45 protein-coding genes and 1 pseudogene (2 of these 46 only partly in view) are annotated in these 57,671 nt (G+C 71.8%); 12 read left to right on the top strand and 34 right to left on the bottom strand.

Annotation, left to right across the window (positions count from 1 at the left end):
• Window positions 1–21, top strand: partial view of a pectate lyase gene (locus AQJ67_RS08435; RefSeq protein ID WP_062717410.1) — the 3' portion only. The gene continues 762 nt to the left of window position 1, outside the view; 21 of the gene's 783 nt are visible here — the last part of the coding sequence; its start codon lies off the left edge, out of view; it ends in the stop codon at window positions 19–21.
• Window positions 22–165: 144 nt separating this feature from the next.
• On the opposite strand, the gene AQJ67_RS08440 is transcribed toward AQJ67_RS08435, so the two are convergent.
• The gene (locus AQJ67_RS08440) at window positions 166–921 is read right to left on the bottom strand and encodes a PaaX family transcriptional regulator C-terminal domain-containing protein (RefSeq protein WP_062717532.1); all 756 of its coding nucleotides are present in this window, start codon (window positions 919–921) and stop codon (window positions 166–168) included.
• 74 nt (window positions 922–995) lie between these two features.
• Between AQJ67_RS08440 and AQJ67_RS08445 the strand changes: the two genes are divergently transcribed.
• On the top strand, window positions 996–2,678 hold the full coding sequence (locus tag AQJ67_RS08445; protein WP_062717411.1) for a DNA alkylation response protein: 1,683 nt from the start codon (window positions 996–998) through the stop codon (window positions 2,676–2,678).
• 39 nt (window positions 2,679–2,717) lie between these two features.
• Here AQJ67_RS08445 and AQJ67_RS08450 read toward each other — a convergent pair whose 3' ends face one another.
• A complete protein-coding gene (locus AQJ67_RS08450; RefSeq protein WP_062717412.1) occupies window positions 2,718–3,305 on the bottom strand; it encodes an Rv1733c family protein in 588 nt (195 codons plus the stop codon).
• A 274-nt stretch (window positions 3,306–3,579) separates the two neighbouring features.
• Here AQJ67_RS08450 and AQJ67_RS08455 point away from each other — a divergent pair, with 274 nt between their 5' ends.
• Window positions 3,580–4,665 carry a WD40/YVTN/BNR-like repeat-containing protein gene (locus AQJ67_RS08455; protein WP_062717413.1) on the top strand — a complete coding sequence of 362 codons (1,086 nt, stop codon included), beginning with the start codon at window positions 3,580–3,582 and terminating at the stop codon, window positions 4,663–4,665.
• A 183-nt stretch (window positions 4,666–4,848) separates the two neighbouring features.
• Window positions 4,849–5,796, top strand: a complete 948-nt coding sequence (locus tag AQJ67_RS08460; RefSeq protein ID WP_062717414.1) for an MIP/aquaporin family protein — start codon at window positions 4,849–4,851, stop codon at window positions 5,794–5,796.
• A gap of 29 nt (window positions 5,797–5,825) precedes the next feature.
• Here the strand turns inward: AQJ67_RS08460 and AQJ67_RS08465 are convergent, their stop codons facing one another.
• Entirely contained in the window at window positions 5,826–6,197 is a 372-nt protein-coding gene (locus AQJ67_RS08465; RefSeq protein ID WP_062717415.1) for a FluC/FEX family fluoride channel, read from the bottom strand.
• Window positions 6,198–6,387: 190 nt separating this feature from the next.
• On the bottom strand, window positions 6,388–7,617 hold the full coding sequence (locus AQJ67_RS08470) for an MFS transporter (RefSeq protein ID WP_062717533.1): 1,230 nt from the start codon (window positions 7,615–7,617) through the stop codon (window positions 6,388–6,390).
• 100 nt (window positions 7,618–7,717) lie between these two features.
• On the opposite strand from AQJ67_RS08470, the gene AQJ67_RS08475 reads away from it, so the two are divergent.
• Window positions 7,718–8,803, top strand: a complete 1,086-nt coding sequence (locus AQJ67_RS08475) for a helix-turn-helix domain-containing protein (protein WP_062717416.1) — start codon at window positions 7,718–7,720, stop codon at window positions 8,801–8,803.
• Between the two features lie 9 nt (window positions 8,804–8,812).
• Here AQJ67_RS08475 and AQJ67_RS08480 read toward each other — a convergent pair whose 3' ends face one another.
• Window positions 8,813–9,490, bottom strand: coding sequence for a uracil-DNA glycosylase (locus tag AQJ67_RS08480; RefSeq protein ID WP_062717417.1), 678 nt, complete (start codon window positions 9,488–9,490; stop codon window positions 8,813–8,815).
• 182 nt (window positions 9,491–9,672) lie between these two features.
• Between AQJ67_RS08480 and AQJ67_RS08485 the strand changes: the two genes are divergently transcribed.
• Complete coding sequence (locus AQJ67_RS08485; RefSeq protein ID WP_062717418.1) at window positions 9,673–10,650, top strand: N-acetylglucosamine kinase; 978 nt, start codon at window positions 9,673–9,675, stop codon at window positions 10,648–10,650.
• 120 nt (window positions 10,651–10,770) lie between these two features.
• Window positions 10,771–11,694, top strand: coding sequence for a sirohydrochlorin chelatase (locus AQJ67_RS08490; protein ID WP_107122812.1), 924 nt, complete (start codon window positions 10,771–10,773; stop codon window positions 11,692–11,694).
• Between the two features lie 105 nt (window positions 11,695–11,799).
• Here AQJ67_RS08490 and AQJ67_RS08495 read toward each other — a convergent pair whose 3' ends face one another.
• Together AQJ67_RS08495 and AQJ67_RS08500 are read right to left on the bottom strand one after the other, a co-directional pair.
• Window positions 11,800–12,861, bottom strand: coding sequence for a lactonase family protein (locus tag AQJ67_RS08495; RefSeq protein ID WP_062717420.1), 1,062 nt, complete (start codon window positions 12,859–12,861; stop codon window positions 11,800–11,802).
• Window positions 12,862–13,517: 656 nt separating this feature from the next.
• Window positions 13,518–14,999 (bottom strand): FUSC family protein, encoded by a 1,482-nt coding sequence (locus AQJ67_RS08500; protein WP_062717421.1) that lies wholly within the window; start codon window positions 14,997–14,999, stop codon window positions 13,518–13,520.
• A gap of 207 nt (window positions 15,000–15,206) precedes the next feature.
• On the opposite strand from AQJ67_RS08500, the gene AQJ67_RS08505 reads away from it, so the two are divergent.
• Window positions 15,207–15,686: an Lrp/AsnC family transcriptional regulator gene (locus tag AQJ67_RS08505; RefSeq protein WP_062717534.1), complete on the top strand. Its 480-nt coding sequence runs from the start codon at window positions 15,207–15,209 to the stop codon at window positions 15,684–15,686.
• Window positions 15,687–15,705: 19 nt separating this feature from the next.
• Entirely contained in the window at window positions 15,706–16,401 is a 696-nt protein-coding gene (locus AQJ67_RS08510; RefSeq protein ID WP_062717422.1) for an HAD family hydrolase, read from the top strand.
• A gap of 92 nt (window positions 16,402–16,493) precedes the next feature.
• On the opposite strand, the gene AQJ67_RS08515 is transcribed toward AQJ67_RS08510, so the two are convergent.
• Both AQJ67_RS08515 and AQJ67_RS08520 read right to left on the bottom strand, forming a co-directional pair.
• Window positions 16,494–16,940, bottom strand: a complete 447-nt coding sequence (locus AQJ67_RS08515) for a hypothetical protein (RefSeq protein ID WP_062717423.1) — start codon at window positions 16,938–16,940, stop codon at window positions 16,494–16,496.
• A gap of 39 nt (window positions 16,941–16,979) precedes the next feature.
• The gene (locus AQJ67_RS08520) at window positions 16,980–19,655 is read right to left on the bottom strand and encodes a tetratricopeptide repeat protein (RefSeq protein ID WP_062717424.1); all 2,676 of its coding nucleotides are present in this window, start codon (window positions 19,653–19,655) and stop codon (window positions 16,980–16,982) included.
• Window positions 19,656–19,786: 131 nt separating this feature from the next.
• Here AQJ67_RS08520 and AQJ67_RS08525 point away from each other — a divergent pair.
• Window positions 19,787–22,327 (top strand): annotated as a pseudogene (locus tag AQJ67_RS08525) (beta-L-arabinofuranosidase domain-containing protein).
• Between the two features lie 12 nt (window positions 22,328–22,339).
• On the opposite strand, the gene AQJ67_RS08530 reads toward AQJ67_RS08525, so the two are convergent.
• Window positions 22,340–23,128 (bottom strand): LysR family substrate-binding domain-containing protein, encoded by a 789-nt coding sequence (locus tag AQJ67_RS08530; RefSeq protein WP_062717425.1) that lies wholly within the window; start codon window positions 23,126–23,128, stop codon window positions 22,340–22,342.
• Window positions 23,129–23,186: 58 nt separating this feature from the next.
• Here AQJ67_RS08530 and AQJ67_RS08535 point away from each other — a divergent pair, with 58 nt between their 5' ends.
• Both AQJ67_RS08535 and AQJ67_RS08540 read left to right on the top strand, forming a co-directional pair.
• The gene (locus AQJ67_RS08535) at window positions 23,187–23,579 is read left to right on the top strand and encodes a DUF5997 family protein (RefSeq protein WP_062717426.1); all 393 of its coding nucleotides are present in this window, start codon (window positions 23,187–23,189) and stop codon (window positions 23,577–23,579) included.
• Window positions 23,580–23,697: 118 nt separating this feature from the next.
• Entirely contained in the window at window positions 23,698–25,863 is a 2,166-nt protein-coding gene (locus AQJ67_RS08540; protein WP_062717535.1) for a TerD family protein, read from the top strand.
• A 116-nt stretch (window positions 25,864–25,979) separates the two neighbouring features.
• Here the strand turns inward: AQJ67_RS08540 and paaE are convergent, their stop codons facing one another.
• The 24 genes from paaE to AQJ67_RS08660 all read right to left on the bottom strand — a co-directional run.
• Window positions 25,980–27,095, bottom strand: coding sequence for a 1,2-phenylacetyl-CoA epoxidase subunit PaaE (gene paaE / locus AQJ67_RS08545; RefSeq protein ID WP_062717427.1), 1,116 nt, complete (start codon window positions 27,093–27,095; stop codon window positions 25,980–25,982).
• Window positions 27,096–27,608, bottom strand: coding sequence for a 1,2-phenylacetyl-CoA epoxidase subunit PaaD (paaD, locus tag AQJ67_RS08550; RefSeq protein WP_062717428.1), 513 nt, complete (start codon window positions 27,606–27,608; stop codon window positions 27,096–27,098).
• Window positions 27,602–28,429, bottom strand: a complete 828-nt coding sequence (paaC, locus tag AQJ67_RS08555) for a 1,2-phenylacetyl-CoA epoxidase subunit PaaC (RefSeq protein ID WP_062717429.1) — start codon at window positions 28,427–28,429, stop codon at window positions 27,602–27,604. Before paaC ends, paaD begins: the two co-directional genes overlap by 7 nt.
• A gap of 10 nt (window positions 28,430–28,439) precedes the next feature.
• Window positions 28,440–28,769, bottom strand: a complete 330-nt coding sequence (gene paaB / locus AQJ67_RS08560) for a 1,2-phenylacetyl-CoA epoxidase subunit PaaB (RefSeq protein ID WP_062717430.1) — start codon at window positions 28,767–28,769, stop codon at window positions 28,440–28,442.
• Window positions 28,766–29,743 carry a 1,2-phenylacetyl-CoA epoxidase subunit PaaA gene (gene paaA / locus AQJ67_RS08565; RefSeq protein ID WP_062717431.1) on the bottom strand — a complete coding sequence of 326 codons (978 nt, stop codon included), beginning with the start codon at window positions 29,741–29,743 and terminating at the stop codon, window positions 28,766–28,768. The genes paaB and paaA overlap by 4 nt, the downstream gene beginning before the upstream one ends.
• Window positions 29,744–29,889: 146 nt before the next feature.
• Window positions 29,890–30,780, bottom strand: coding sequence for a peptidoglycan-binding protein (locus AQJ67_RS08570; RefSeq protein ID WP_062717432.1), 891 nt, complete (start codon window positions 30,778–30,780; stop codon window positions 29,890–29,892).
• A complete protein-coding gene (locus tag AQJ67_RS08575; protein WP_062717433.1) occupies window positions 30,780–32,333 on the bottom strand; it encodes a DUF6519 domain-containing protein in 1,554 nt (517 codons plus the stop codon). The genes AQJ67_RS08570 and AQJ67_RS08575 overlap by 1 nt, the downstream gene beginning before the upstream one ends.
• 78 nt (window positions 32,334–32,411) lie before the next feature.
• The gene (locus AQJ67_RS08580; protein WP_062717434.1) at window positions 32,412–34,643 is read right to left on the bottom strand and encodes a hypothetical protein; all 2,232 of its coding nucleotides are present in this window, start codon (window positions 34,641–34,643) and stop codon (window positions 32,412–32,414) included.
• A complete protein-coding gene (locus tag AQJ67_RS08585) occupies window positions 34,643–38,503 on the bottom strand; it encodes a putative baseplate assembly protein (protein ID WP_062717435.1) in 3,861 nt (1,286 codons plus the stop codon). The genes AQJ67_RS08580 and AQJ67_RS08585 overlap by 1 nt, the downstream gene beginning before the upstream one ends.
• Window positions 38,500–41,616: a putative baseplate assembly protein gene (locus AQJ67_RS08590; RefSeq protein ID WP_062717436.1), complete on the bottom strand. Its 3,117-nt coding sequence runs from the start codon at window positions 41,614–41,616 to the stop codon at window positions 38,500–38,502. Before AQJ67_RS08590 ends, AQJ67_RS08585 begins: the two co-directional genes overlap by 4 nt.
• Complete coding sequence (locus AQJ67_RS08595) at window positions 41,613–42,008, bottom strand: GPW/gp25 family protein (protein WP_048580771.1); 396 nt, start codon at window positions 42,006–42,008, stop codon at window positions 41,613–41,615. Before AQJ67_RS08595 ends, AQJ67_RS08590 begins: the two co-directional genes overlap by 4 nt.
• Window positions 42,005–42,349, bottom strand: coding sequence for a hypothetical protein (locus tag AQJ67_RS08600; protein ID WP_062717437.1), 345 nt, complete (start codon window positions 42,347–42,349; stop codon window positions 42,005–42,007). Before AQJ67_RS08600 ends, AQJ67_RS08595 begins: the two co-directional genes overlap by 4 nt.
• Before the next feature lie 19 nt (window positions 42,350–42,368).
• A complete protein-coding gene (locus AQJ67_RS08605) occupies window positions 42,369–42,905 on the bottom strand; it encodes a phage baseplate assembly protein V (protein WP_062717438.1) in 537 nt (178 codons plus the stop codon).
• Between the two features lie 57 nt (window positions 42,906–42,962).
• Window positions 42,963–44,102, bottom strand: a complete 1,140-nt coding sequence (locus AQJ67_RS08610) for a hypothetical protein (RefSeq protein ID WP_062717439.1) — start codon at window positions 44,100–44,102, stop codon at window positions 42,963–42,965.
• A complete protein-coding gene (locus tag AQJ67_RS08615; RefSeq protein ID WP_062717440.1) occupies window positions 44,095–44,475 on the bottom strand; it encodes a LysM peptidoglycan-binding domain-containing protein in 381 nt (126 codons plus the stop codon). The genes AQJ67_RS08610 and AQJ67_RS08615 overlap by 8 nt, the downstream gene beginning before the upstream one ends.
• A 12-nt stretch (window positions 44,476–44,487) precedes the next feature.
• Window positions 44,488–45,174, bottom strand: coding sequence for a hypothetical protein (locus AQJ67_RS08620; RefSeq protein WP_062717441.1), 687 nt, complete (start codon window positions 45,172–45,174; stop codon window positions 44,488–44,490).
• Complete coding sequence (locus AQJ67_RS08625) at window positions 45,174–45,713, bottom strand: SUKH-4 family immunity protein (protein WP_062717442.1); 540 nt, start codon at window positions 45,711–45,713, stop codon at window positions 45,174–45,176. Before AQJ67_RS08625 ends, AQJ67_RS08620 begins: the two co-directional genes overlap by 1 nt.
• Window positions 45,710–52,516: an eCIS core domain-containing protein gene (locus AQJ67_RS08630; protein WP_062717443.1), complete on the bottom strand. Its 6,807-nt coding sequence runs from the start codon at window positions 52,514–52,516 to the stop codon at window positions 45,710–45,712. Before AQJ67_RS08630 ends, AQJ67_RS08625 begins: the two co-directional genes overlap by 4 nt.
• Window positions 52,513–52,809 (bottom strand): hypothetical protein, encoded by a 297-nt coding sequence (locus AQJ67_RS08635; RefSeq protein WP_062717444.1) that lies wholly within the window; start codon window positions 52,807–52,809, stop codon window positions 52,513–52,515. The genes AQJ67_RS08630 and AQJ67_RS08635 overlap by 4 nt, the downstream gene beginning before the upstream one ends.
• Entirely contained in the window at window positions 52,800–54,821 is a 2,022-nt protein-coding gene (locus AQJ67_RS08640) for an ATP-binding protein (protein WP_062717445.1), read from the bottom strand. Before AQJ67_RS08640 ends, AQJ67_RS08635 begins: the two co-directional genes overlap by 10 nt.
• Window positions 54,822–54,866: 45 nt before the next feature.
• On the bottom strand, window positions 54,867–55,751 hold the full coding sequence (locus tag AQJ67_RS08645; RefSeq protein ID WP_062717446.1) for a Pvc16 family protein: 885 nt from the start codon (window positions 55,749–55,751) through the stop codon (window positions 54,867–54,869).
• 33 nt (window positions 55,752–55,784) lie between these two features.
• On the bottom strand, window positions 55,785–56,516 hold the full coding sequence (locus AQJ67_RS08650; RefSeq protein WP_062717447.1) for a hypothetical protein: 732 nt from the start codon (window positions 56,514–56,516) through the stop codon (window positions 55,785–55,787).
• Window positions 56,509–57,246 carry a T4 family baseplate hub assembly chaperone gene (locus AQJ67_RS08655; protein ID WP_062717448.1) on the bottom strand — a complete coding sequence of 246 codons (738 nt, stop codon included), beginning with the start codon at window positions 57,244–57,246 and terminating at the stop codon, window positions 56,509–56,511. Before AQJ67_RS08655 ends, AQJ67_RS08650 begins: the two co-directional genes overlap by 8 nt.
• A 27-nt stretch (window positions 57,247–57,273) precedes the next feature.
• Window positions 57,274–57,671 carry the 3' portion of a phage tail protein gene (locus AQJ67_RS08660; protein WP_004003113.1) on the bottom strand. Its footprint extends 127 nt past the window's final position, so 398 of the gene's 525 nt are visible here — the last part of the coding sequence; the start codon falls outside the window, past its right edge; it ends in the stop codon at window positions 57,274–57,276.

Below are 57,671 nucleotides of genomic sequence, written 5' to 3' on the forward strand. Positions count from 1 at the left end.
TCGGACATCACCTACCGGTAGTCCCCGCCCGCAGGTAGTCCCCCCACGGTGAAGGCGGCCGTCCGGAGCGTCCCCGCACGACGCTCCGGACGGCCGCCGTGCCATGCCCGGGCCGGGGCAGGGCAGGGCTGCCTGTCGGGCACGCGCGCGTGCGTCGCCGTTCGGTCAACGGCCCTCACGCGCGCGTACGTCCCGCGACAGCTCCCGCCGGTAGTCCGCGTACGCGGCACGCAGTCGCTCGCCCGGCCAGTGGGCGGGAAGGAGTTCGGGGGGCAGCACCGCGTCGGCGAGCAGGTGTCGCACGACGGCCGCGAAGCCGGTGAAACGATCGGACGGTGTGCGCGCGGCGGCGACATGGGCCAGCAGGGCGTGCCCCGTGCCGGCCCACGCGTCCAACGGCCACAGGCTCGCGGCCAGTTCACGCGCCGGGCGGTCGGGGCGGGCCGTGTACCGCTGCGCCACGTCATCGAGGTGGTCCGGCAGGACGCGGCGCAGGTTGGCGGGCCGCAGCCAGACGCCCTCGCGGAGTTCGGCGAGCCGCAGCCGGGTCAACTCGGTGCGCAGTTCGGCGCGTTCGGCCGGGCCGCGCCCCGTGGCCGTGACGACGACCATCTCCCAGTCGCCGTCCCAGGGGAGGGTCTCGGGATGGACGGCGTGGTCCTGGCGGCGCTGCCGCTCCAGCAACCGCTCGCTGAGCCCGTAGACGGTGTCCGCGCGCCGCAGGTCCCCGGCCGCCACCATCCGGCTGAGCGCCGCCCGCAGCGTGGATCCCGCGATACCGAACGGCTCCACGGCGCCGACCAGCTCCTTGACCGGCAACTCGGGCGGATGCAGCCCCAGCAGCAGGCTCAGGACGACCGAGCGCGCGGGCAGCGGGCGCAGTTCCACGTCGTCTGCCTGCGGTGACGCGTTGTTCGGCATGGTCACGACTGTACGGGGCATCGTGACGTATTACAGGATTGATGCAATCGCAGCCATGATGCAACACTGGCGGCATGGTCTCGATACTCGCGCAGGAGCAGTCCGGGCAGTACGCCACCCACGACGTCACCAACCAGCCCCCTCCGCTGGCCCCGTACGACGCGTCCGAGGACACGGCCCTGTTCGAAGGGCTGCGTCGCGAGGGGGCGGGGTGGGCCGAGGAGGGCATCCGGCGGCTCGGGCTGCGGGCCGGGAGCGTCGAGGCGCAGGAATGGGGTGACCTGGCCAACCGGCACGAGCCCGAGCTGCGGACGCACGACCGGTACGGCCATCGCGTCGACGAGGTCGAGTTCCACCCGAGCTGGCATCACCTGATGAGGGTCGCGGTCGCCGAGGGGCTCGCGGGGGCACCGTGGGCGGACGAGCGGCCCGGGGCACATGTCGCCCGGACCGCGGGCGGGCTGGTGTGGGGGCACGCCGAGGCCGGGCACGGCTGTCCGACGTCGATGACGTACGCCGCCGTTCCCGTGCTGCGTCGGCAGCCCGAGCTCGCGAAGGTGTACGAGCCGCTGCTGACCAGCCGGGAGTACGACCCGGAGCTGCGCGTGCCGACCGAGAAGCGGGGTCTGCTCGCGGGCATGGGGATGACCGAGAAGCAGGGCGGCTCCGACGTCCGTACCAACACCACCATGGCGACGCCGACCGCCGAGCCCGGCGTGTACACGCTGCGCGGACACAAGTGGTTCACCTCGGCGCCGATGTGCGACGTCTTCCTGGTGCTGGCCCAGGCTCCCGGCGGTCTGTCCTGCTTCCTCGTGCCGCGCGTCCTGCCCGACGGCAGCCGCAACACGTTCCGCATCCAGCGTCTGAAGGACAAGCTGGGCAACCGTTCCAACGCGTCCTCCGAGCCCGAGTTCGACGGGACCGTCGCGTGGCTGGTGGGACCCGAGGGGCGGGGCGTCAAGACGATCATCGAGATGGTCAACTGCACCCGGCTGGACTGTGTGATGTCGTCGGCGACCCTGATGCGCAAGACGCTCGTCGAGGCGGGACACCATGTACGTCACCGCAGCGCGTTCGGTGCCCGGCTGATCGACCAGCCCCTGATGCGCAACGTCCTGGCCGACCTGGCGCTGGAGTCCGAGGCGGCGACGACGCTCACGCTGCGGCTGGCCGGGGCGGCGGACCGTGCGGTGCGCGGCGCCGACGCGGACGGAACCGAGACGGCGTTCCGCCGCATCGCCACCGCCGTCGGCAAGTACTGGGTCACCAAGCGGGGGCCCGCCTTCACCGCGGAGGCCCTGGAGTGCCTCGGCGGCAACGGCTACGTCGAGGAGTCGGGCATGCCCCGCCACTACCGCGAGGCTCCCCTGCTGTCCATCTGGGAGGGCTCGGGGAACGTCAACGCCCTCGACGTACTACGGGCGTTGAGCCGGGAACCGGGCACCGCGGAGGCGCTCTTCGCCGAACTCGCGCTGGCGCAGGGTGCGGACGCCCGGCTGGACACGGCCGTCACCCGCCTGAAGGGCCTGCTCGCGACCGGTTCCGAGGCCGGCGCCCGCCGTCTGGTCGAACTGATGGCCCTGACCCTCCAGGGCTCCCTCCTGGTCCGGCACGCCCCCGCGGCGATTGCCGACGCCTTCTGCGCCAGCCGGCTGAGCGGCGACTGGGGGCACGCGTTCGGGACACTGCCGGACGCGGCAGACCTGGACGGGATTCTGGGGCGGGCGTTGCCGGGCGCCATGGCAGCCCACTGACGCCCTGGGTCCCCTCCACCCGCCCCGGTGTTCCCGCCGTCACCCCGTCGTCCGCCCGCCCCACAACGGCCCGAACCGTGCCCACTCGTAGCCCCATCGGTCGATACGTCGGGTCTCCAGGCGGCTGCGGAGGGCTCGGCCCGCGACGAAGGGGACGCACGCGGCGCAGACGCCCGCGAGGCCGCCGACCAGGGTGGCGCGGGTGTGCGCCTCGGAGGGCGTGGCGGGCTGGGTCACCATGCGGCCCCGCGGGTCCGTCCAGACGGTGACCGGGGTGCCGACGCCGCTGCCGGGGCGGACCCGGGCCTGACCGGTGTGCGGGGAGCCGTCGCGGGCGCTCCAGCGGACCTTCGCCCACACCTGCTCGCCGCTCGACACGCGGGCGCGCGAGTCGGCCGTGCCGGGAGCCTGCTCCGTGAGCAGGGCCACCACGGGCCGCCACTCGACGCGCTCGCGGGCCATGCCCTGCTCCACGGTGCGGGCGGTCGTCAGACCGGCGAGCACTCCGGCGAGGACGGTGACCGCCCAGGCGGCGAGCAGCACCCAGGCCTCCACCGAGTCGGCCCGGCGCTTGAGCGGATTGCGCCGCCACCGCCACAGCCACACCTTCGGACCACGGAACGCCATCGCAGGCTTCCTCCTCATGCGCGCACGAACAAGCCGGACCCACCGCCCTCCCATACGGGAGACGGCGGGCGGATGCTCACGGCATCCGCCGGGAACGGCCGTGGCACGGGTCACTCACCCCCGCCGGCGTCCACGCGCAGGCGGCCCGCAGCGGGCGGCCGGGAGCTGTCCTCGCCGCTCTGACCTGCGGCGCAGGCGTTTCCAGGGGTGACTGTCAGTGGCGAGGTGCAGACTGGCCGGTACCTGAGACAAAGACGTCGCGGAGGTGGTCGGCATGACCGAGGTACTGCTCGCTGTGGGGACCCGCAAGGGCCTGTTCATCGGGCGGAGGCGAGGTGGCACCTGGGAGTTCGACGAGAGCCCCTACTTCAACGCCCAGGCCGTGTACTCGGTCGCCATCGACACCCGGGGCGAGCGTCCCCGGCTGCTGGCCGGCGGCGACAGCGCGCACTGGGGCCCGTCGGTGTTCCACTCCGACGACCTGGGCCGCACCTGGACCGAACCGGCCCGGCCGGCCGTGAAGTTCCCGAAGGACACGGACGCTTCCCTGGAGCGGGTGTGGCAGTTGCACCCGGCGGCCGCGGAGCCGGACGTGGTGTACGCGGGCACGGAACCGGCCGCGCTGTACCGCTCCGAGGACCGTGGTGAGACGTTCGACCTGGTCCGCCCGCTGTGGGAGCACCCGACCCGGTCGAAGTGGGTGCCGGGTGGCGGCGGTGAGGGCCTGCACACCGTGCTCACCGACAAGCGCGACCCGCGGGCCGTGACGGTCGCCGTCTCGACCGCCGGGGTGTTCCGGACGGCCGACGGCGGTGCGAACTGGGCGCCGTCCAACTCCGGTGTCTCCGCGGTGTTCCTGCCGGATCCGAACCCCGAGTTCGGCCAGTGCGTGCACAAGATCGCCCAGGACGCGACGACGGCGGACCGCCTCTATCTCCAGAACCACTGGGGCGTGTACCGCAGCGACGACGCGGGCGCGCACTGGACGGACATCGGCGAGGGACTGCCCTCCACGTTCGGCTTCGCCGCGGTGGCGCATCCCCACCGCGGCGAGACGGCGTACGTCTTCCCGATCAACGCCGACTCGGACCGCGTACCGGCCGACCACCGCTGCCGCGTCTTCCGTACGGCGGACGCGGGCAGGAGCTGGGAGCCGCTGTCGGCGGGGCTGCCGCAGGAGAACCACTACGGCACGGTGCTGCGCGACGCGATGTGCGCGGACGACGCCGACCCGGCGGGCGTGTACTTCGGCAACCGCAACGGCGAGGTGTTCGCTTCGGCCGACGACGGCGACAGCTGGCGGCAACTGACCTCGCACCTGCCGGACGTGCTGTGCGTCAGAGCGGCCGTGGTCGGGTGAGGCGTCGGGCTCTGTGGGACGTGTCGCCGAGCGTGTAGCCGGTCGGCGACGCGTCCGCGCGGGTCTCCAGGGCGCGCTGGAAGGGGTCGGGATCGGAGGTTCTGCGGTTGCCGCGGCTCACGCGCCGAGTTACGACGTGACTACTGCGCTCGGACGTGATCGCAGCAAGCCCTGGGAGGTCACATGGCAGTGGAGATCAAACCTCTGGTGAAGCCCTCACGGTTCCGCAGTCGCGCGGGGCTGCCCGGCGAGTGCATGTCGGAGTTCCTGGGGACGTTCGTCCTCATCGCGTTCGGCACCGGTGTGGTGGCGATGGCGGTGGCGGCGCTGCCCGGCTCCGGGCGCACCGAGGGACCCACCACGTTCTTCCTCGGCGCCGGTGACTGGCTGCTGATCACCTGGGGCTGGGCCATGGCCGTGGTCTTCGGCATCTACGTGGCCGGCGGGGTCAGCGGAGCGCACCTGAACCCGGCGGTGACGCTGGCCTTCGCCGTGCGCCGCAAGTTCCCCTGGGCCAAGGTCGCCCCGTACTGGCTGTCGCAGGTGCTGGGCGCCCTGGCCGGGGCAGCGCTGGTCTACGGGGTGTACCACGACGCCATCAACACCTTCGACGACGCCGTCGAGGGGCCCAAGACAGGTGGACACACCCTGGCCACCTTCTCGATCTTCGCCACCTTCCCGGCGCCGTACTTCCACGGCGGGATCTGGGGGCCGCTGCTCGACCAGGTCGTCGGCACCGCGTTCCTGGTCATGCTGGTCGTGGCGATCATCGACCTGCGTAACACGGCCGTGAAGGCGAACCTGGGTCCGCTGGTGATCGGCTTCGTGGTGGCGGCCATCGGCATGTCCTTCGGGGCGAACGCGGGGTACGCCATCAATCCGGCCCGCGATTTCGGTCCGCGTCTGTTCACCTGGATGGCGGGATGGAAGGACCTGGCGTTTCCGGGCAGCCTGTCGGGGGCGTTCAGCGGCTACTGGTGGATTCCGATCGTCGGGCCGCTCGTGGGCGGTGTGATCGGGGTGCTGGTGTACGACCTGTTCATCGGTGACGTGCTGCACGCCCGCGCGGAGCAGGGCGAGCTGGAGCCGGAGCCCGGCCGGACGCGCCCCACCACGTCGGACGAGGAGTAGCCGGCCGGGGTGCGGCCCGCGGAGGGGCGTCACAGCACGCGCTGCGCCATCTGCATCCCCGTCAGCGCACCGGCGGTGGCCGCCCCGGCGCCGACCAGCCAGCCGGTGCAGGCCCGCAGCCCGGCGACGCCGTACAGCCCGCTCTGCGTCAGCCGGAGAAGCTCGTGGCCGAAGACGCTGAAGCTGGTGATGGCCCCGCCGAGCAGCACATGGACCGATGCCGGCTTGTCGTCGGCGATCAGGTCGCCCAGGAGGAGCCCGAACGCGAAGCAGCCGCAGAAGTTCACCGCGAACGCGGCCCCTCGGAACGGCTCATGGGGCCATGCCTTGAACAGCGCCTTCTCGAGGCCGAAACGCAGTACGGCGCCGCCGACTCCTCCCAGGAACAGCATCAACGGCATCACGGGAGTGGTCCTCTCAGCGACGTCCCGACTCGTGTCGGAACGGGCGGCCTACCGGCTTGGAGTGTGGTCGAGTCGTGGACTCAGGGCCGGCAGCGAGGGCCGCGAGCGCGCCGGACATTCACCCGAACCGCGCAACGCGGCGCGGGCGAGTCACTCGGTGATGGTCGGGAGGCGGCCGCCGTCGACCTCAGGCGCCGACGGCGGTGGCGGCGAGGAGCGTCGCGGCGGCCAGGCTGCCCCAGAGGGCGGTCGGGCCGAGGGGGGCGAGGGCGGTGATGACCGTCGGGGAGACGGCGAGGCCGAAGCCCGTGGAGAGTTCGAAGCGGGCGAGGGCGCGGCCGAGGACAGGGGACGGGGCGAGGTGGGTGACGAGCGCCGTGGCGCTGCCGGCGTAGATGATCTCGCCGATCGTGCAGAGAACGGACACCGCGGCGACGGCCGGGGCTCCCCAGCCGTGGCCCGGTGAGGTGGCCGCGAGGAAGCCGAGGTAGGACGCCGCGAGCACCACTCCGGCGAGGCGCAGCACGCTCCGCCGGGAGAAGCGGGACATCAGGACGGTGACCGGGACCTGGAGGGTGACCACCAGCACCGTGTTGGCGACGAAGATCGCCGCCGACCACACCGGGGAGGCGTGCAACTGCGTCACCAGGATCAACGGGAGCGCGATCTCGGGGACGTTGAGGCAGAAGACGTAGATCACGTTGGCGGCCAGCAGTGCGCGCATCCGGGGTGCGGGACCCGCGTCCCCGTCGTCCCCGTCGTCTCCGTCGTCTCCGTCGTCCCCGTCGTCTCCGTCCCCGGCCGGGATGGCGGCCGGGCGCGCGTGCAGATGGACCGACCACGCGAGGGCCGCCGCCGCGAGACAGGCGAGCCCGGTGACGGCGGCCAGTACCTGCAACGCGGTGGTGCCGCCCGCGAGGCACACGGTGGCGATGAGCGCGCCCACACCCAGACCGGCGTTACGCAGGGCGCGGCCCGCGGCGAGGGCGGCGTCGCGTTCCCGGCCGTGGGCGACCGTGGCCACGACGGCCGCGTGGGCGGCGGGCCAGGCCTGGCTGCCGATACCGAGGACGAGCGTCGCCGTCGCGAACAGCCGGACGTCACCGGTCGGGGTGGCCAGCAGCAGCGCCACGCCCAGCGCCCTCACCAGCATCGACGCCGCCACGACCGTGCTGCGTGCGCCCCGGTCCAGCCAGCGGCCCACCGCGGGCATGCACACCAGGCCCGCGACGACGGCGACCGTCATGGCGATGCCGGTGACCGGCGCGGACAGCTTCAGCACGGTCACCCCGTACAGCAGCAGAAAGGGGCGCAACAGGCCGGTGCCGAGGGCGTCCACGGCGAGGGCGACGGCATAGCGGGGGCCGCCGGAGGCCCGCACGAGGGCGCGTGGCTGGAGCTTGGTGGTGGTGGGCATGGCGCCAACGGTGCGTTCGGCCGCCGGGCCGGCCACGTCGGTTGACGGATCTCGTCAAGCGACGTACGGCCTCGGAGATGCTGTCCGTGATGATGAACGGATGACGTTGAGGATCGACATCAGCGGGCTGCCGTCCGAGCGGCTGCGGTTCGCCGCGTCGCCGTTGGCGGAGCTGACCGCGATGCTGCATGTGCTGGCCGAACCCGGGCATCATCCGCGGCTGGCCGACTGGGCGGGGGACGTATGGGCCGGGCTGCGGCCGGAGTTGGCCGAGCGGCTCAGGGAGGCGGAGTTCCTCTGGCGTTCCTCACAGGCCGACTTCCTGATCCCGGCCCGGCCCCGGCCGACCCTGGCCGAGGAGTTGGACGACGTGGACCGGATCGACGACGAGACCTATGTGACCGCCGCGCTCGTCACCACGTGCGGCAGCAACCGGGGCGCCTGCGCCGCGCCGTCGCCGCTCACCGACGCGGCCGCCCGCGAGCGGGCCCTGGACCTCGCCCAGGCCCGCGGTGCGCGGCAGGAGGCCTTCGCGGAACAGCTGCTCGCGGACCCGGCCGGGGTGCGGGCGCGAGTGCGCCGCACCCTCGAACAGTGCGCCGAGGCGTTCTTCGACGCCGCCTGGGCGGGCATCGCCGTACAGCTCGCCACCGACCTGCGGCTGAAGAACGACCTGCTGAAGCACCAGGGCCTCGGGGCGGCGCTCGCCTCGGTCTCCGGGGCGGTCGCCCTGGCGCCGGACGGCGACTGCATCGTCGTCGACAAGCTCCAGGACAAGGCGACCGCCGCCCGCGGCCTCGGGGTCACTTTCATCCCCAGCGTCTTCGGCCGCCCGCACCTGGTCGCGGTCCACGCGCCCGGGTGGCAGCCGGTGGTGCAGTATCCGGTGGCCGAGCCGAGCCCGGCGGAGCCGGTGCCGCTGGAGACGGTCACCCTGCGTCTGGAGGCCCTGGCCCATCCGGTACGGCTGCGGCTACTGCGCACCCTGGCCCGGGGCCCGCACACCACCGGTGAACTGGCCCACGCCTGGGAACTCTCGCCCCCGGAGGTCTCCCGCCACCTCGCGGTCCTGCGCCGCGCGGGCCTGCTGACGACCCGGCGGCACGGCCGCTACGTCCGCAACACCCTGAACGTGCCCGACCTGACCGCGCTGGGCACCGACCTGCTGACGGCCGTACTCCGCTGAGCGGCGGCCCTACGGCAGGCGCCACTCGACGGGCTGTCCGCCCTGCCTGATCAGCAGGTCGTTGGCCCGGCTGAACGGGCGTGAGCCGAAGAAGCCGCGGTCCGCCGACATCGGGGACGGGTGCGCGGACTCGATCGCCGGAAGGTCTCCCAGCAAAGGCCGCAGATTGCGGGCATCACGCCCCCACAGGACGGACACCAGCGGCTTGCCGCGGCCGGCGAGCGCGCGAATGGCCTGCTCGGTGACCTCTTCCCAGCCCTTGCCGCGGTGCGCCGCGGGCTTGCGCGGGGCCGTCGTCAGCGCCCTGTTGAGCAGTAGCACGCCCTGCTGGGTCCACGGTGTCAGATCGCCGTTCGACGGCCTGGGCAGGCCGAGGTCGGTGTGCATCTCCCGGAAGATGTTCTCCAGGCTTCCCGGCAGCGAACGCACCTCGGGCGAGACGGCGAAGCTCAGCCCGATGGCCATGCCCGGTGTGGGATAGGGGTCCTGACCCACGATCAGGACACGGACGTCGTCGAAGGGCTGCTGGAAGGCCCGCAGGACGTTCGCCCCGGACGGCAGATAGGTCCGGCCCGCCGCTATCTCCGCGCGGAGGAAGTCCCCCATGGCCGCGATGCGTCCGGCCACGGGTTCAAGGGCCTTCGCCCAGCCGGCTTCAACAAGTTCATGCAAGGGTCGTGGTGCCACGGCGCGTCACTCTACTGGTACGCGCCGCGCCCCCGCACAAGCCCGGAAGCACCCACCCACGCCGGTACTCCCGGCGCTACTCTTCCTCGTCGTCGATATCTTCGTCGATATCTTCGACGAAGATCTTCGAGCCGGTCGAGCGGATCACGCGGCAGCCGGTCACCGGGAAGAAGGGGAACCCCATGCCCGACGACCGCGGCTTCCTCGCCGTCGACTCCGGAGGATCCGGGATGCGGGTCGTCGTCGGCACCGTCGACCGCGGCGGGCTGGCCCGACGGGAGTCCCGTGAGCCCGTGCGCACCGGGGACCGTGGCATCGACCCCGACCACATGATGGAACAACTGGTGCCCATGGTGAGGGCGTTGACGGCCGAGACGGGGATCGCCCGACTGAGAGCGGCCGCGGTCGGCGCCGCCGGGCTGGCCAGCCTGGGAGACGGCCTGCGTGCCGAACTGCCGGGCGCGCTGGAGCGGGAGTTCGGCATCGGGCACGTCGCCCTCGCTGCCGATGCGGTCACCGCCTATGTCGGCGCCCTCGGCGCGCGTACCGGTGCCGTGGTCGCCGCCGGCACGGGGCTGATCGCGACCGGCACCGACCTGACGTGCTGGCGCCGCGCGGACGGCTGGGGGCATCTGCTCGGCGACTGCGGCGGCGGTGCCTGGATCGGGCGGGCCGGGCTGGAGGCGGCGCTGCGCGCGTACGACGGGCGCCCGGGCGGGTCGGCCGGGCTGCTGACCCGCGCCGAAGAGCTGTTCGGCCCGGTCAAGGGGCTGCCCGGCAAGCTGTATCCGCGCCCGGACCGGCCCGCCGTCCTCGCCTCGTTCGCCCCGCACGTGGCCGCCTGCGCCGACGGCGACCCGGTGGCCACGGACATCCTGCGGGCCGCCGCGCGGCACATGGCCGATTCCGCGGCCGCCGTGTGCCCCGCGGCCGGGGAGCCGCAAGTCGCCGTCACAGGTGGCCTGTTGAACATGGGCGATCCTCTTGTCGTACCTTTGGCAGAGGAGTTGTCGCAGCGGTTGCCGCACGCTCGGCAGGTTCCGGCCGACGGGGATCCGTTGCGGGGGTCGGTGCGGATCGCGGCCGATCTGGCGGCGGGCGGGCTCACGCTGCCGAGTGACGGGGCGATGCTCTGCGTGGTGAGGGGAAACGGGGACTGATCCACCTACGCCGTCCGGTACCGCACTGCACGTAACTCAATCAGACAAAAGCGGACGGATACCGCTCACCTGCACCCTCCCCGAACAGGGGAGCCCAGGAAGCCAGTAACATGCGTCGCCATGAGCTCCCCCACTGGGCCCGCGTCCGGCCTGCCAGTACGAATGCCGCGACCTCGTCAGCCCGGGCGGCACCGCCGACCCGAGCCCCTGGCGGCTCCCGAGGGCGCGCCCGCGCTCGTTCTCGCGGTGCCGGGCACACCGAGCGCCGCCACCCGTGGCCTCGCCGAGGAGGTCGTGAGCATCGCCCGCTCCGAGCTCCCCGGCCTCGACGCCCGGATCGGGTACGTCGACGGGGACAACGTGGAGTTCCCCACGCTCCAGTCGGTGCTGGTGCACGCCGCCGACGAGCGCACCGCCCGCTATGAGCAGGCGGTCGCCGCGGGTGTGGAGGCCAAGGAGCCCGAGGGCCCCGTCGCCGTCGTCGTGCCGCTGCTCGCCGGCCCGGACAACGCGCTGCTGCGTGTCATCCGCCAGGCCGTGATGGACAGCCGTGTCGCGGCCGATCTGACCGATGTACTCGGCCCCCACCCGCTGCTCGCCGAGGCGCTGCACGTGCGTCTGTCGGAGGCCGGTCTGGCCCGTGCCGACCGCGCCCGGCTGTTCACCGTGGCCACGGCCGCCGACGGCATCATCCTCGCCTCCGTGGGCGGCGAGGAGGCCGTGCAGGCGGCGGGGATCACCGGCATGCTGCTCGCCGCGCGCCTGGCCGTGCCGGTGATGGCGGCGGCCCTGGACCAGGACGGCTCGATCTTGGCGGTGGCCGACCAGCTGCGTTCCTCGGGCTCGCAGCAGCTGGCGCTGGCGCCCTACCTGATAGGGCCGGAGATCGACCCGAGCCTGGTCGCGCAGGCCGCCCAGGAGGCGGGCTGCTCCGCCGCCGAGGCGCTCGGCCCGTACCCGGCGATCGGCAAGCTCGCCCTGTCGAAGTACACGACGGCACTGGGCATCGCCCCGCAGCAGCCGCAGGGCACGCCGGTCCGCTGACCCCGCCCTCGCGGCCGCGACCCGCGCCGCACAGCCGTAACGCCGAAGGGCCCCTCCTCAGCCTCGTGCCGGGAGCGGGCCCTTCGGCGTCGCGGTCAGGTCCGGTCACGCCCAGCCGGGCGTGTCGGCCTCGGGGCCGATGACCACGCAGGAGGCGGCGGGCACGTCGATCGAGCCCTCGTAGCGCGGGAGTCCCGTGCCGGGGTCCAGGGCGAACCAGGACACATCGCCGGAGCGCTCGTTCGCGACGTACAGGAAGCCGCCCGCCTCCGTGAGCGCGCGCGGCCAGTGCCCGGCGCAGGTCACCGTGCCGATCAGCCGCAGTTCCTCGCCCTCGACGGCGAACGTCGACAGCACGTCCTCGCCGCGCGTCGCGGTCCACACGAAGCGGCCGTCGGGCGAGGCGACGATCCCCGACGGATAGGCGTCGCCGGCCGGCGCGCCCGCCAGGACCGACACCTCCGCCAGCGGCTTCAGGGTGCCGTCGTCGGCGTCCCAGTGGCAGACGGTGACGGTGGGGGTGAGTTCGTTGACGACGTACGCGTAGCGGCGGTGGGGGTGGAAGGCCAGGTGACGGGGCCCCGATCCGGGCCGCAGGGCGATCTCCCGGTGAACGTCGAGGCTGCCGTCGGTCAGCGTGCACACCCGCACCGAGTCGGTGCCGAGGTCGACGCTGAGGATCCAGCGGCCACTCGGGTCGGGCTGCACCTGGTGGGCGTGCGGGCCCTGCTGGCGTGGTGTGTGGGGGCCCGAGCCGGTGTGCCGGAGGACGGATGACGGGGCGCCGGCCAGGGTGCCGTCCCGGCGGACGGGTACGGCGGTGACGCTTCCGGAGCCGTAGTTGGCGGCCAGCACATGGCCGGAGAACAGACTGAGGTGCGTGGGTCCGCTGCCGCCGACCGGTACCGGCGATCCGACGAGTTCCGGCTTGTCCCCGCTCACGCGGTACGCGGCCACCGCGCCCTCGGCCGTCTCGCTGACCGCGTAGAGCGTGTCGCCGCCGGGCGACAGGGCCAGATACGCGGGATCGGGCACGTCCCCCGCCCCTCCCAGCACGCTCAGCGCCCCGCTGCCCACGGCCACGGAGGCCGCCACGATCCCGGGTCCACCGGCCGCCGTGAACGACCCGATGTAGGCCCGCCCGGCCCGCCTGCCACCGTCTGCCACCGCTGTCCCCTTTCGGTCGGGTGCCGTTCGGGGTGACGGTAGCAGCGGATCATGATCGGTCTAGACCAAGCGGGGTGCGGGACGGGCGTGGCGCGCTGCCGGAGATCGGCGGCACGGCAGAGCGCACCACCGCCCCTGCCGTCTCACCCGCGGGCCGCTCCCGCACGGCTCGCGAGTGGGCGTGGCGGGCCGGTGGCTCCGGGAGTACCCGGCGGATGGCCTGATCCACCCTGTGGGTGGCCGACAAAGCGAACGGGCGCCCGCGCTCCCGCCGTGGAGCGAGCCGGCGCGGAGGCAGACCCCGTCGGACGCACGGCTGGGCGCGGGCATCCATGTCCGGGGGGAGCGTCCCGACCCGCGGCCCGGACTCCTCGGCGCGGGCGCCCATGCCCGCAGGGAGCGTCCCGACCCGCGGCCCGGACTCCTCGACGCAGACACCCATGCCCGCGAGGAACGGTCCCGACCCACGGCCCGGACTCCTCGACGCAGACACCCATGCCCGCGAGGAACGGTCCCGACCCACGGCCCGGACTCCTCGACGCAGACACCCACGCCCGCGAGGAACGGTCCCGACCCACGGCCCGGACTCCTCGACGCAGACACCCACGCCCGCAGGGAACATCCCGACCCGCAGCCGACCTCCTGGCCAGCGGGCCTCAGGCCCCGACAAGCGGCGACCCCGACGGCGCGCGCAACGGCTGGGCCAGTTCCGACAGGGCGCGTTCCAGGCCGTGGAGGTGGGCCAGGGCGGGGTCGGACTCCGTGGGGCGGGCGGTGGGGGCGGTGATGGCCGTGCCGTCGGTGAGGGCCTCGACCGCGGCCTCGACGCGCCAGCACGCGGCGGCCAGGCGGGCGTCGTGGGAGGCCACGGGGTCGGCGGCGACGGCGACGAGGCCGCGGATCTCGCGGGCGCAGTCGTCGAGGAGGGCGAGGACGTGGCGGGCGCGGCGTTTGCGGGCCGGCACCGGGTGCAGGGGGTGCACGAGCGGGGCGACGGCGAGCCGTACGCGGCCGAGGAGCTGTTCCAGTTCGGCCACCCGGGAGGCCGGGTCGGCGCTCTCGTCGCCGGCGAGGCGGGCGGCGGCCTCTGCGGTGGCCGCGTGGACGCAGCGCAGGGCGCGCTGGATCCAGGCGTCGGTGACGGTGTGGGTGGTGACGGGCAGGACGGCGAGCACGGCGCCGAGCGCGCCGACGCCGGTCTCGGCGAGTCGCAGCGCCAGCAGGGCGGGGTCGAGGACGCCCAGGAGGCCGTAGAGGAGCTCTGCCAGGACCGTGACGCAGAGCATCATCCAGGTATAGGACACGGCGGCCGTGTAGAAGATGCCGAAGACGCAGAGTGCGAGCAGCAGGGCCGTCGGCAGGCCCGCGCCCTCCAGGGGTACGGCGATGAGCAGGCCGAGGCCGATGCCGATGACCGTGCCGAGGACCCGGCGGAAGCCGCGGACCAGGGTCTCGCCGCGCGAGGTGGTGTTGACGAAGATCCACCAGGTGGCGCCGACCGCCCAGTACCAGCGCTGCCCGGACACCAGCTGGCCCACGACGAGGGCGAAGCCGGCGCCGGCGGTGGCCTGGACGGCCTGGCGGGTGGTCACGCGGGCCAGGCCGGTGCCGCCCGGCGGTGCGGGGACGGCCGCCGGGGGCAGGCGGCGCTCGTAGCACCAGAGGCCGAAGCGGACCGCGGCCGCCGTGGCCAGGGACAGCAGTACGGCGGCGTAGAGCTCGGGCAGCTGCCCCGGGGTCGCGTGCAGGAACTGCGCCACGAAGAAGGTCATGAACGCGAAGACGCCGAGGCTGTGGCCGCGCGGCCCCCAGCGGCGGGCGTACACGCCGGCGCCGACGACGGCGAGGAAGGTGAGGTCGCGGGCGACCGGGTGGTCGTGCAGCCCGGCCGCCGCCGCGAGTACGGGGAGGCCGACGAGCGGCAGCAGCGCGGTGGTGAGCGCCTGTCCGCGGACCGTGGCGTCGGTGACGGTGAACAGGGCGAGCAGCGCGGCGAGCCCGCCGGTGACGGCGCCGACGAGGGAGTGTCCGGCCAGCCCGCAGACGACCACCGCGAGCCCGATGCCGAGGACGGCCCGCACGGCGAAGCGCAACCGCGCCCGCCCCGGGTCCGGCGCCAGGAACACCCTCTTCAGCACTGCTTTTCCGCCCCTCCACGTCGGCATGAAAAAGGCGCCGCGGGATCCGCAGCGCCATCGACGGGTTCATTGCAGCATCCGGGGACAGGGTGGCTCAAGTGTCTCCTAGAATGCTGAGCCATTGGCACAGACATAACGGATCCCGTACGTCCATCGACGAGCCAACGGACCATGACGGGCGGGACCGGCGACAGGGAGGCCGCACGCATGGCCGTGGACGAGCTCGACACCCGCATCCTGCGGCTGCTGCTGGAGCAGCCGCGCACCAGCGTGCGGGAGTACGCCCGCATCCTCGGCGTCGCGCGGGGCACGCTGCAGGCGCGGCTGGACCGGCTGGAGCGGGACGGTGTGATCACCGGGACGGGGCCGGCGCTCTCGGCCGCCGCCCTCGGCCATCCGGTGCTGGCGTTCGTGCACATCGAGGTCACCCAGGGCCACCTCGACGACGTGGGCGACGAGCTGGCCGCCGTCCCGGAGATCGTCGAGGCCTTCTCGATCACGGGCGGCGGGGATCTGCTGACCCGGGTGGTGGCCCGTGACAACGCCCACCTGGAGGACGTGATCCAGAAACTGATCAGCCTGCCCGGCGTGGTCCGCACCCGCACCGAGGTGGCCCTGCGCGAGCGTGTGCCGCACCGGCTGCTGCCGCTGGTGGAGTCGATCGGGCGGGCGGCGGCCCGGAAATGACCTTTGACATCCTGGGCCCATGAGCGGACTCGGCGACACTTCGGTCATCTTCGATCTCGACGGAACACTCGTGGACAGCGAGCCTAACTACTACGAAGCGGGCCGCGGCCTCCTCGCCGAGCACGGGGTTCCCGACTTCACCTGGGCGGATCACGAGCGGTACGTCGGCATCAGCACCCTGGAGACGGTCACGCTCTGGAAGCGGGAGTACGGCCTTCGGGCCTCCGTCGACGAACTGCTCGCCGACAAGAACCGCCGCTATCTGGACCTCGCCCGCACCGCCACGCGCGTGTACCCCGAGATGCGCAAGTTCGTGGAGCTGCTGGCGGCAGAGGGCGTTCCGATGGCCGTGGCCTCCGGTTCGTCCCGGGAGGCCATCACGGCGATCCTGTCCGGCACGGGCCTGGACGCCGCTCTGCGTACCGTGGTCTCGGCCGACGAGGTCGAGCGCGGCAAGCCCGCTCCGGACGTCTTCCTGGAGGCGGCCCGCCGCCTGGGCGTGGCACCCGGCGACTGCGTGGTCCTGGAGGACGCGGCCCCCGGCGCCGCCGCGGCGCACGCGGCCGGCATGCGCTGCATCGCGATCCCGTACGTGACCGGCCAGGCGGACGCGCCGGAGTTCGCGACGGCGGGGCTGCTGGTGCGGGGCGGGCAGGGGGAGTTCACGGCGCGGGGGGTATACGGCTGGCTGGCGCGGTCAGGTCGGCCAGCGTGACCTCTCCGAGTATGTCTGGCCGTTCGACAGGTGGCGATCAGCTCGCCGACATCGCCGGTGCAGCGCGGCGGCGTACCGCACCAGGACAACAGTCACCGCTCGTGCACCGTCATGCCTCCCTGCCCGACCTGATAGATCCTGGCATTGCCGGCCGCCTCAGCGCTCACTGTCACATCGCCGCTCCACGATGAGCCGGTCCTGAGTGACGGCGCGCCGTATTGGGCAAGCACAGATCGCAGAGCGGTGGCCACGGCCTCCTGCTCCCGGTCGTCGAGACTCTCCAGCAAAAGTTCGAACCTGGTCTGCCACGCCGCCTCGTGCCGTACTCGCGCTGCTTGCCTTTCGCTCGCATCGGCGGATTGCAAGGCCACCACAGTCCGGTCAAGGCGCTCCAACTCGACGCTCTCCCGCTGCTCGTCTCCTCGGCCGAGCAGGCGTGCGATGCGCTGTCGGAACGCGGCCCACGCGTCTGTAGTGGCCGCCTGGACCACACCCGCACCGCCGGCCGCTGCCAGCGCCGTCAACGCCTCACTCAACATGCGCACCTCCGCCGTGAACCGAGCCGCGAAGCAGGGTTCTCACACTCGCCACCAGGGTTTTCCCGAGTACTTGTTCAGCTCCGCCAACGCCTTGCGTGCCTCCTCCGTTTCGTGATGATCGTCGCCGAACGTGCGACGGCGGGCCGCCAGCACCCGTCGCATCTCGCCACGGGCGACGGCCAACTGCCCTACGTGTGCCCAGCCGACCGCACAGTTGAAGTGCGTCCTCAGCGTTGAAGGGTGGTCCGGGCTGAGGTGCTCCCGTTCCTCGTCAAGGATCCGTCGCCATTCCCGTAGGGCCGTGGCCCGCTTACCTCGTTGAGACAGGATGTGCACCAGCTCGTGCTTTGTGGCCAGAACGTCCTCGTGCCGCGTGTCCAGTCCATTGTCCTCCCGGGCAGCCATGATCCCCTTGAGAACCTCTTCCGCCTCATCCAACCGGCGGCCCATCTGCACAAGGATCTGCGCCATGTTGTGCCGGGATTGCAGAGTGGCGTAGTGGTTCTCACCCAACGAGTCAGCCTCGATGAGTGAGATTTCCTTGAACTCGAGGAATGCCTTGACCAGGTTTCCTTTCACCTTGTTGATCGAGGCGACGTCGAATCTGGTGATCAGGATCGACGGATGCGAGGGCGGTAGGAGGCTGTGCTGAAGCCGCATCACACCGTCGAACACCTGCATCGCCTCATCAAGTCGCCCCCGGTGCCAGACGATGACGCCCAGCTCATGTCGGATGACCGCTTCGGTGAAGCGCGGGAAGTCGGGAATCCGCTCGCACAGGGACACCGCGAGGCGCCCTTCCTCCTCGGCTTCCTCCAACATTCCCCTGACCCGCAGAATCGTGGCAAGGTGATGATGGGACTGAATGGACAGGGCGTGATCGATCGGCCACTGCTCGTTCAGGCGGGCAATGATGTCGCGGACCAGTTTCTCACCCGTCGTCACGTCTCCCCGCTCGACAACGACCGCTGCCAGGAGGCCGTCCGCGGCGAGCACACGGAACGAATCGGGCTTGTCCAGCAGAGCGGCCAATCGACAGGCTTCACTGGCCGTCTGCTCGGCTTCCTCCAGGCGAGAGATGCGCCAGGACCAGTCAGCGTGGGTGTAACACGCGAGAAAGCGCTCCGGTGCATTTTCCGCGAGTCGCCGCGAGCGCCGGTACGCGGCTTCGGTGATGCCGTAGGCGACTCCGTACTGCCCCGACACGCGCAGAAACTCGCAGAACCAGGCGTTGATGTGCGCCACATGCCGCAGGAGATCGTCACAGCTCTCCGGAAGCCGTTCCGAAAAGTACAGAACGTGCGGTACCAGTAACTGCCACAGATTTGCCTGACTCGGGCCTTCAGGCCACACGTCACGGAACCGACCCAGACACCTGACGGCCGCCGCCCAGACGGCCGCGTGTGCCTCCGAGCGGCAGAGTTGGGCGGCGTTCACCTCAGCCACCAGCGGATGTACGGCCGCACAGAGAACCCCGTCAGCGAACGTATCCGGCTCGGGTTGTCGCAGGTGGTCGTCAAGTCGCTCCCAGCCAACATCGACCAAGCCGATTTCGCTGAGTGCGTTGAGGGACCGCTCGATCACGACGTCGTCCCACGGCCCGTACGCTCCACACGCGCGAGTGAGGACCTTCGGCGAGAAGAGCATCACAGGTACGGGTCTGCTCGCGTAACACGACAGAAGCCGCATCAGTGCGCGCGCTTGTGGAAGCCCTTGCTTCTCCAGGAAGTCCAAGGAGAGCTCCCAGGTCTGCATGATGAGCCGACGAAGGTCGCTCTCCGGGCCTCTCACTCCGGAGGTGGCGGATGCCTTGTCGATCGTTTCGGGGAAGTCCCTGTCCAGAGCGGCACGGTAGTCGTCGAACCGCCGTTTCGATGAAGCGGGCATGGCCATGTAACGGCCCGCCAGCCACAACGCGAGGGGGACGCCGCCGAGCCTGTCCGCGAGCCGCGTCGCCTGCTCCGCGTCCTCTCGCGAGACCTTCCTCAGCTCGGCCGTGCCGATCAGCATGTCCGCGCCGTCCACCGCCGAAAGCAGCGCCGGCCGGATCATGCGCGCGACACCGGGCCAGGCTTCGTTGCTGCCGACACGGGTAGTGACCAGCACCGCCCCACCGCACGAGGCCCTGATCCATTCCGTACCCAGCCCCTCTTCGAGTGCATGGGGGTCGTCGGCTCCGTCCAGCACCAGCAGCCAGGCTTCGGGAACCTCGTCCAGGACACTCCACAGCAGATCAGCGACATCGATGGCGCCGGCGGCCGCCTCTTGCACCTGGGAGTCCGCGGCGCCGAGGCTGCTCGCCACTTGCAGCATGGCCTCACGCACCGAGTGCAGGTCCGCAGCGGCGATCCAGAAGACCCGGCGCCGCCCAATCCGGACCTCATCGGCGATCGACAGCGCCAGCGCCGTTTTGCCGAGCCCTCCCATGCCGTGCAGAACCGTCACGGTACCGGTGGCGCCGTCGACGATCTCGGCCAGCTCTTCCCGCTCGCCTGTGCGACCGTATAAGCGCTTCGGCAGCAGCCTGAACGGCGGAGTCAACGAAACAGCGGCCGAGCGTGCCGGGCGATCCGTCGTCACGTGGTGGTGGACATGAACATCACCCTCGATGTTCGTCTGATTGCCAGTGCCGACCTGATAGACCCTTGCATTGTCGGCCGCGATCGCCTGCTGCCGGATGCGCAGGACGTCCGCATACCTGTACCGTCGGCGCACTCTCACCCCCACCCGCCTCGCTGCTCTACGCCCTCACCGTACCGACCACCACCGCTCTGAAGGGCGAAATCACGGCCAACAGGCGACACGCCGCCGGGCGGGGACGGTGACGGCCGTAGAGCGCGGGCGCCGTGACCGCCCTCCCCGCCGGCTGGAGCGCCCAGCCCTTCGCCCTTGACGACGTGGCCCTCAGGCCCGGACTCTTCGCGGACAAGCGGCAGTTGATGCTCGACCACGCCTGTGGCTACGACGTCAACCGGCTGCTCCAGGTCTTCCGGGCCAACGCCGGTCTCTCCACCGGTGGCGCGGTGGCGCCCGGTGGCTGGGAGGGTCTGGACGGGGAGACGAACGGGAATCTGCGCGGGCACACACCAGGCACTTCCTGACCATGCTGTCCCAGGCCTACGCCGGCACCGGCGAGCAGGTGTTCGCCGACAGGATCCGCACGATGGTCGGGGCGCTGACCGAGGTGCGGGCGGCGCTGCGGAAGGACCCGGCCGTGCTGAGCGTCGGCGGGAGGTTCGGCACCGCCGCCGAGAACGTCCGTGGCTCGTACCAGTACGTCGACCTGCCCGCCGCCGTCCTCGGTGGCGCCTCCGCGATCACCCTCGCCGCCTGTGTGAAGCCCACCCACGCCGGCGACTGGGCGCGGGTCTTCGACTTCGGGAACGACAACTCCCGGTACATGTACCTGGCCGCCCGCAACGCCGCCGGCGTCCCGCGCTTCGCCCTCACGACCAGCGGGCCTGGCGGCGAGCAGGGTATCGACGGCACCGCCGCCCTGCCCCTGGACCGGTGGAGCCACCTCGCGGTGACGATCGCGGGCGCCACCGGCACGCTGTACGTCAACGGCGCCGTCGTGGGCCGCAACACGGCGATGACCCTCACCCCGGCCGCCCTCGGCACCCTCGCCCACAACTGGCTCGGCCGCTCCAACTTCGACACCGACCCCGTCTTCGCGGGCGCCTACGACGAGTTCGACGTCTGGTCGCGCGCCCTGACCGCCGCCGAGATCACCGACCTCCAAGGCCGCAGGTCCGCCGACGCCTCCGCCGGACGCGGCGACCTTGCGTCGTACGCCTTCGACGAGACCTCGGGCGGCACCTTCGCCGACGCCTCCGGCCGCGGCCTCACCGCGACGCTGCGCCGCACCTGGGGCGGGCCCAGTCACCCCGGGTTCCTGGCGGCGTACCCGGAGACGCAGTTCATCGACCTGGAGTCGAGGACCACCAGCGACTACACCAAGGTCTGGGCGCCGTACTACACCACGCACGAGATCCTCCGCGGGGTGCTGGACGCCTACCTCACCACGGAGGACGCCCGGGCCCTCGACCTCGCGTCCGGCATGTGCGACTGGATGTACGCGCGGCTGTCGAAACTGCCCGAGGCGACCCTCCAGCGGATGTGGGGGCTGTTCTCCAGCGGCGAGTTCGGCGGCATCGTCGAGGCGATCTGCGATCTGCACGCGATCACCGGCAAGGCCGAACACCTCGCGCTGGCCCAGCTGTTCGACCACGACCGGCTCATCGACAACTCCGCCGCGAACACCGACATCCTCGACGGGCTGCACGCCAACCAGCACATACCGATCTTCACCGGGTACCTGCGGCTGTACGACGCACCAGCACCGCCGAGTTCTGGAAGGCGCGGGACGTGGTCGCGGGCACGATCAGCGACACGACCGCCGAGACGTGCTGCGCGTACAACATGCTGAAGCTGAGCCGGACCCTGTTCTTCCACGAGCAGCAGCCCAAGTACATGGACTACTACGAGCGGGCCCTGTACAACCAGGTCCTCGGCTCCAAGCAGGACAAGGCGGACGCCGAGAAGCCGCTGGTCACGTACTTCATCGGGCTGGCTCCGGGCCATGTGCGCGACTACACGCCCAAGCAGGGCACGACCTGCTGCGAGGGCACCGGCATGGAGAGCGCCACCAAGTACCAGGAAAGGGCGTGACGGTCACTCAGACGACCGCCTTCCCGCACGAGCAGGGCACGACGCTCACCGTCGGCGGCGGCAGCGCTGCCTTCGCGCTGCGGCTGCGGGTGCCGGCGTGGGCGACCGCCGGGTTCCGGGTCACGGTCAACGGCAGTGCGGCGAGCGGGACTCCGACGCCGGGGAGCTTCTTCACCGTGTCGCGGACGTGGCGGAGCGGGGACACCGGGCGGATCTCCATGCCGTTCCGGCTGCGCGTGGAGAAGGCGCTCGACGGTCCTTCGCTGCAGACCCTGTTCTACGGCCCGGTCAACCTCGTCGGCCGCAACGCCGCCACGAGCCACCTCCAGCTGGGCCTGTACCGCAACGCCGGTCTCTCCGGCGACCTGCTGCCCTCGCTGACCCCGGTGAGCGGCAAGCCGCTGCACCACACGCTCGCGGGCACGGAGTTCGCCCCCTTCTTCGAGGGCACCGAGGACCCGACCCACGCCTACTTCAAGCGCTCCGAACCCCGGGTGGTCTTCGGCAACTCCGACTCCGGCGTCGCCAACCCCGCGAAGTCCGACGGCACCACCCTGCTGGACGAGATCTGGGCCGGGGCGCCCTTCAACAGCAAGGGTGCGCTGGTCACGCGCGTGCGGTCCACCGTGAACGCGTGGGTCGGCGCGGGGCGGCTGAGCCAGGCCGACGGCCAGACGGTCGTGCGTACGGCGGAGGGGGCGACGTACGCCCCCTGAGGCCGCCGCGGCCTACGAACGGCGGCGAGGCTTCCCTCGCCTGGCGCCCTTGGTGCCCTTGCCGCCGCCGGAACCACCGGAGCCGCCGCGCTGAGTGCGGGCCGCTCCCGACTGGCGCCGGGGGCTGCCGCCTCCGGCGTCCGGGCGCTTGCGTTTGGGCTGGTCCTTCGCGGCCGGGGTCTCGGACGTGGTGCGGCCGCGGGTGCTGTTGACCGTGCGGCCCCGGACGATGCCGATGAAGTCCTCCACCCGGTCGGTGGTCGCGTCCTCCGGCCAGGACAGGGCGACGCTCGACTGCGGGGCGTCCACGAGCGGCCGGTAGGTGAGGTCCTTGCGGTGGTGGAGACGGGCCAGCGACTGGGGCACGACGAGCAGGCCGACGTTCGCCGCGACGAGCTCGACGGCGTCCGCGGTGGTGGCGGGGCGCTCGAAGGCGGGCTGTCCCGGTGGCCGCTCCCAGTCGAGGACGTCGTCCAGGGGGTGGAAGACGACCTCGTCGGCCAGGTCCTCGGCGCTCACCTCGTCGACCGCCGCGATGACGTGGTCCTTGGGGACGACGACGACCGTGGCCTCGGTGTAGAGGGGGATGGCGCTGAAGACCGTACGGTCGACCGGCAGCCGTACGATCCCGGCGTCCGCGGCACCCTCACGGAGCGTGTCCGGCGCCTCGGCGGCGGTCACCTGGTGGAGGGTGAGGGGGACGTCCGGGAAACGCTCGTTCCAGATCCGCACCCACTTCGAGGGGGTCACTCCCGGGACGTACGCGAGCCTGAACGAGGGGGGTGCTTCCGAGCCTGTCACCTGGCCAGGTTACCGGCCGTGGTCGGCGGCGGTTCACTCAGTCGATACCCTGGGGACCATGACGTCGCACCAAAGCACCCAGACCATGAAGCCCGCGACCGCGGCGAAGAAGCTGGGTGTGTACCTCGAAGCCACCCCCGCCGAGTTCCGGGAGGGCGTGGTCACGCGCGCGGAACTGAACGCGCTCCAGGCCGACCCGCCGGAGTGGCTGCGTGACCTGCGACGCGACGGCCCGCATCCCCGCCCGGTCGTCGCCCAGAAGCTGGGCGTCTCCATCGCCGGGCTGGCCCGCGGCGGTGTCACCGAGGCTCTCACCACCGAGCAGATCGAGGCCCTGAAGCAGGAGCAGCCCGAGTGGCTGACGAAGGAGCGCGCGACCCAGGCCGAGGTCCGCAAGGAGGCGGCCCGCCTCAGGCAGCGCGACGCGGACCGGGCGGCAGAGGGCTCCTGACCTGCCTTTCGCCATCGCCGGGGAGGGCGGGCCGACACCCTGCGGGTGACCTGCGCGGCCCGCGCCGGACGCGAAAATCCGCATGCGCCCGATCGCCCCGCTCTGGGACCATCCCTGCATGGTCCACCCTCTCGAACCCCTGGTCATCCGGCATGCCCACCGCCTCCCCTCCCCCACGGGACCCGCCGGGGAAGGCGACGTCGCGGCGCGGCAGTTCGACGCCGCGCTCATGTCGGTGGGCTTCAAGCTGTCGGCCGAGCTGCTGGCCCGGCTGTCGGGGCTGTCCGAGGGCACGGTGGTGGACACCGCCGTACGGACGCTGGACACCGTGCGCGCGATGGTCGGCGACCATGTGCGGCACAACGTGTACTTCATCGACTTCCCGGCCCATGTGCCGGACACGTACGACTTCTGGATGGACTGCATCGCCGGGGCGCTCGCCGACGACGCGACCCGGGCGAGCACGCTGGAGCAGCTGAGCGAGGGTGTGGTGAACCTGCTCACCCTGCCGTCGTACGGCCGCTACCAGCACACGTACACGGAGATGCTCGGCCACCACGACGAGCTGATCGCCGCGGCCGGTGACCGGATGACCGTGCTGCACCTCGGCACTGACGCGCAGACCGAAGTCACCGCCCTGTACCTGGCGTTGGCGGGCAGCGGCACGCCGCTGGGCGAGGACGGTCTTCGGGACCTCGAGGTACTCGCCGAGGTGTGCGTGGACGGACCGCAGCCCGAGCGGATCCCGGTGCGGGAGAGCCGTGCCGTGATCAACCGGGCCCGGCTGCGGGCCGGTTCCCAGCCGCTGCTGGACACGGTGACCGATGTGCTGCGGCTGGCCTGCGCGCTGTCGGGCGGTGACGTGACGCTGGTGGAGGCGACGCGGTTCCGGGGGCTGTCCCGGCCGGTGCGCCGGGCTCTGCTGGCAGGGCTCGACACGGTGGTCGCGGCGGCCCCGGCCAAGCTCGCGGACGTCCACGCGCACCGTGAGGACTTCAAGCGGCTGGGCGAGCGGCTGCACCCGCACGAGTACCCGCAGTGGCCGCACGCCGCCGACGTGTTCGCGGTCGCGCGCGGTGAGAAGCGGGCCCGTTCCTTCGACAGCCAGGTGGAGGAGCTGCTCGCCACGGACGACGTCATCGGCGCGGTGACCCTGCTCAAGTCGGCGCCGGGCAAGCTGTTCCGCGCGCTGGACCGGCTGCTGCGGACGGCGTCCCTGCAGGAGGAGCGGGACGCGGTCGTGGCCGCCGCCGTGGATGTCGCTCCTCGGGTCGCCGGGCGGGTCGTGCTGTCGGTGCGTGAGCATCTGCACAACCGGGCGGAGACGTCCCGTGCGCGCCGGGTGTTCATCAACCGGCTCGGCCGGGCCTGGGTCACCGGGGACGCCCGGCCGCCCGTGCCGCACAGCTCGCGGGAACGCCTGATAGGCGCGCTCGACGCGGAGCTGCGGCGCCGGCTGCCGGCCCCCGGGCATCTGCTGATCGACCCGGACGTCCTCGACGTCGCGCTGCCGCTCAGTGGCAGGGCGACCGCGGCCGGGCTCGGGGTGCTGCCGCGCGGCTCGGTGTCGCCGGTCGACGGCGAGCTGCTGCGCTTCTTCGTGTACTGGAAGCAGAAGCAGTGGACCACCGACTACGACCTGTCGGCGCTGGTGCTGGACGCCGAGTACCGGCCCGCCTTCTGGCTGTCGTACACCAACCTCAGCGAGCTGGAGGGACAGCACTCGGGCGACGTCACGGAAGCGCCGGACGGGGCCTCGGAGTTCATCGACCTGCGGCTGGACGCGGTCCGCAGCACCTTCATCGTGCCGCAGGTCAACCTCTACTCCGGGGAGGGCTTCGAGGAGGTCGAGGAGTCGTTCTTCGGGTTCATGCTGCGCGACGGCGAGCAGCGGGGGCGTCCGTTCGAGCCGCGTACGGTGCGGATGAAGTCGGAGCTGCGCGGTCCCGGCCGGGTGGCGCTGCCGCTGGCGTTCCAGCGCGGGCGGGACGGGCGTTGGCGTGCCAAGTGGCTGCACCTGTACCTCAAGGGCAATCCGTCGTTCAACCGGGTCGAGGGCAACCGGGTGTCGGTGGCGATGCTGCTGCGCGGCATCGTGGAGCGGGAGCAGCTGACGGTGCGCTATCTGACGGGCCTGATGGACGCTGCGGCGACCACCCTCTGGGACGGCGAGAAGGTCCCGGACGGCCCGGTCACGTACATCGGTCTCCGGCGGCCCGAGGGACTGCACCCGGACTCGCGGATCGTGACCCCCGAAAATATGCGCGACCTGATCCCGGAGTGACTGGTAGCGTGAGCCGTGGCGAGGCCATGAAGGGGGCTTCCTTCTCACCGCCGCGAGAGCGGCTTTCCTGAAATTAGTCCCCTCGCTCTCCTCGCCACCCCACTCTTCTCGACGGCTCAGCTGTCGTAGTCGACCGTGAGTGTCTCCGACACCGGGTACGACTGGCAGGTCAGCACATAGCCCGCCTCGACCTCGGCCGGTTCCAGGGCGAAGTTGCGGCGCATGTCCGCCTTGCCGTCGGTGACCAGGGCACGGCAGGTGCCGCAGACGCCGCCCTTGCAGGCGAACGGCAGGTCGGGGCGGGTCTGTTGGGCGCCGTCCAGGATCGTGCGCTCCCTCGGCAGGGCGGCCGCGGTGGAGCGGCCGTCGAGGGTGATGGTGACCTGGCTGACGGGTCCCTGCGGACCGGCCTCCTCGTGGTGCACCTCCCGGACGGGCTCGTCGTCGGCGAAGAACAGCTCCTGGTGCACCCGCTCCGCCGGAACCCCGAGCCCCTCCAACACGCCCTGCGCGTCGCGGACCATGCCGTGCGGCCCGCACAGCCACCAGTGGTCGGCGGCTCTCACGTCGACCAGCGCGTCGATGAGCGTCGCGAGCCGGTCGGCGTCGATACGGCCGGAGAGCACCTCGGCCTCGCGGGGTTCCCGGGACAGCACGTGCGCGAGCTGGAACCGGGTCGGGTAGAGGTCCTTCAGGTCCGCGAGCTCGTCGGCGAACATCACGGTGCCGGTACGGCGGTTGCCGTAGAAGAGAGTGACGGTCGAGCGGGCGTCGGCGGCCAGGACGGACTCGGCGATGGACATCATCGGCGTGATGCCGGAGCCGGCCGCGATCAGCACATGGTGGGCCTCGGCGCCGAGGTCGGGTGTGAAGGCACCGGTCGGGGCCATCACCTCGACGGTGTCCCCGGGGCGTACGTCATGGACGAGCCACGACGAGAACAGACCCCCCGGCACGACCCGCACACCGATCCGCGGACTCGACCCGACCGGCGAACAGATCGAGTACGACCGCCGCTCGTCCCGCCCGTCGATCTCGCGCCGCAACGTCAACGACTGACCGGGCTCGAACGCGAACTCCGCGGCCAACTCCGCCGGGATGTCGAAGGCGACGGCGACCGCGTCCGCGCACAGGGGCGTCACGGCGGCGACGCGCAGGAGGTGGAAGGCCGGACGGCGGCGGGCGCGCGGGCGTACCGACGCTGCCGTCTGTGCTTCCTTCAGGCCTTCCATTCAGATCTCCTTGACGTACTCGAACGGCTCGCGGCAGGCGCGGCAGCGCCACAGGGACTTGCAGGCCGTGGCGGCGAAGCGGGAGGTCTCCTCGGTGTCCGCCGAGCCGCAGCGCGGGCAGGCGACCGCGTGCCGGGTGGCGGACAGCAGGAGCGGGACGGGGCCGTCGTGCGGTGCGGCGGGGCCGGGCGGGGCGATGCCGTGCTCGGTGAGCTTGCGGCGGCCGGCCGGGGTGATCCAGTCGCTGGTCCACGGCGGGTCGAGGACCGTGCGGATCTCCACGCGCGCGTACCCCGCGGCACGCAGCCGTGCCGCCACGTCCGCCCGCATCTCCGCCATCGCCGGGCAGCCCGAGTAGGTCGGTGTCAGGCTCGCGACCACCGTGCCGTCCCCGGTCAGTTCGACGTCGCGCAGGACACCCAGGTCGGCCAGGGTGAGCATGGGCAGCTCGGGGTCCGGCACCTGCTCGGCGATGTGCCGCGCGCGCCGGGCGTCGGGGAGGGTCGTCACCATGTCGCCTCCGGGTGGGCCCGGGCCACGCCCTGCAACTCGGCCAGCAGCGGGGCGAGATGCTCGGTGTGCTCGCCGTCGCGGCCGGAGCCGGGCAGCGGGCGGTAGACGGGCATGGGCAGTCCGGCGGCCCGGGTGACCTGGCGCAGGACCGCGACGACCTCGTCCCGTACGTCGAAGGCGGTGAACAACTCCCCCACGTAGGGCGCCACTTGTTCCAGGGCCCTGCGGGTCCGGCGGTGGGACTCCTCCGTGCCGTCGCCGAGACGCACCGTCCACTCCGCCGCGTACTGCCGGTGGTAGGCCAGCTCCTTGACGCCCTTCGCGGCGATGGCGGCGAGCACGGGGTCCGGGTGGGACGCCAGCCGCTCGAAGTGGGCGAGGCGCCAGCTGGAGAGCAGCAGGAGCCGCACGATCGAGAACGCGAAGTCGCCGCCCGGCACTTCGGCCAGGCGTACGTTGCGGAAGTCGCCGGCGTCGCGGAAGTAGGCGTAGGCGTCCTCGTCGCGACCGGTGCCGTCGGCCTGGCCGGCGCGGGAGTAGAGCAGACGGGCCTGGCCGAGGAGGTCGAGACCGATGTTGGCCAGCGCCACCTCCTCCTCCAGCTCGGGCGCGCGGGTGATCCACTCGGCGAGGCGCTGGGCCGAGACGAGGGCGTCGTCGGCCAACGCGACGCAGACGGAGGCCAGTTCACCGGCGTCGACGCCGTCGGGCACGGTGGTGTCCACACCGTGCAGCGGGTCCTCGAAGCCGGTGCCGTAGGCCCAGCGGGCGTCGTCCTCGTGTCCCTCGGCGAGGGTCAGGTAGACGTGGTCGTCACTCATGCCCTCTCCTTCAGATGTGCGGGACGTCGTCGGGGATGTCGTAGAACGTCGGGTGGCGGTAGACCTTGTCGGCGCTGGGCGCGAAGAACGGGTCCTTCTCGTCGCGGGTCGAGGCGGCGATGTGCTCGGAGCGCACCACCCAGATGGACACGCCCTCGTTGCGCCGCGTGTACAGGTCGCGCGCGTGGGTGAGCGCCATCCGGTCGTCGGCGGCGTGCAGCGAGCCCACGTGGACGTGGTTGAGTCCGCGCTTGCCGCGCACGAACACCTCGTACAGCGGCCAGTCCCGCTTCTCCGACGGCGTCCCGGACGGCGTCCCGGACGGCTTCTCGGCGGTCATGCCACCGCTCCCTTCGCCGCGCGGGCGGCCTGCTTGGCCGCGTGGGCGGTGGCCGCCTCCCGCACCCAGGCGCCCTCCTCGTGGGCGCTTCTGCGCCGCTGCATCCGCTGGTCGTTGCACGGCCCGTCGCCCTTGATGACCCGCATCAGCTCGTCCCAGTCGGGGGTGCCGAAGTCGTGGTGACCGCGCTCGGCGTTCCAGCGCAGCTCCGGGTCGGGCAGGGTGACGCCGAGCTTCTCGGCCTGCGGGACGGTCATGTCGACGAAGCGCTGACGCAGTTCGTCGTTGCTGTGCCGCTTGATCTTCCAGGCCATCGACTGCGCGGAGTTGGGCGAGGAGTCGTCGGGCGGGCCGAACATCATCAGCGACGGCCACCACCAGCGGTTCACGGCGTCCTGCACCATCTCGCGCTGGGCCTCGGTGCCGCGCATCATCGTCATCAGCAGCTCGTACCCCTGCCGCTGGTGGAAGGACTCCTCCTTGCAGATCCGCACCATCGCGCGCGCGTACGGCCCGTAGGAGCTGCGGCACAGCGGCACCTGGTTGCAGATCGCGGCGCCGTCCACGAACCAGCCGATCACTCCGACGTCGGCGAAGCTCACGGTCGGGTAGTTGAAGATCGACGAGTACTTCTGGCGGCCCTCGACGAGCCGGTTCGTCAGCTCCGCGCGGTCGGTGCCCAGGGTCTCGGCCGCCGAGTACAGGTACAGCCCGTGTCCGGCCTCGTCCTGCACCTTCGCGAAGAGGATCGCCTTGCGCCGCAGGGAGGGCGCCTTGGTGATCCACTCCCCCTCCGGCTGCATGCCGATGATCTCCGAGTGGGCGTGCTGCGCGATCTGGCGGACCAGCGTCCTGCGGTAGCCGTCCGGCATCCAGTCCCGCGGCTCGATCCGCTGGTCACGCGCGATCGTCGCGTCGAAGTGCTCCTGGAGTCCCCCCAGCGGGGGCGCCTCGGCGGCGTGTGATGTCGTCATCGATACCAGCTTCCCCAACCGACCATTCGTTCGGTACCAGTGTGACTGGTTTCGCCTGGCGGAGCAAGACCCTTCGCCCTCACCAAGAACGGCCCAGGACACCCCCGTGGGGTACCTGGGCCGTCCGGCTCGTCCGAGCCTCACCGTCACACGTCGGGCACCCTCAGCTTGTCCCAGCTGACCTTGCCGGGGATGCCGTCGGCGTCCTTGCCCTTGAAACCGAGCTTCTGCTGCCAGGCGGCGTAGGAGCGGCGGTCGGCCTCGGTCCACTCCGGGCTCGGGCCCTCCTCGTAGCGGCCGCACCCCTCGGCGACCAGACGGCGGCCCATGGCCGTGATGATCGGCGACTTCCGGCCGACCTGGAAGAAGCCGCTGCCGGGGAACGGCACGTACTTCGGCTTGGGCGCTGGCTTCGGGTCGGGGGTGGTGCCGCCGCCCCCGCCCCCTCCCTTCAGCCGCTGCGCTATGCGCCCCCGCATCCCGTCCATCGTGAAGCCGCGCGGGTCGGTCTTGCCCGGCTGCCACTCCTTGTGGCCGATGACCGAGCGCTCGCTCCAGCCGTGGTGCCGGCAGATCGCGGCGGAGACCTTCTCGATGGCCTCCTTCTGCGCCTCGGGCCAGGGGTCCTTGCCGTCGCCGAGGTTGATGCACTCGAAGCCGTAGAAGCGCGCGTTGCCGTCGGTGTCGGCCTCGTTGTCGTGCGGCAGCTTCGACTCGTTGATCACGGCGCGCAGGACGTCGCTGTCGCCGAGTCCGGCGTGGTTGGCACGGCCGTTGCCGACGAGATGGATCTCGCCCTTCTTGTCGATGACACCGTGGCACAGCGGTCCCGGCAGGCCGGAGTAGCCGTTGTAGCAGATGTTCACCGAGGCCTCGGTGCCCTTGGTGACGGTGTGGTGGATCATCACGCCGTTCACCGGGCCCCAGGCGCCCTTGCTGTTGCGGTTGTGGGTGCGCCAGCTGCGCACCTCGTGGACCGTGAGACCCTCCGCGCGGAGGATCTCCACCATCTTGGACGCGCTCAGGGGCTTGGCCATCACTCGTCTCCTTCCGCCGCCGCCTCCGCGTCCGCGGTGGTCTGCGACCTCCCGCCGGACGGGTCCTCCGCCAGCTGCTCCTCGCGGCGCGCCTGCTCCTCCGCCGCGAGGGCCGCCTCGTCGGCGGCCGGGATGCTGCTGGCCAGCGGGTTGAAGGCGAGGCGCAGGTCGACGGTGCCGCCCTCGCCCTTGACCAGGGCGAGCGGCGCGAAACCGCGCACGATGCCGGAGGGCCCCTGGAGCAGCGGACGCCGGGCGGCGTCCGTGGGCCACTCGACGCGGCCGGTGGCGGTGCGGGCGGGGATGATCCAGTGGTCGCCGGTGCGGTACGTGGCGCCCTTGGCGAAGTACACCTCGACGCCGTCCTCCAGCGGCAGCCACTCCCCCTCCGCGACCGGAATCGCGCCACCCTTCAGCGCGGTCGTACGGCCCTTGCGCTTCGGTCCGCCGTGGTGGTCCCAGCGGCGCAGGAACGGGTTGAGGTGGGGCAGCCGGCCGACGGACTGGTCGGGCTCGGCGCTGAGGCGGACGCGGCGGCCGGGCAGGTCCAGTTCCTCGACCCGGAGCAGGGGCAGGGGCTCCAGGCGGGAGGCGTACGCGGTGTCGACGAGCTCCACGTGGTCGCCGACGTCCAGGTCCAGCTTGTGGTCGTGGCCGAGGGAGGCCAACTGCACCCAGGTGCCGTCGAGTTCGTCGACCGGGAAGACCACGGAGCCGTTCTCGCGGGACCACTTGAAGGTGGCGTCCTTCACCTCGCCGCCCGCGTGCACCTCGACGCGGTACAGCTGGTTCTCCGGGCCGCGGTAGCGGGCGTCCGGCCTGACCAGGCAGGGGTCCTCGTCAGCGTGGTCGGGCCGCTCGCTGCGGGCGGCCAGCCGTGCGGTGGGCGCGGACTGCTTCTGCGCCCACTTGTCGAAGGCGGCGCGGACGACCTCCTTGGACGGGTCGGTCTCCTCGATGTCCAGCGCGGCCAGCGACAGCGGCAACACCTGCCAGACGACCTTCACCCGGGCCGCCGTGTCGGGCATCGCGGCGCCGAGGGCGACCTCGCGCAGTGCCGGGTCCTCGGCGGCTGAGACGGCGCGCTCCCACACGTTCAGGTAGACCACGAACGGCGACGTGGCGGGCGAGGGCAGCCGGTCGCCGGGCTTCTCCGGGTCACGGAAGCCGTCGGGCTGGTCCCAGTAGGTCCAGTACGCGGGCGGGGCTGCGGTGTCCTCGGCCTGCTCGTCGGCGACGTCGTCCGGGACGGGCACGCCGGGCGCCGGACGGGTCGCGTCAACCAGGATGCCGTCGACGTAGTAGCGGCCGCCGCGGATGTGCAGCGTGTCGATGTCGTGCTTGCCGCCGACGTAGTCGATCTTGAAGCCCGCGGCGTCGCGCGGCCCGCCGTGCCGGCCGATCAGGTCGGCGGCGAGGGTGCGGGCCTGGTGGAGCTGGATCGCGGTCTGCTCGTTGATGTCGGCGTCAAGCTGAACACGCCCCTGCTGGGCGACGACCGCCGAGTAGTGCCGTTCCGGGCGGAACGTGAGGCGGGAGAGGTCAGCGTGCATGAAGGGGGTCCCCCTGGTTCAGGAAAGTGCGGGCAGGGCTTACGGCGGCGGCGCTCACGTCGCGACTCATGGCCGGCATCACGTCACGTAGAAGATCCCGGCGTCCGTGCCCGCCGGGGTGTACTCCGCGAGCCGCGCCCGGAGGCCGTCCTCGCGCTGCGGCCGGTACAGGTCGTGGAAGGCGCCCATCTCGGCGCCGTCGTCCGAGCCGCGCCGGATCTCCTCGGCGCACCGGTCGGCGAGCAGCCCGTACCAGGGCGTCCCGTACCGCTCGGAGGTGAACAACGGCCGTACGCGACCGGCCTGTTCGGGCCCCGCCAGGTCGGGCTGGCAGCGGTACCGGCGCGGGGTGCGCGATCCGGCCGGAACGTAGGAGTACCGCAGGCAGCCGATGCCGCGCCGGGCCACGTGCAGCCGGCCGGTGAAGACCGAGTTCTCGGCGATCTGCACGGCGTGCGTGTGGATCTCGCCGATCACGGTGGTGCGGTGCACGTGCAGTACGGCGTGCGCGTGCCGGCAGTCCGGCGCGGACAGGGCCTCGCGGTCGCTGCCGGTGGCGTCGAGGATGCTGTCGCGCAGGTGGATGTCGAGGGGTTCCTCGCTCACCTCGTCGCCGATGACCTCGATGGTGCCGAGGACGCTGTGCTCGATCTGGAGGCACGCGGTGGTGCGTTCCAGGACGATGCTGGGCTCCTCCGGCGAGTGCGGATCGCACTCGGGCTCCAGCGACCAGCCGGGGACGAGCGTGGAGTGCCGGACGACGACGGCGCCCATCGGCCCGGTGACGTTGATGCCGCGTCCGGCGACGAGCAGCCCGTCGAGGACGATGCGCGGACGCTCGTGCGGGGCGCAGTCCTCGGACACGGCACGGATGTTGAGGGCGTCCGGGCGGTTGCTGTACCAGTCGAGCAGGCGTATCACCGGCCGGGTGCCCTCGGCGGCCCGGACTTCGAGGCGGTCGCCGGGGTCGAGGTCGAAGTCCAGCTGCTCCTGGTAGGCGCCGCTGTGGGTGATCTCGATGACGCCTGCGGGGCCGGTCCGGTCGGCCCGGCGGTCGTGCTGCCAGGCCCGGTAGGCGTCCATGATCTGGCGGTACGGCTGCCCGGGGCCGACCCGGTACACCTCGGCGTCCGGCCGCGGCTCGCGGTCGAGCCGGTCGTACTCGCCGCCGCCCATGTCCGCGGCGAACGCGTGGTGGTAGTCCACCCACACGCCCTTCCGGGGCGCCGACCGCGACCCGAACGCGATCCGACCCAACTCCGGGTCGACGGCGACCTGGCCGCGCTTGGGTCGGTAGCGCCAGTCCGACAGGTCGGCGACCACGATGTCCGACGGCGGGACGGGCTGGTCCTCGCCGTCGCGCCGGATGACGAGGCTCTTGCCGGGGCCGTAGTAGTCGGCGAGCCGGTCGTGGAGCTGGCGGCGGGTGACGAAGGCCGGGACGTTGTCGATGGTCGCGATGTGGGTGGGCGACGGCTCCGGGAACGGCTTGGTGACCAGCGGGGTGTCGTTGCCGAGGATCGAGAAGGTGTAGAGGTTGCGGGCGCGGTCGATGCAGTAGGCCGGGGACCGGGTGAGCGAGTGCGCCTTCAGCCGCCAGACGAAGAGCGCGACCCCGGCCGGAGTCCAACCACCCTGACGGTGCCGGGAGTTGGCGCGGCGGACGTCGACCGTGCGGGCCGTGGCGCCGAAGGGGCCGCCCGCGAGGTCGAGGGCGGAGTTGTCACGCAGGTCCACCAGCCGGCCGCGCTCGCCCATGGGGGTCCCCCCGCGCGAGCGAAGCCGAGCGTGGGGGAGGACGCCTCGGTCGCCGTACAGCTTCACGGGCTGGGTGTGGGCGACCTGCCGGGACAGCTCGACGGCGCGGGCGGGCCAGCCGGTGACCTGGTCGGAGAGTTCCTCCAGGAGGTGGAGGGTGCCCTTGCGGCGGCGGTTGGCCACGGTGGCGGCGACGTCGGCGCGGGGGGCGACGGCCTCGGCGAGGGCGGCGCGGCCTCCCTCGTGCAGGCCGGTCGTCAGGACCCGCTCGTAGCCGGGCAGGGTGCGATAGCCGACCAGGTCGCCCAGGTACGGCAGCACCCAGGGCGCCGCCGTCTCCACGAACAGGTCCTCATAGCCCTGCTGGACGCCGTCACGCACCCGGTCGAGCTGCTCGGCGATCACCGCGAGCAGCGCGCGCAGCTGTTCGCCCTCCTCGGCGTCGCGCAGCAGGTGCCAGCGGGGCAGCAGCGCGGCGAGTCCGTCCGGCTCCCTGGACGCGGTCGCCGGGGTCGCGGTGTCGAACTGGACATCCGCCGGGTTCGCAGACATCACTTGACCTCCGTCAGAATCAGGGTGTCCGCGGCCCTCGGCGACAGCATCGCGAGCTGGGCCGGGCGGATACCGCGGAAGACGAACACCGAACGGCCCTTGGGCAGGCGCCGGGTGTCGGTGATGTCGGGGTTGAGGCGCAGGAGTTCGGCGAGCGGCACGCCGTACCTGGCGCAGATCCCGGACAGCGTCTCGCCGTCCGCGGCCCGCACCGTGTGGACCTTCTCGTCGTACGTCGCCTCGTGCGCCGCGACCGACGCCCTGGGCGGGCCCGGGTCACCGAGGATGCCGGTGAGCTCCTCGGATGTGGCGGACGCGGGGACGCCGGTGAAGACGTCGACGTCCACGTAGTCGACACCGGGCACCGAATGGGCGGTGGCGAGGACGTCCGAGAGCCGGACCGGACGCCCCAACTCCCTTCCCTCGTAGCCGAGTCGGGCGAGCAGCGCCTGACGCAGCCGGGGTTCGACGAACTCCCAGGCGTGGTCCTCGGCCACCTTCACCCTGGCCGCGACGAGCAGCAGGACCAGCTCGCGCACGTCCACCCGGACGGGGAGATTGAGGTCCCCGTACTCGGTCAGCGCGCCGCGCAGGGCCCGGAGGGTGTCGGAGTCGCCGTCGATCGGCACGTCGTCCGTGCCCGCGACCGTCACGTGCAGCACACGGCGCCGGCCGTCGAAGAGCTCGCGGGCCGCGGCCCGTCCGATGCCGGCGCGGGAGCGGGCGAAGTCCTCGTAGTCGGACGCGGAGACCAGACGGTCGAGCGCCGACACGGCGAGCGGGATCGTACGGCGGGTCAGACCGGGGCCGTCCGCGTCCGCGCCGCCCTTCGCCGGGCGCGGGTTGGTCACCTGCGTGACGCCGAGCGGCCGGGTGAGCGGCTGGGTGACGCGGTCGGCTGCGACGTTGGCGGCCTTGCCGGTGCCGAAGCGGTACCGGACCCGGACGTTCTCGTGGCCGGACGGCAGCCGGGCGCCGTTCACGCCGTCGCCGAAGGTCACCGTCGTACGGCCGTCGGCGGTGGAGCCGGTGATGTAGACCCGCTCGACGGGGCCGCGGCCGGCGAGGCTGTCGACCTCGTGCCACAGGACGCCGTCGACCCGGACCTCCAGCACCGGTGTGGCGCCGAGGGGATTGTCGTCGGCGAGCCAGGTCAGGGGGGACTGCCAGAGCGCGAACGTCTGGTTCGTACGGTCCGAGTCACCGCTGCCGATGGCCTCCTCGCGGCTCTCGCCGTGGGTGGCCTCGACGACGTTGCCCAGGATCCGGACCGTCTCGCGCCGGTAGCGGTGGGCGAGGTCGGAGGTCAGGGTGAGCCTGGTGTGGACGTGGTCGCCGGGCAGCCGCGGGTCGGCGGCCGCGTCGGCGGCGGCGACGGTGACGACCTCGGTGGCCAGCACGCCCGCCGTGCCGGGGATGTCGCTGCGTTCGCCGGTGACGACGAGCGTACGGCCGGCGCGCAACCCGTCGTACAGCTGGGCGAGTTCGATCTCGTTGCCGTGCACGTCCTCGCCGAGCGGTTCGTCGGCCAGGCGCAGCGGTTCGCCGGCCGCGTGGACGGTGGTGTCCCGGATGTGCGAGAGCAGGACGTCGAACTCGTCCAACCACGGTTCGGCGAGGGTGAGTTCGGTGCCTCGCCCGGTGATGCCGTAGTTGGTGTACGCCGCCGTACGCGCCGACACGACCTGCGTGGTGACGAACGCCAGCTTGGCGTCGCCCGGGATGCCGTCCTGGGCGCCCTTGGCGGGACGCTGGATCGCGACCCAGCTGCCGACCGTGATGCCGGTGTGGACCGTGTCCAGCTGCAGGACACGGCGGTTGAGCGGCTCGGGCTTGCTGGCGATCACTACCTCGACGTTGGGCTCGGTGGTGCCCACCGTGTACTTGAGGCTCACCTCGTACTCGCCGTGGGTGAACTGCTCGCTCGTGTTCGGCCGCAGGGCGATCTGCTCGGACGTCCCGTTGTGGACGCCGACGTGGACCAGGCCCTCGTCGTCCGGCCGGGACACGAAGAGCGTCCGCTCGGGCAGACCGGAGTGCAGGCGGGCCGTGACGCCGGGCTCCTGGGAGTCGGCGGGGCGACGGTTGAGCCAGTTCAGGTCACGGTCCTGACCGGAACGCACCGACAGCTCGACCTGCCCCGTGCCGAGCGGGAAGGTCAGCGGCTGGGCGACCGGCAGGTTCTCGGCACGCTGGTCGGAGCTGCTCCCCTCGACGTACTGGAACTCGGCCCGGACGGGGCTCCTGCCCGACGTGTCGTACACGACCCGCATGCTCGCGAGCACCGCCCCGGTGAGCGGCCAGTCGGCGGTACGGATGACCCGCCCGCGGTCGTCCTGGACCGGCTTCAGCGGGGCCGTGGCGCCGAAGGGGGCGGCGGTGACCCGCATGGCGAGCAGTTCGCGGAGGAGCTGTGGGGCGCCGGGCGCGGCGGCTTTGCGCCATGCCGGGTAGAGGGTGCCGAGGGAGGGGTTGAGGGCGGAGAGCAGGCGGGCGGTGTCGGTGCCGGGTCGCTGAGAGCCGGTGCCGGCACGCGGGCCGGGGGCCGAGGTGCGCAGGGCGGGGACCGAAGTGCGCAGGGCGGGAAGTACAGCGCCGAGGGCTTCGAGAGCAGCGGTGCGCGCATCACCGCTTCTTGGGGGCGCGGGGCTGTATCGATCTGCGGCTCCGCCGCGGGGCGCGACCAGCCCCAACGGCGCCGCAGCCGACCGACCACCCCCCGCGGCGGCACTCTCTGTCTGCGCAGGCGCCAACTCCAGTGCTCGCTCGGCGAGTTCGGCCAGCACCGCCTCAAGCTGCTCAAACCACGCCGCAACCTCCTCATACGGCTCAGCCAGCACCTGTGCCTCCCCGAGCCTCGCCACCGGCTCCGCAAGCCGGGCCGCCAGCCGCTCGGGCGTCTTGATGCCGTCCAGGTCCTCCCGCAGGGGCGCCAGCACCTGGTCCTCGAAATCCTCGATCAGCCGGCTGACGGGCCGAGGGTTCGGCACCTCGGGCGTGGGCGGCTCATCCCCCGGCTCCCCCGGAGCGGCCGGCGCGGCGGTCCAGCGCCGCACCTCGTCCACCAGTTCCTTCAGCGTCGGCGGCGCGGACTTCGGCAACGAGATCGCCGTGATCTCGTCCTCCCGGTCGACCCGCGCCTTCGCGACCGGCAGCAACTTGCGTTCGCCGCCCGCCTGTTCACCGAAGACGAAGAGCAACTGGTCGCCGGTCTGGAGCGAGTTCGCCGTGCCCTCGACGAACAGCTCCGAGCGACGCTCCAGGTCCGCGGGGGTGACGAGGGAGGGACGCCGGCGGCGTACCTTCAGCTCGTTCCAGTCCCAGCGGGCCGTCAGGTCACGGCTGGTCTCGAAGGTGAGGGACTGCTCGTCCGCGGACGCGGGCACGCTGTGGCTGCGGGCACCGCGTGGAATGGTGACCGGCAGCGCCTCCGCGCGCGGGTCGCGTTCCAGCGTGTACGCCAGATGCGTGGCGGCGGCGACGCCGGGACGCGGGCGGTGGCCGACGAGACGGCCGAGCAGGACCAGGGAACGGTGCTCGTTGGCCGTACGGATGTAGGCCTCGTCGGCGATGCGCTCGGAGTGGAAGGTGAGCAGGTCGCCGAGGACGGCGGTGGCGTCGAGGAGGCCGATCGCCGGGTCGTCCGGGGTGCGCACGGTCAGTCCGTCGAGAGCCGGGTACGCGGGTGAGGCGAGGCGGTCGAGGAGGGCGGCCCGGAAGGAGCCGTACTCGCCGACGCGGTAGTCGAGAGCCGTGCGGCCGGGCGGGTTGTGCACGGGGGCCGGCGCGAGTCGCTCGTCGTGGCCGCCGCGGCAGGCGCCGCCGCAGGCGCAGTCGTCGATCGTCGAGTCCGTCGTCACCGGGCACCTCCCAGGGAAACCGCCAGCCGGCCGTTCTCCGGCCGGTCCGGGTCGTTGTCGCAGGTGGCGATCTCCAGCGGGCCGAGCCGCAGCACGCCGTCCTCCCTCTCTCCTCGGTCCGGCTCGAACATCCGTTGCAGCCGGGTGACTTGGACGCTCTCGACGCCGGGCACGGCTGCCGCGACGGCGACAAGGCGGCTGAGCCGTACCGGTTCGCCGAAGGTCAGCGCGTCCGGGTGGAAGAAGCCGAGGCGTCCGCCCGGGAGGCGGCCGTTGCCCAGGACGCGGTACAGCTCGGCCAGGATCTGCCCGTGCTGGTGGCCCGGCTCGGCGCACACGGTCAGCGCGACGTCCAGCGGGACGAGGCGCGCGGCGCCGACCACGAGGTCGTGGCCGATGCGCCGGTACGACTCCAGCGACTGGGCGACCGAGGTCAGCAGCTCGGCCGACGGGGCGCCGGCGCCGTACGCGTCGATCGCGACATGCGCCTCCTGGACGCTGCCGGTCCAGCGCAGCTCCGCCGCCGCCCGCTGGACGCCGGGCAGGGCGGTGGCGAGGGCCGCGTAGTCGTCGGCGGTGACGGCGCGCAGCCGGGTGCGGCGCAGGTCGAGCGGCGCCAACTGGCGTACCTGCTCGACGGGTTCGGGCGACGTGCCGCCTACGGCCGGGAGCGGGTTGCGGACCACGGCGACGGGCGGCGGCTCGCAGTCGGCCTGGACGACGAGGTGGTTGATGGCCTCCGCGCCTACGTTGCCAGCCGTGCCGCCGCCGAGACGGTAGTGCAGGGCGAGACGGGACCCGGGGGTCGGCTTCGCCCCGTGCCGTCCGTCGCCGAAGCGCAGCGCGAGCCGGCCGTCGTCCTCCAGTTCGCCGACGAAGTGCCGGTCGCGGGGACCGCTGTCGAGCAGGTCGCGGCGCGGCTCCCAGACGGACGTCTCGCCCTCGTCGACGCGTACGGCGGGCAGGGCGCGCCGCGGGTCCTGGGCCAGGGCGTCGGTCGCGGAGCCGCGCAGCACCGGCTCCTCGGGGTGCAGTCCGGTGGCGTAGGCGGGGCCCCAGCTGTGCGCGATCTCCCAGGCGATGTGCCCGTCGAGTACGGTGCCGGCGCGGGCGCGTGCCGTGAGGACCTCGACGCGGCGCAGTTTGGCGTCGAGCAACTCGTCGTTGCGGTGCAGGAGTTCGCGCAGGGCGCGGACGGGGTGACGGTGGAGTTCGATGTGCTCCAGGATCCTCAGGCCGTAGATCACGGTGAGTTCGGCGATCTCCTGCTCGGAGAGGCCGTCCCGGTCGCGGGCGCTGCGCCACAGTTCGACGAGTCGCTGCCGGACGCGTCCCGGGATCGCGGCGATCCGCTCGGCCTGCCCGGCGGCGACGGTGGCCGGCTCGGGGAACGGCACCGTCTGCGCGACGGGCGCGCGGCCCAGGAGGGGACGGAAGCGGGGCTGGATCCCGGGGTAGACGGACTGGGCGAGCAGGGTGCGCAGGGCCGCGGCCTGGGCGTACGCCGTTCCGGGCACGACGCGTTCGTGGCGCTGGCCGGCGCGTTCGAGACCGAGTCCGGCGCGGTTGGTGGCCGCCTCGCCGACGACCTCGAAGAGTTCGCGGATGTCGTCGGGGGTGAGGGACTCGCCGGATTCCGCGCGGTCCGTGAGGGCGTTGATGAGCCGGGCGGGGGCGTTGCCCTCGTCGCGGTCGTGGCAGCCGAAGGCGGGAGGGTCGCAGGGGGCGGCCTCGGCGGGGACCTGCGGGACGGTGCACGTCTCGGGCAGCCCGTGCAGGGTACGGCCGTGGTCGACGAGGACGACGTTGCCGCGGGCGAGGGTGACGTCCTCGACGGGGAGGCAGTCGCGGCCGCCGCGGGTGGTGAGGCAGAGCGGGAAACGCAGGGCGTCCGCGGCGGCCCAGGTGACCTCCAGGACCGGCTGGTCCTCGATGCGGTCCACGGCCGGGGTGACGGAGGTCAGGCGGACGGCCTGGCGGTGGCCGGGGTCGGCGTCGCCGGGGGTGCCGGTGCGCGGGCCCTTGACCTCCTCCAGGACGAGCACGTCGCCGGGCTGCAGGTCGAGCCGGCGGTCCCGGCAGGTCTCCGGGTCGACCCACGCGTCGCGCAGGGTGGCGGAGGTGGCGCCCTTCGGCAGGGTGCACACCTCGCCGCCCCAGCTCCACAGGCGGATCGCGTTGTGGGCGACGCGCAGCTGAAGCGGGTCGGCGGTGACGACCGGTTCGAAGACCTCCACCGAGCCGCGTTCGTCGAGGTCGCCGAGGTCGGCCTCGTCGATGACGGTGCCGGGCTCGGGGCGGTCGTGCGGGTCGAGGGTGCGGACGTCGACGGAGGCGAAGCGGTACGTGCCGGGCGCCAGGGTGTGGTCACCGGCGGTCTCGACGGCGACGTACGCGCGCGCCGCGCACCCGTCGTGCATCGCGTAGTCGATCAGCCGCACGTGCCGCCGTACGGACACTCGGCGGCGGGCGGTGTCGAGGTAGGCCTCGGTGGCCACCGCGTCCTGCTGGTAGCTGATCTGGTCACCGGTGTACGCGAGCAGTTCGACGAGGGTCACGCCCAGGTCGGCGGGGTTGCGCTCGACCCAGTCGGGGGTGGTGAGCGCGAGCCGGTCCAGGAGCAGCTTGCGGATGGTGTCGTAGTCACGGGCGGTGTAGTCGACGACGGGCGCGGCGGGGAAGCCCGGCTGCTCGGGCTCGCCCTCCTTGCAGTCGAAGGGGGTCGGGCAGTCGGGCCGGAAGGCTAAGGTGGCGCTGTGGTAGCGCTGGTCGAAGCCGCGGAAGGGCTCGCTGCCCGGACGGCCGTACGGGTCCGTCTCGACGAGGGAGAGCCGGTAGCGCGAGGTGTCGCCGGCCCGGTCGAGGGTGACGTAGAGCCGGTCGTCGAGCTCGGGGTCCTCCTCGCGCTCCACGCTGACGTCCACGGCGGTGATGCCGGTGATGCGGCGGCCGCCGTCGATGCGAACGTTCTCGGGGCCCAGGCCGTGCGGGGCCTTGCCGAGGAAGGTGACGGTGAGGAGGAGCCCGTCGTCCCCGACCTCCACGGCGTCGACACCGCCCAGCTGGGCGGCGCGGACCTTGGCCCGGCGGGAGGTGGCGGTCGTGCCGGTCATGCCGTGGCCCTCCCTTCGAAGACGTCGTCGCGTCGGGCGCCGTCGGCGCGGACGACGTACGACAGGTACACGCGGACGACGTTGTCCTCGCTGACCACGTCGAGGGCCTCCACGTCGATGAGGTCGCCGAGCCAGCGCTGCAGCGAGGCCTGTACGGAGAGTTCGAGGGTGCTGATCAGCTCGGGGCTGGTCGGGGCGAAGACCAGGTCGAGGAGTCCGCAGCCGAAGTCGGGCCGCATCACGCGCTCGCCGGGGCTGGTGAACAGCAGCTGCTCGATGAGGTCGTGGACGTGCTCGCCGTGCCTGGCGTGCGCGGTACGGCCGCGGCGGTCCGCGCGGAAGGGGAAGGCGAGGTCGGAACGGGGCCTGGTTGCCCGGCTGGTGGGGCTCATCGGACGGTGACCTTTCGCTGCGCGGCCTGGACGACGGGCGGCCCCTGCGGCACGAAGGCCGCGGTGAAGCACTCGGCCGCGGAGGTGTCGAGCAGCACGGGCGCGCCGTCGACGGTGATACCGGAGCCGACGGCGGTCCAGCGGACCGTCACGCACGGCGAGGGCACGCCGTTCACGGTGTGCGGGCAGCCGGTGACCACATAGCTGTGTGCGGCTGTGGCGACGGCGGCGCCCGCGAGGCGTACGCCGCCGGAGGGTGTGGTGGCGGGCGCGACGCGGCCGCCGTGCGGGCAGCCGATCACGGTGTGAGCGTCGAGCAGGCTCCCGGATGTCCCGGACACGTTCTTCCTTCCCCCGTTCCTATCGCTTGGACGCGATGGTCAACTGGCCCTCGTTCACGTCCACTTGGTTTCCGCGCAGGATGACCTCCGCGCCGAGGCCGTTGGAGATCACGATGGCTTCCTTGGTGATGCGGATGAACGCCCCGCCCTGGGCCTGCAGCAGAATCCCCTGATCGGGGCCCGCCGGGTCGCTCATCACGATCTTGTGCGCCTCGGGTGTCTGCACCACGACGGGCTTGGCCTGCGACGCCGGCTGCACGAGACGGCGGGCATCGGGCGGCAACTCGCCCTGCTCCCCGTACCAGCATCCCGTCCACACCGGAAAGCTGGGATCACCCTGCTCGAACTCGACCCACACACCGGCCCCCGGCGCCGGCACCACGAACTGGCCCGCCTGCGGCCCCGTGAACGGCAGGCAGGGCAGCGCCCAGGTCGACGGCTCGTCACCCAGGACGTCGGGTACCTCGACGGTGATCCGGCCGATGTGCAGCGGATCGTTGTTGTCCACGACTCGGCCGCGGAACTTGCCGAGGTAGCGATTGCTGGGTGCCGCCATGGTGGGGTTGCTCCTGGTTGATGAGTCGTGGGGCGGGTCGGTGGGGTTACGGGTACGTCAGGGCCGGACGTAGTCGCTGCGCGCTTCCAAGCCCTCCCTGGAGAGCGTGAAGTTCTGCTGGAACGAGCCCGGACGCAGGACGTGCGTCACGGACTTGACGAAGTAGTCGCCGTCGTACGCCCGTCCCGAGCCGCGTACGCCGACGAGCTGGCGGGGCTGGAGGATGTAGCCGTGCCGGTTGACGTCGAGTGATCCGGAGCCGGAGACGACGTCGGCGGACACGGCGGCGCGGGCGAGGAGCTCGGCCTCGGCCTGCTCGCGCTGGTGCTTGGCAGTGCCGGAGAGCGTCCGGCGCTTCAGGGCCGGAGTGGGCCGCTTGCCGAGGGGTGGGCGCAGCGGGCTGATGGACGGCTGCGGGAGCAGGTCCGACTGCCGGGTCTCGGGGTTCTGCCAGCGGGCCTGCGGCTCCTCGCGGGCGGTGCCGTCGTAGGCGAACGTCAGCTGGTCGACGGTGGAGTTGGCGTCCATGTTGACGTTGAGGGCGTGCTGGCGGATGCCGAGACGGACCTCCGGGCCCCAACGGGCCGAGGACTGGCCGGGGTTGGGGCCGGGCTCCAGGTAGAAGGTGTATCCGTTCGCCCGGGCCAGCTCGTTGACGTACTGCAGGTCGGTGCTCGTCTGGTAGTGCACGCGGAGGTCCTGGTGGGGAGGCTGGGCCACCTTCTCCTGGTAGACGTCGGGACGGATGCCGTAGTCGGAGTAGCGCCGGAGGATGGCGAGGACGCGCTCGGAGGGCGGGAGGTTCGGGTAGCGGGCGGTGCGCTCCTCCAGGTCCATGAGCAGCGTCAGGTCCTCGCCGGTGACGGTGAGGGTGGAGTGGCCGGGCTGGTTGCTGGCGCCGACCTCGTGGCGGACGATCAGGCCGTCGAAGAGCACTTCGGGGGTGCCGCGGACGGTGACGGTCACGATGAACCGGGTCTTCGGGTCGAAGAAGCCCTCGGGCAGGAGGGTGCGGCTGATGAGCCCGTTCTTGGTGAGGTCGAAGGCGAGCTGGAAACCGCTGCGCTCGCCGGCGGTGGCGGTGATCTGCGCGGAGAGCAGCGCCTCGGCGACCTCCGCGGGGACGGGCTTGGCCAGCTTCGGCCCCATGTGCAGGGTGATGTGTACGGGGCCGCGCCCCACTGGCAGTTCAGCCATGCCGGACTCCCTGCGGACCCTGCCGGAAGTGCCCGGCGAGCGGCACTTCGACCTCGCGACCGGGCTCGTCGGTGAGCTCCTGGGGATCCAGCACCGGGTTGGCGTCGGCGATCTGCCACCACTGGCCGGGGTCGCCGAAGTAGCGCTGCCCGAGCAGGTCGGGGCGCTCTCCGGTGCGGACGGTGTGCGTCTGCGTGTCGTCGTCTGTCTCCTCCAGCGGAGGGAGCAACCGTCGTTTGGCGTACCGGACTTCGGTCCCGTCCGGCAGCCGGTGCACGCCGATCTCGGCATCGTGGTACCGACTCGTCCGGGGGTACGGGTGGGCCCCCGGTATCACGTCAAGCGCGTTTTCGTACGGCTCGATGTCAGCCATGGTTTTCGCTCCTCAGCCCCTTCCCGCCCCGATGCCGGCGGAGCCGAGCCCCAGCGACCCGATCCCCGCGGTGCGCGCGGCGGCGGCGAGGCGTTCCTTCTGCGCGAGATGCGCGTAGTACAACTCGGCACCCGGGTGCCCCATCGGCAGATCGCTCACGGTGAGCACCTTGAGTCCGATGCTGAGCGAGGCCCGGATCGGGTTGAGATTCACATCGAACGCGGACTCGTTGATGGACAGCTCGGTGAGCCGCACAGGCATGACCCTCTTGCTCCCCCAGGTGAAGAGAGTGAGCGGCATCTCGATCGGAGAGATCTCGATGGCCCCCTTCTTCGACTGCCGGCTCGCTTCGCGCAGTTGCGTGGACGTCGGCTGCACGAGCATTTCGAGAACGGCGAGTTGAGGGTGGATTCCGTCGGGAGCGGCGATCTCGAACTGGTCGGTGGCGTCGATCTCGGCGGTGAACTTCCAGGTTTCCTGGGCGGGTCCCTTGAGGCGGAGGGCCTCGTTACGGTCACCGCTACCGGCCCCGCCGCCCCCGGAGTCCCCACCGCTCCCGGCAGTCTGCGGGGAGAGGCTGCGCTCCAGGGTGTCCGGGTTGAACTGGAGCACGATGATGCGCTGGGGGGTGCCGGTCTCGGGGTCGAGCAGGACTATTCCGGAGCGGATGGGTTTGGGGATGTTGGCGTAGCGGGTCATCACCCCTCCATGGCGGACAGGTGGCCCAGCGCAATGGACCACCAGTTTTCCGGCTCTTCGAAGACGACGGAATTGATGCTCATGAGGCGCAGAGAAAGCTCGGCCAGTGAGTCCTTCGCCTCGTCGGGATGGTCGCTTGCGCGGCGCCGGTGGCTGTCGATGAGGTAAATGAATTCTACAAACTCTGCCAGATTGCGATTAGCTACCTCGAATCGCGGTTTCCCGGCTAGCTGGACCAGGGTCACAAAGCCTTCGTCCGTGTCCAGCGAGAAACGCATCTTGGCATCTCCCGGCGGCCCGCCGATGATGACCTCCCGGTGAATCCCTCCAGAGCTCGTCGGAATGTCGATGGGCAAAAGGAACTCGGGGCCACCGGATACTTCGGTGGTGAAGAACGGGGGCGCATGTCGAGGCAGGCCGATTTCGGCGAGAAAGCGCGAATCATCTTGAAGCAGGCGGAGCTTCTGTGACTCTTCGGGTGAAAGTGTGACGATCACCTCGGCTGAGTAAAGCGTTTCGAGGTCCTTGCGTGTGATCATTTGTTCTCTCGCTCTTCTTCGCGTCGCATGTCGACGTGGATCTCGATTCTAGTACCCTTGGTCAGGCCCTTAATTTTCTGTTCGTTGAGATCGTCGTTCATTCCTGTGTTGGTGTCGCCGTCCAGGAGGAAGAAATTCTTGTAGCTGTCCAGGCCACCCAACTGTAGGTCGACGACGTGATCCACATGCATCTTTCCAAGTCGTGCTTCGACCTGCTTCTCGACGGTGCTTTCCACCCCCCTGGTTGCGCGAAGTTTGACCATTTTCCGGAAGTTGCTGGTCATAGCGCCAAGCCGTCGGGCGTTATGGTGCGCTTGGGCCCGGTCTTCCGGCGTGAGCTCTTGACCTGCCTTCGGATGGCTCTTCGGGTGCTTCTTGTCGCGCCACGCATGATAGGAAGGGCTTGCAGCCTTACGGAACGTCTCATCGCGTTCACTCGCACGCATGATCGCCAGGGACTTGCGAGTGAAGCCGATCAGGTCATATTTGTCCTTGCGGTGCAGTGTGGCCGAGGCAGTGAGTAGCTCGGGGTCCACTTGCTCACCGGGCTGACCGGAGCGCAGCTTCTCCTTCTGGGCGTTTGCGAATTCGTCACTGATGAGTTCTCGGAAGGCATTCCGGTATTCCTCGATCGGCGGTTCTTCTGTTTCGGGGGTGCTTGTCTCTGGTTCCGCCTCAAGTCCGTTCTGGACGTCGCGCTCCGCAGCCCTGATCCTTTGGAGCGGCTTGTCCGCGAGATCCTTTTTCGCCGCCTCATCCAGTTCCTCGACGAGCTTTTCCATCTTGGTGATGAAATCTGCCTCGCTTTCCGGACCTTTGAAAAAGAGCCAGTCGTCGAAATTCTCGATGCCCAACGCTTCTTTGAGGCGCTCCTCCCTGTTCGACCCCCGCTCCCCTTGCACGATGAGTTCGAGCTTCTTCCGGGTTGCTTCCGTTACGGTCCCCCTTGGGTTCAAGGTGGCCGTGAACCTTGCCGGGTCGGTGCTGTTCACTTCCAGGCTCGACAGCCGGTACCAGGCCTTCCAGGCCAGCATGGAAGCCTTCAGACGGAACTGCTTGGCGCCCTTTTGGGTCAGCCTGTCGATCTTCGGACGCAGGCGAGCGATGATCTTCTGTAGGCGAGCGTCCTTAGAGTCCTTGGAGTTTTCCTCTTCCTTGCGCTTGTCCTTTTCCTCCCTGGACTTGGGCCTGCCCGGACCGGTCTTCCCTGGCTTGGGCCCCGTCTTCCCCGGCCCTTTGCGCCCGCCCGGCTTCGAGCCCAGCTTGTCCTTCGGCTTCCCAGGCCTGTCCTTGTCCTTGGGCTTCCCCGGACCGTCCTTGTCCTTTGGCTTGCCCGGCTTGTCGCCGCCCTTGTCGTTCCTCGGCTTCGTGCCGTCGCCGTCCTTGTCCTTGGGCTTGCCGGGACCATCCTGGTCCTTGGGCTTGTCCGTGTTGCCGTTGTCGTCCTTCGGCTTGTCCGGCGTCTTGCCGTCCGTGTCCTTCGGCTTCGGCTTCGCGTCCGGGTCAGGCTTCGGCTTGGGTTCCGGCTTCGGCTCGGGTTTCGGGGCCGGGGTCGGTCGGGTGTCCGGCTTGTCGTCGTCCTTCTTGTCCGTGCCCGGCTTCGAAGGGGCGTCCTTCTTGCCGTCGTCCTTGCCCTTCGGGGGCGTGGGCTTCTTCGGGTCCGGTTTCGACGGGGGCCTCTTGCCGGGCGGCATGTTGGACGGGCTGGACTTGGACGGAGTGTCCTTCTCCTTGGGCTTCTCGCCGGGGCGGTCTCCCTTGCCGTCCTGCGTCGTCGGCTTCTCGTCCTTCGGCTTGTCGCCCTGGCCGGCCTTCCCGTCCTGGCCGGGCTTCTTGCCCTTGCCGTCGCCCTTGTCGTCCCCGCCCGAACCATCCTTCCCCTTGTCCCCGTTACCGCCCTTGTCCTTGCCGAGCTTCTGCGCCACGCCCTTCAAGCGGCGGCCGACCTTCGCGACGTACTTTCCGATGCCGCTCAACAACGCCTCGTACGCGAGTTCAAGGAGGGCCACGATCCCCGCCGCCACCGCCTTCGCGAAGAGCACCCCGGCGCCGCCCCTGCGTACCGACTTAAGCCACTCGATGACCGCGCCGATCGCGCGCAGGATCTCGCTGAGCGCGCCGATCGCCGTCTTGATCGCGTCGATGACGGCCATCACCCAGCCCGCGCCGGGGATCAGCTTCGCGATCACCTTCGTGATGACGATCTCGCCGATGATGAAGGGGAGCATGGGGACGATCGCGTCCCAGGTCTCCTTCACGATCTTCTCAAGGGTGAAGCCGCCCTTGATGAGCTTGTCGATGATCGCCTTCGGAATGCCGATGATCTCCTCGATCTTCGACTGGAACCATTCCTTCACGGCGGACTGGACCTCGCGGAACAGATGGTTCTTCGCGCCGTCCACCGCAGAGTTCTTCGCGCCGCTCAGCCAGCCGCCCGGGTCGGACATGAAGTCGACCGCGATCATCATGAACTCGCCCAGGGCGCCGAGGAGTTTGGACGCGTACTCCAAAACCGTCTTGATGGCGTCCACGACGGCCTTGACGACGTCCATGAGCATCTTCTTCAGGACGCTCAGGATGCTGCTCAGCGCCTTCGCGATGCGGTCGAGCAGGTCCGTGATGGCCTGCTTCAGGGCTGCCGCGAGCTTGGTGACGAAGGCGATCGCCGCGGCGACCAGGTCCGTGATGAGCTTCCAGACGCGCTTGGCCAGGTCGACGATCGCCTTGACCAGGTTCTTGGCGAACTCGATCAGGTCCTTGATGAGCTCCTTGACCGCTTCGACGATGGCCTTGCGGGCCGCGTTGATCCAGCCCTCGACTCGCTCCTTGAACTCCTTGATCTTGTCGACGATCGCCTTGCGAGCGGCCTTGATGGCCTTGACGATCTTGTCCTTGATCTCGATGACCTTCTTCTTGATCCAGTCGAAGGCCTTCGATACCCAGTTCCCCGACTCGTTCGCCGCGGTCTTGGTGTGGTTCTTGGCTTCTTCCTCGCCCTCCTTGCCCCTCGTCTGGATCTTCTCGTCGTTCTCCTTCTCCTCCCTCTTCGCCTTCTCGTCGGTCTTCTTCTCTTCGTCTTCGACGTCCGTCCGGGCCTTCTTATGGCGCTCCGACTTCTTCGTGCCGAGCTTCTTGAGCTCCTCGTCCTGGCCCTTGCGCCAAGTGCCGCGCTCCGACTTGACCTCGGACTTGGCCTTCGCGCGCTCGTCCGCCTGTTCGCGGGTGCTCTTCGCTACCTCGGTCCTGACCTGCCGCTTCTGCTTCTGCTCCGACTCGCGAAAACCCTTGTCCTTGGTCTTGCGTCCTTCTGACACCCCCTGTGCGCCCTTGCTGAACGCGCCCTGGAACTCGGCCTTCCGGTCGTGCTCGGCCACCTTCGACGCGGCCTCCGCGGGCACCGCGCCCGTCGATGCCTTGCCCGTACGCACCCCGCCCTGGCCGGCCTCGCCGCTCGGCACCTTGGCCTTCAACTGCTCCTTGGGCGCGTCGGGGTAGACCTGGTCTTCGCCCATCGAGCGGCTGGCGTCGTCCCGGCCGGTCTCGACCGCTTCCCGGCCCTTGCTGTCGACCGCCTCGCCCTGCTCGCCGGCCTTGTCGTCCGCGGCGCCCTTCATCTCCACGCCCGGCGCCTGGCCCGACTTGGCCTCCTTGAGGGCGTCGTCCCCGGTCGGCAGGCCGGCGAACTTGGCGGCCAGCTTCTGCTCGTCCACCACCGGTTTGTCGGCGCCGAAGAAGCTCGCGATCCCGTTCACGAGCTTTCCGCCGACGAAGCCCAGGCCCATCATGAAGGTGTCCCAGCCGCCGGGCTCCTCCATCTTCTCGGCCTCGATCTGGCCCTCGGGCTTCTTTGCGCCCGTGACCTCGGCCTTCTCGTCCTTGGGCGCGTCGGACTTCTTCGCCGCGTCCTCGTTGTACTTGGCGGGCGCGTCGGTCTGCGGCTTCCCCTGCAAGGTCTGCGGCGAACCCGCCGGACGCTCTACGCTCGGCGGGGCCGCGGCGAGCTTCTTGTGTTCGTCGCCGACCGTACGGTCCACCGAACCGCCCACGCCGCCCATCGCCTCAAGGGCCCTGTGGGGCTTGAGCTTTGACGCAGACGACAGGCCGGCCTCCGGGGACACCTGGGACAGGTTCGGGGCCGGGGGCGAGTCCTTGCTCTTGCCCTTGCCGGCAGCGGCTCCCTTGGCGCCGCCTCCGCCCCCGCCTCCACCGCCCGGCGCCTTGGGCACAGCGGCTGCCTTGGGCGACGCGGAGGCCGGTTCCTCCTTCGCGGCCGGCTCGTCCTTCCGCGCCTTCGTCTCCTGGGCCGTATTCTTCGGCGGGTCCTTCGGCGCGGGCTCCGACTCCTTCGGGACCGCCTGGGGCGCCGGCGCTTTCGTCTCCTTCTCGGCGCCCGAGTCCCGCGGCGCCTCGGACTCCGCCGAGCTGCTCGTGCCGCCCGGCTCGGCCGCGTTCGAGCCTCCTGTGACATGTGAATCCCGTGCGGGGGAAGGGGACTTGTCGTCCTGCTGCCTGCCGTCGGCCTGGCCCGCCGTGTCGCCGCTGTGGTCGGCCTGGCCCTTGGACGCGGGGTCCGACTCCGACTTCTGCTGCCCGTCGTTCTTCTGCTCGTCCCGCTTCGGCTCCCCGCCCTTGCCGGCCGTCTCCGGGGCGGCCGCCGTACCGCCCGCCGCCTGCTGGGAACTCTTCTCCGGGGCCGCCCCCGCCTTGTCGCCCGCGGCCGGGGAGCCCTTCTCCTGCTTGGCCGCGGGTTCCTTGGCCTCGCCGCCGCCCTCCGTCTTGCCCGGCGCCTCCTGCACTGTCCGCTGCATGGCGGCCGGACCGGCCTTCGGGTCGTCCCCGTCCTTGGGGTCCTTCGACGGGGAGCCCGGACCGGGACGCTGCTCGGCGGCGCCCTCCAGGCCCACCCGCCCGTCGGTCTCGGGGCTGCCCTCCGTCTCGGTCGACGGCGCGGGCTCAGCGGCTGCCTCTGCCTCCGCCTCATCCGGTTCGTCCTCGGCCTGTTCGTCCTCGGCGTCCTCCGCGTCCCGCTCCGCCTGCACCTGGTCGGCCTTCGTCGGCGGAGGAGCGGGGAACGTCGGGACCTGGGCCGTACTGGTCTCGCCGGGGCCGACCTTGTCCGCGGTCGGCACGGCGGACACGTCGAGGTCCTTCTCCGGCAGGAAGTCCTCCGGGGCCAGCTTGGTGTCCCAGGCGCTCTTCTCTGCGCCGCCGACGTCCACCTCGGACGCGCTGCCCGATCGGAACGGGTCCTCATCGGCCCGTTCCTCGTCGTCCAGGAGGTCCTGGTTGCGTACGCCGTCCAACCTGCTGGTCCTGCCGGGGAGTTGAGTGTCCCGGCCCACAGCGGGAGAGCCCTCCGGCTGCTTCGCCCCGGCCTTGTCCTCCTGCTTCGCCTGGCCCGCGGTGAGCGCATCGGCCGCGCCTGGACGGTTCTTGGCGGCCGACTCCTCCTCGCTCGCGGCCGCCGCGACCTGCTGCTCGGGCTGCTCCGCGCCCTGCTCGCCCCCCTTCTCCTCCCTGCCCCCCTCCTCCTTGCCGCTCTTGTCGGAGCCGCTCTGCGGGGAGTCCTTCGCGCCGGACTCCTGCTGCTGCTCGCCGCCCTTGGACGCACCGCCCGACGTCTCCTGACGGGATGCCTCGGTCGCCTGGGCCCCCTGCCCGCCGGTCTGCTCCTGCTTGCCGCCGCCCCGCTCCGGTGACCGTGCGCCGCCGCTCTCCGCCGGGTAGCCCGGCCGCTCGTCACGCTGGTCCTCCTCGCCACCGCGCGGCGCCTGCGCCCCCTGAGGGGTGCTCCCGCGCCGCGGCGTACCGCCGTTCTGCGGTGTGCTGCCCTGCGCACCCTCCTCTACGGCCCGGTCCTTCTCCGGTCCCGGCGCCGAGTCCGGCCGCTCCTCCTCGGCCCGCAACTCCGCGGCCGTCTGCTCCTCGGCGGTACGGTCGGCCCGCAGCTCGGCCGCCGTGTCCGCCTCGACGTACGGGGCGTCCTGAGCCGCCCACTCCGCGGAGCCGGCGCCCAATTCGCCCTGCGCCTCGATCTCGTCGACGAGGTCCAGCACCCGGTCGTGCTCCGAGCCGAGCAGCCGGCTCTCCAGGCGCACGAGGACGCCGTCGAGCAACTCCTCGGGCAGGCGGGCGAGTTGCTTGCGGGTGCGCTGGGAGAGGTCCTCGGGGTCGCCGCGCAGGGAGCGTACGAGGGAGTTCGCGAGGCGGTCGACGAGGGTCGCCGGGTCGAGGGCCTCGGCGCGGTTCCGGTCGGCGTCGACGGTGGCGTAGCGCAGCCAGCCGGGGGTGGCCTGGTCCTCGGCGACGTCGGCCGTGGACTCCTGCGGGCCGGTCCGCGAAGGACGGACGAGGTTCTGGGCGGCCGCTTCCGCCTCCCGCTCGATCGCCTGCTGCGGCACGCTCACCGCGCCCAGTTCCCGGCCCGCGCGCAACGTGCCGAGGCCGTGCGGGTTCTGGACGGTGTGCAGGAGCTCGTGGGCGAGGAGGCGGCGGCCTTCGTCCGTGCCCGGTTTGAAGGTGCCCTCGCGGAAGAAGATGTCCTGGCCGACGGCGACCGCGTCGGCGCCGAGGAGTTCCGTCAGCTGTCCGGCGTCCCGGTCGGTGTGCAGGCGTACGCGGCTGAGGTCGTGGCCGAGTCTTTCCTCCAACTCCCGCCGCACGCCCGGGTCGAGAGGCTGTCCGGCACCGCTGACGATGTCCTTGGGCTCGGGGGTGCGGGAGTTGGCGGCACGCTCCTTGCGCCTGCGCCGGCGCTGTTCGGCGGCCTGCTCGGAACGGGCGTCCTGGGCCTGGGAGCTCATCGCGTCACCTCCCCGTGGCCGCTGAGCCCTTCGTGTACCGCGCGGGCCAGTTCCTGGCCGAGGCGGCGGGCGGACAGGCCGGCGGGCAGGGGCGGGAGGCCGGTCAGGGCGTCGGCGGCGAGCGCGCCGTCCGAGGCGAGCGGGACGCCGTGGGTCCGGATCAGGCGGGTCAGCTCACGTTCGAAGGCGTCCGTCACCCGTTCCGGGTCCACGGCGAAGCCGTTCAGGGCGAGTTCGCCGATCTCCACCCTGATCTCCCGCGGCTCGCCGTGCGGCGACGCGTTCACACCCATCCCCGCACCTCCCCCGGCGTCAGGGAGCGCTCCAGCTTCTGGTACTCGGTGCGCGCCGCGGCGAGCATGTGCCGCATCTGGAGCCGGTCGCCCTCCTCGGCCGCGAGGAAGGCCCCGGACAGCGCGATGTTGCGGATCGAGCCGCCGGCGACGGTGAGCTGGGCGAGCAGGCCCGGGTCGATGTCCTTGACGGGGGCCCGCGACGGCAGCACCCGGCGCCAGATCTCGGCGCGCTCGTGCTCGGCCGGGAAGGGGAAGTCGACGACGAAGCGGATGCGGCGCAGGAAGGCGGTGTCGAGGGCCTTCTTCATGTTGGTGGTGAGGATGGCGAGGCCGCGGTAGGCCTCCATCCGCATCAGCAGGTAGCTGACCTCCAGGTTGGCGTACCGGTCGTGGCTGTCCTTGACCTCGCTGCGCTTGCCGAACAGCGCGTCGGCCTCGTCGAACAGCAGCAGCGCGCCGCCGCGTTCGGCGGCGTCGAAGACGCGGCGCAGGTTCTTCTCGGTCTCGCCGATGTACTTGCTGACGACCTGGGAGAGATCGACGATGAACAGGTCGAGGCCGAGTTCCTTCGCCATGACCTCGGCGGCCAGCGTCTTTCCGGTGCCGGAGCCGCCCGCGAACAGGGCCGTGACACCGAGGCCGCGCCGCAACGTCCCGGCGAATCCCCATTGCTGATGGACCGTCGGCCGCTGGCGCACATGGGCGACGATCTCGCGCAGCACGCCGGTCTGCCGGTCGTGCAGGACCAGGTCGCCCCAGCCCGCCTCGGGTTCGATCCGGCGGCCGAGCTCGTCCATGCCGATCCGGGCCTCCTCCAGGCCCGCCCGCCAGGCGAGTTCGGCGGCGTCGAGGGTGTCCTCGTAGGGGAGCCGGCGGCGTACGGTCGCGGCGGCGGTCCGGATGACGTGTGGGGGCATCTGGAACTGGGCGACCAGGGAACGCAGTTCGACGTCGTCGAGGTCGGCGATCGGCTGCATCGCCCGGCCCCACAGCTCGACCTGCTCCTCCTCGTCGAGCCGCGGTACCGCCACCCGCGCCCCGTGCGGCCGGTCCGAGCGCAGCGGGTCCTCGCTGGACACGACGAACGGTACGGCCGCCCCGGCCAGGAACGACTCGGTCGCCGCCCGCTGGTCCCGGTCCAGGTCGCCTACCTCGACGAGCAGCGCGGCGGGCAGCAGGATCGCCTCGCGCTGCCAGAGCCGGGCGAGCCGGTCGCGTTCGGCGGGGTCGGCCGGGATGTCCTCGGCGCCGAGCGCGTACAGCCCGAGCCCGGAGCGGGCGGCCGCCGCGGCGGCGATGTCGGCACGGCTGCGCAGATCGCCGCCGGTCACCTCGACGAGCAGCGGCGCGTCGGGGCTCGCCCCCGTCGTCCAGCCCTCGGCGACGCGGCTCGCGGCCAGGTCGTACGACGGTGGCAGCTGCTCCGGCACCGACGTGCGGCGCAGGCGGCCGTGCAGGCGGGCGTCGAGATAGGGCGAGCCCAGCAGGAAGTGCAGGATCCGCTCGTCGAGGCGCAGGCGTGAGGTCGTCAGCCGGGACTCGTCGTCGAGCTCGACGATCCGCCAGCGCCGCAGTGGCGCGACAGGAGTGAGGGCGCTCCAGTGGGGTTCGGCGAGGGCGGCCAGGGCGAGCGAGAAGGTCGGGTACGCCCGCTGGGGGTCCCCGCAGGCCGCGGCGCAGCGGGCGGCGGTCGTGGGGTCGAGTTCGTCGGCGGCGGCGAGCAGGATCAGGTCGCGTTCGAAGGGGGTGAGGCCGAAGCAGGTGACGAGGGCGTCGAGGGGGGCGGTGCCCGGGGCGGCCAGGGGTGCCGGACTCGCGGAACCCGCGGCGGTCGGGGCGTCGGCGTCCGGGCCGGATGCCGCACCGGAGCCGGTGGCGTGGGCGTCGACGCGCGCCAGGACGCGCCGGATCTCCGCGGTCAGCGTTGTCCCGGCACTGTGTCCGTCGGCCGTGCCCGACGGACCCGGCGTCCCCGAAGTCCCGGCCGTGCCCGGCTCGTTCGTCCCCATGTCCTCACCTGCCCCCGTCGTGTCCGTCCCGTGGCACTGCTCGGTTCACTGCTCGGTCCTGTCGTCGGCGTCGTCCGCCTTCCGCGGGCCGGAGCGAGTCGAACGGGGGGTGCGGGCGGGCGCCTTACGGGTGCGGGCCGGGGCCTTCGCGACGGTCTTCGCGGCCTTCTTGGCGGCGGCCGGGGCCTGCTGCTCGACGAGGGCCTGGCCTCCCGGCCGGGCGGGAGCCGCCGCCTCGCCGTCCGCGGCCTCGCTCGCGGGACCTGTCGCCGACGGCTCCTCGGCCCTCGCCCCGGCCCCCGGGGGGACCGGCGCCCCGGGCGCCCCGAACGGCAGGACCCGGACGTCCGGCCGCTCCACGGGCTTCGCCGGGACGGGCTTCTCGCGTCCGTCGATGAGGACGAGGGTCGCCTGGTAGACCACCGACAGCGAGTACGGCGTCTGGTAGAGCATCCCCCACAGCTTCGACGTCTCGTCGATGTCCATGACCGTGGGGGTGAACCGCACCCGCTGGGCCGCTTCGGCGAGATCGCTGTCCGCGAGGTGCGGGAGGTGACCGGTCTCCTCGATGACGTCCTGCGGCAGGATCGGGATCTCGTGCAGGGTGCGCACCACGGAGCCGATGAGCCGCTGGCCGACCAGGGTCGTCTCGTCGCCGTACGCGGTGATGAGGTAGTGCAGGTCCAGCGCGGCGGCCGGCCGCTTCACCAGCCTGCCGTCAAAGGCCCGGGTCGGCAGGTCGTTGTTGCGCATCGAGGTGTTGGGCGTGACCTGGTAGAGGAACACGTTGAGGGTGGGATGGTCCGGCGGCTCCGTCGGCGGCTTGTGCGGCTCCACCTTCACGGCCTCGTCGAACTCCGGGCCCACGTTGGACGCGAGCAGCAGGGCGAGGGCCTGGGTGACATGGGCGATGGCGAGTGCGTTGCTCATGGCGTCGGTTCCTCGGTTCCTCGGTCTGTCATGTCACTCCCGCCCTCGCGCCAGATAGTCGGCCAGGCTCAGGGTCGCGCCCGGTCGCTCCGTCGCCGGCGTGCGCTTGCGGGGGCCGCCGGACGGCGACGGTCCCGCCGTCACCTCCAGCCGCCCGATCTGCACCTGCACCACCTGCTCGGGCGTCCGCGACGGGCGCCGCGCGCCGGCCTGTCGTACCGCGTCCCGGGCTGCCGCCGTGTCCGCGGCGCTGGGGCGCAGCGCCGCGGACACGGCAGCGGGAGCGGCGTCCGTCCCCGGGGGGATGGGAACGGCCGCCGCGGTCTGGGCAGCGCCCCGCTCGGGACGTCCGCGGCCCGACGCCCGCTGTACGGCGTCGGGCGTCGGCCGGGGCTCGGCGGCGAGCGGCGCGACGGGGCGCAGCAGGGGTGTCTCGGGCAGGGGCCGCGGTGCCGGGTCGGCCGGGGCGCGTTCGGTGCGTACGACCGTGCGTTCCCGTTCCGTGTGCGACCGGGCCGGGGGCGTCGCGGGGCGCGTCGCCTCCCCCTGCCGTACGGCGGACGGTGTGGTGGCGGGCCACAGCAGGTCGGTGCCGTCGTCCGGGTCCGGTGCCGTGCTCCGTACCGCCTCGACCCGCTCGAACGGGCCGGGCAGCCGGGGTCGTACCCGGACCACGCCCGGGCGGTTTCCGGCGGCGGCCGGGGTGTGCCGGGCGATCAGCCGGTCGAGGAAGTCGGGCACCGGCGCCCCGTCGGCGTCAGACATCCGCACACAGCTCCAGGTAGTAGCGGCGCCGCAGCGGGCTGAGCGCCAGGATCTCCGGCTCGCTCCAGCCGTACGACGTGGCGAGCAGATGGACGTCGAGCAGCAGGTCCCTTGCCCAGGCGTCCAGTTCGGTCCACAGGTAGGACGCGATGTCCAGCTCGGCCCGGGTGGCCTCGCCGCACTCGGGGCAGGCGATGTTGAGCGTGACGTCGGCCCCCGGGTCGGCGGCCTCGACCGCCTCGGCGATCCGGCGCTGGACCGGGACCGGCAGGTCGCCGGCGACCGCCGCCGTACCGTCGCGCACCGCCGAGACGAGGCACCGGGCGAGCAGGGCCGCACGCGGGTCCGCCGCCCGGGCCGCCGCCGTCAGGTCGGCGACACCGGGCAGCCTGAACTCCACGTCCCAGCCGTCCTGCCGGACCCGCACGACGGAGTCACCGGGCCCGCCCGGACCGCCGAGCGAGCGTGCGAACTCCCCGGCGTCCAGGTCGAACTCCATGTCCGCCCCGCACGCCGAGCACGCCAGCCGCACCTGCATCCGCTCCCCGAACAGGGCGCGGCGCAGCGCGAACAGGTCGGCCTCGCGCTCCCCCACCGGCAGCACCGGAAGGGTCGCGGCGTCGACGTCCGGGCGCGCCGTGCGGTGCAGCAGCAGGGCGCGCCCCGTCGATGCCTCGGCGAGCCCCGCCTCCCAGGTGGCCAGCAGCTCGGCCGCCCCGGTGATCGCCATCTCGTCCCCCCCTCGACTACCCGTCGCTCAGGCCGGGTTGAGGAAGGAGGGCTCCTCCGGCTCGGGCACCTCGTAGTCCCGCTCCCAGCCCTCGCACTCCAGCTTCAGCGACTGGATGGCCACCGCGTTGGCGTTGGCGTCGAGCTCGCCGAGTACCTGGTACTCGCTGGGCCAGGTCCGGTACAGCTTGTGCGAGACGGCGACCTGGCCGGCTTCGTTGAGGACCTGGATCACTATGTCCTTGCGGAAGTCCGCGAGGGACACCTCGGAGCCGAGGCCCGCGCCGACCTGCCAGACCTTGTTGGCCCAGCGGTCGAACTCGGGGTCGTGGGTGACGCCGCGCTCCAGGGTGATGCCCTCGAACTCGGAGCGGCCCGGCGACTTGCGGGGCGACGAGGGGTCGCCGCCGTGGCGGTGCTTGACGA

The organism is Streptomyces caeruleatus (assembly GCF_001514235.1).
In the GTDB taxonomy this organism is placed as follows: Bacteria; Actinomycetota; Actinomycetes; order Streptomycetales; family Streptomycetaceae; genus Streptomyces; species Streptomyces caeruleatus.

Coding starts and splice junctions, on each gene's coding strand:
- AQJ67_RS08440 (WP_062717532.1), bottom strand. CDS start 921: ATGCCGAACAACGCGTCACCGCAGGCAGACGACGTGGAACTGCGCCCG.
- AQJ67_RS08445 (WP_062717411.1), top strand. CDS start 996: ATGGTCTCGATACTCGCGCAGGAGCAGTCCGGGCAGTACGCCACCCAC.
- AQJ67_RS08450 (WP_062717412.1), bottom strand. CDS start 3,305: ATGGCGTTCCGTGGTCCGAAGGTGTGGCTGTGGCGGTGGCGGCGCAAT.
- AQJ67_RS08455 (WP_062717413.1), top strand. CDS start 3,580: ATGACCGAGGTACTGCTCGCTGTGGGGACCCGCAAGGGCCTGTTCATC.
- AQJ67_RS08460 (WP_062717414.1), top strand. CDS start 4,849: ATGGCAGTGGAGATCAAACCTCTGGTGAAGCCCTCACGGTTCCGCAGT.
- AQJ67_RS08465 (WP_062717415.1), bottom strand. CDS start 6,197: ATGCCGTTGATGCTGTTCCTGGGAGGAGTCGGCGGCGCCGTACTGCGT.
- AQJ67_RS08470 (WP_062717533.1), bottom strand. CDS start 7,617: ATGCCCACCACCACCAAGCTCCAGCCACGCGCCCTCGTGCGGGCCTCC.
- AQJ67_RS08475 (WP_062717416.1), top strand. CDS start 7,718: ATGACGTTGAGGATCGACATCAGCGGGCTGCCGTCCGAGCGGCTGCGG.
- AQJ67_RS08485 (WP_062717418.1), top strand. CDS start 9,673: ATGCCCGACGACCGCGGCTTCCTCGCCGTCGACTCCGGAGGATCCGGG.
- AQJ67_RS08490 (WP_107122812.1), top strand. CDS start 10,771: ATGAGCTCCCCCACTGGGCCCGCGTCCGGCCTGCCAGTACGAATGCCG.
- AQJ67_RS08505 (WP_062717534.1), top strand. CDS start 15,207: ATGGCCGTGGACGAGCTCGACACCCGCATCCTGCGGCTGCTGCTGGAG.
- AQJ67_RS08510 (WP_062717422.1), top strand. CDS start 15,706: ATGAGCGGACTCGGCGACACTTCGGTCATCTTCGATCTCGACGGAACA.
- AQJ67_RS08515 (WP_062717423.1), bottom strand. CDS start 16,940: ATGTTGAGTGAGGCGTTGACGGCGCTGGCAGCGGCCGGCGGTGCGGGT.
- AQJ67_RS08535 (WP_062717426.1), top strand. CDS start 23,187: ATGACGTCGCACCAAAGCACCCAGACCATGAAGCCCGCGACCGCGGCG.
- AQJ67_RS08540 (WP_062717535.1), top strand. CDS start 23,698: ATGGTCCACCCTCTCGAACCCCTGGTCATCCGGCATGCCCACCGCCTC.
- paaE (WP_062717427.1), bottom strand. CDS start 27,095: ATGGAAGGCCTGAAGGAAGCACAGACGGCAGCGTCGGTACGCCCGCGC.
- paaD (WP_062717428.1), bottom strand. CDS start 27,608: ATGGTGACGACCCTCCCCGACGCCCGGCGCGCGCGGCACATCGCCGAG.
- paaC (WP_062717429.1), bottom strand. CDS start 28,429: ATGAGTGACGACCACGTCTACCTGACCCTCGCCGAGGGACACGAGGAC.
- paaB (WP_062717430.1), bottom strand. CDS start 28,769: ATGACCGCCGAGAAGCCGTCCGGGACGCCGTCCGGGACGCCGTCGGAG.
- paaA (WP_062717431.1), bottom strand. CDS start 29,743: ATGACGACATCACACGCCGCCGAGGCGCCCCCGCTGGGGGGACTCCAG.
- AQJ67_RS08570 (WP_062717432.1), bottom strand. CDS start 30,780: ATGGCCAAGCCCCTGAGCGCGTCCAAGATGGTGGAGATCCTCCGCGCG.
- AQJ67_RS08575 (WP_062717433.1), bottom strand. CDS start 32,333: ATGCACGCTGACCTCTCCCGCCTCACGTTCCGCCCGGAACGGCACTAC.
- AQJ67_RS08580 (WP_062717434.1), bottom strand. CDS start 34,643: ATGTCTGCGAACCCGGCGGATGTCCAGTTCGACACCGCGACCCCGGCG.
- AQJ67_RS08590 (WP_062717436.1), bottom strand. CDS start 41,616: ATGACCGGCACGACCGCCACCTCCCGCCGGGCCAAGGTCCGCGCCGCC.
- AQJ67_RS08595 (WP_048580771.1), bottom strand. CDS start 42,008: ATGAGCCCCACCAGCCGGGCAACCAGGCCCCGTTCCGACCTCGCCTTC.
- AQJ67_RS08605 (WP_062717438.1), bottom strand. CDS start 42,905: ATGGCGGCACCCAGCAATCGCTACCTCGGCAAGTTCCGCGGCCGAGTC.
- AQJ67_RS08610 (WP_062717439.1), bottom strand. CDS start 44,102: ATGGCTGAACTGCCAGTGGGGCGCGGCCCCGTACACATCACCCTGCAC.
- AQJ67_RS08615 (WP_062717440.1), bottom strand. CDS start 44,475: ATGGCTGACATCGAGCCGTACGAAAACGCGCTTGACGTGATACCGGGG.
- AQJ67_RS08620 (WP_062717441.1), bottom strand. CDS start 45,174: ATGACCCGCTACGCCAACATCCCCAAACCCATCCGCTCCGGAATAGTC.
- AQJ67_RS08625 (WP_062717442.1), bottom strand. CDS start 45,713: ATGATCACACGCAAGGACCTCGAAACGCTTTACTCAGCCGAGGTGATC.
- AQJ67_RS08630 (WP_062717443.1), bottom strand. CDS start 52,516: ATGAGCTCCCAGGCCCAGGACGCCCGTTCCGAGCAGGCCGCCGAACAG.
- AQJ67_RS08635 (WP_062717444.1), bottom strand. CDS start 52,809: ATGGGTGTGAACGCGTCGCCGCACGGCGAGCCGCGGGAGATCAGGGTG.
- AQJ67_RS08640 (WP_062717445.1), bottom strand. CDS start 54,821: ATGGGGACGAACGAGCCGGGCACGGCCGGGACTTCGGGGACGCCGGGT.
- AQJ67_RS08645 (WP_062717446.1), bottom strand. CDS start 55,751: ATGAGCAACGCACTCGCCATCGCCCATGTCACCCAGGCCCTCGCCCTG.
- AQJ67_RS08650 (WP_062717447.1), bottom strand. CDS start 56,516: ATGTCTGACGCCGACGGGGCGCCGGTGCCCGACTTCCTCGACCGGCTG.
- AQJ67_RS08655 (WP_062717448.1), bottom strand. CDS start 57,246: ATGGCGATCACCGGGGCGGCCGAGCTGCTGGCCACCTGGGAGGCGGGG.